The following is a 57,048-nucleotide window of genomic DNA, read 5'->3' as shown; positions in this document are numbered from 1 at the left end:
CGGGACCGAAGGCGACGTCGTCGCGCACGGTCGGCATGAACAGCTGGTCGTCCGGGTCCTGGAACACCAGCCCGACCTTGCGCCGGATCTCGGTCAGGTGGTCGCGGTGCAGACCGGTGCCACCGACCTGGATCCGCCCGCTCCCGGTGCCGCCGGCCACCGAACCCAGGATGCCGTTGAGGTGCAGGACCAGCGTGGTCTTGCCGGCCCCGTTCGGTCCGAGCAGGGCGACCCGCTCGCCGCGCTCCACGGTGAAGTCGACGCCGAACAACGCCTGCCGCCCGTCGGGATAGGCGAAGACCAGCCGCTCGACCTGAATCGTCGGACTGCTCACAACACCACCACCCTGGCTGCGACCGCGACCGCCACGGCGGCGAACGAGATCGCCAGACCCTCGACCCACTGCGCACCGGACGCGCCTTGCACGCTCAGCAACGGCATCCGGCCCGTGTAGCCACGCGACCGCATCGCGAGGTGCACGCGCTCGCCGCGCTCGAAGCTCCGCACGAACAACGCGCCCACTCCTCCCGCGACTGCTTTCAGATGTCCGGCCCGACCTCCGGTATACCCACGGGACTCGCGGGCAACCCGCATCCGGTGCAGATCGTCCGACACGACGCTGAGATAGCGGACCATGAACGACAGGATCGCCACCAGCGTCGCGGGCAGCCGCAACCGCTCCAGCCCGGCCAGTAGGTCGCGTGGCGCCGTCGTGGCCGAGAGCAGGATCGCCGCGATCACGCCGAGCGTCCCCTTGGCCAGCACGTTCCATGCGCCGAAAACACCCGACTGGGACAGGTGCAGGCCGAGCACGGAGATCTGCGGACCGGTCGCGACGAACGGCAGCAGCAGGGCGAACACGATGAACGGCGTCTCGACCGCTAGCCGCCGCGACACCACGGTCGGCGGGAGCTTCGCGACGATCACGGCCGCGATGAGCATGACGGCGTACGCCGCGAAGGCCCAGAAGACGGCGGCCGGTGTCGCGACGACGGCGAGTACGAAGACGAACAGCGCGACCAGCTTCACCTGCGCCGGGATGCGGTGGACCGGGCTGTCCACCGCGACCAGCAGACCGTCGCCAATCATGAGGCCTTGTTGGCCCGCAGCGAGGCGAGTTTCGCGATCGCGAGGCCGAGGGCAATCGTCACCAGCACGCCGATGATGCCGGCGAGCGCGCCGGACACCTGGGTGTTGCCGATCCCGTGGACGCCGTAGTCGGCCAGCGGACTGCTCGCGACCGCGGAGTCCTTCGCCGCGCCGTCGAACCCGAGCTTGGCGCCGACGAACTCCAGCCCGTCCGGGTGCGCACTCGCGAACAGACTCAAGCCCCCGGCCACGAGCAGCGTGACCGCGATCCCCACGCCGAGCGACCGTCCGGCCGGCCGCGCCGCGATGGGCTTGTCCGGGGACACGGTCGAGGTGTTGCCGTCGGCATCGACCAGGACAAGATCTTTCTGCAGGTGCCGAGCGGCGTACACCAGGTCGGGCCGCGTCGCGACGACCGCGCTCAGCACCGCGGCGGTGATCACGGCCTCACCGATGCCGACCAGGACGTGCCAGCCGACCATCGCGGTGGCGAGCTTCCCGAGCGGGATGTCGACCGCGCCGCCGATCGCGTACAGCCCCGTGAACGCCAGCGCCGCGACCGGCACCGACACCAGTGCTCCGACGGTCGCCGCCGGTACGATGCTGCTCATCCGCCGCGGCAGCACCGTCAGGAGTGCGCGCGTCAGGAAGTACCCGACGAGCACCGTGATCAGCCCCATCAACGTGATGTTCGTACCGAGGGCGGTCAGGCCACCGTCGGCGAACAGGAGCCCCTGGACCAGCAGCACCGTCGACATCACGAGTACGGCGGTCCACGGGCCGACCAGCGCCGCGGCGAGCGCACCGCCCAGCAGGTGACCGCTCGTCCCGGCGCCGACCGGGAAGTTCACCATCTGCACCGCGAACACGAACGCCGCGGTCAGGCCGGCCAGCGCCGGCCCGGTCTCGCGGATCTCGCGGTTCGCCCGCTGCAGGCTGAAGCCGACCGCCCCGGCCGCGATCAGGCCGGTGGCGACGGACGTGGGCGCGTCGAAGAAACCGTCAGGAACATGCACTCGCACATTCTTGATCTACCTGCGACTGATTCGCAACAAGCGGTCTCACGACTGCGCCGTCACAGCTGCTTGAGAGCCTCTCCGATCGCCCGGTGGAACGTCGGGTACGCGAAGATCATCTGCCGTAGCGAGCTCACCGGTACGGCGGCGTGCACCGCGACCGCGAGCGCACTGAGCACCTCGCCACCGGTCGGGCCCGCGCTCGTCGCGCCGACCAGCACACCCCGGTCGGCGTCCATCACGACCTTGATGAACCCCTCGTTGCCGGCCTTGTGGATCCAGCCACGCGTCGACGCCGGGATCTCGGTGAACCCGGTCCGTACGTTCAGGCCCGCGTCCCGGGCCTGCTTCTCGGTCAGCCCGACCGCACCGATCTCCGGGTCCGTGAAGGTCACCCGTGGCATCGCGTGGTAGCTCGCGGTCGGCGCGTCCGGCTCCTGCAGGATGTCGCGGACCGCGATGTCGGCCTGGTACATGGCGTTGTGGGTGAACACGCCGACGCCCGTGACGTCACCGATCGCCCACACCTTGTCGCCGGCCCGGACGTGCTCGTCGACCTCGATCCGGCGCGCCGCCGGGTCGAGGTCGACCTTGTCCAGACCGAGGTCCGCGGTCGCGATCCGCCGGCCCGTTGCCACCAGCAACTTCTCCCCCGTCGCCGACGAGCCGTCCGCGAGCGTGACGGTGAACGCGTCGTCGGCGTACCCGACCTGCTGCGCGTGCGAGCCGCGGAGGAACGTGACGCCGTCGCGCTCGAGGGCCTCGCGGGCGAGGACGCCGGACTCCGGCTCCTCCATCGACAGCACCTCCGGGGCGCCCTCGATGACGGTGACCTGGACCCCGAAGCGGGCGAAGACCTGGGCGAGCTCCATCCCGATCGCGCCGCCGCCGAGGATCAGCAGCGTGGCGGGCAGCGTCTCGACCTCGATCGCCTCGCGGTTCGTCCAGAACGGCGTTCCGGCGAGACCGTCGATCGGCGGTACGGCGGGGATCGTGCCGGTCGCGATCACGATGCCGCGGGTCGCCTCGAACTCGCGGTCGCCGGCGCGCACCGTGTTCGGACCGGTGATCGTGGCGAAGTCCTTGATCACGGTCGCGCCCTTGTTCACCAGGCGGTCGACGGCGACTTTGTCGTTCCAGGTGTCGGTGGCCTCCTCGCGGATCCGCTTCGCCACCGGAGCCCAGTCCGGCTGGACGGACGCCGTACCGGCCATGCCGTCGACGCGGCGGGTCTCGGCGATCAGGTTCGCGGCCCGGATCATCATCTTGCTCGGGATGCACCCGTAGTACGGGCACTCACCGCCGACCAGCCGGGACTCGATCCCCACCACCCGGAGCCCTGCCTGGGCCAGCCGCCCGGCCGTCTCCTCGCCGCCGACCCCGAGCCCCACCACCACGACATCAACCTGTTCAGACATGCCGCCCAATCTCCCAGACCGGCCGGGACCGGCCAAGTCGCCACCCGGTGCGTCATCGCACCGTAAGGAGGCGTTCACCACCGGCGACTAGCGTTCCGTTCTCGTAGAAGTGAGGACGAAGGTTGTTCGATTTCTCTGGCTTCGGCAGCATCAACATCGAGACAGTCATCGCCGCCGTCACACTGATCGGAACCGCGATCGTGTGGCTGCTCGACCGGTACCTGTGGCGCCGCAAACGGCTCGTCTACCGGGTCCAGGTGGACGCGCAGATCGGTGTCCACCCGCGGCAGAACCGGGCCCGGGAAATGGTCGACATCGAGGTCGTGCACCAGGGCACGGTCGTCCAGGACCCGAGCATCGTGCTGCTCCGGCTGGACAACGCCGGGACCGACATCGAGGCCCGCGACATGCAGGGCCTGGTCAAGTTCAGCTTCCCGGGCCGGAAGATCGTCCGGATGAAGGTGGTCGAGTCGCACCCGGACACACTCGGCGACCTGATCGAGGCCGACCTGAAGCCGGCCGAGTACGTCGACACCGACACGCTCACGGTGCCGAAGCTCGCGATCAACCGCGGCGACCACTTCAAGTTCCTGCTCGTACTGTCCGGGAAGGGCAGGGACGTCACGCACTCCGGTTACCTCGCCGGTGGTGCGAACGGCGGTGTCTACCACGAGCCGCGGCCGCGCGGACCGGGCCGCCGTACCTTGATGTTCGGTGCGACGACGCTGGTGCTGGTCGGCGCCCTCGTCGCGTTCTTCCTGGTCGACGTCCTCCAGCCACCGGACAACTGCGCGTCGGGTCAGTTGCGGGTGATCGGGTCGACCGCCGTCGAGCCGACGATGTCCGAGCTGCGCAGCGCGTACGCGACCGAGTGCCGCGACGCCGACATCACGATCGCGGCGAACGGCAGCCGGGGCGGCGTGCGCGACCTGAGCTCGCTCGGCGCCAAGGACGCGACCGCCGCGGGCATGGTGATCGCGATGTCGGACGGGCCGGCCGAGGACGCCCAGAACCTCAGCGGCGAGGCCATCGCGGTCGTGGTGTTCGCTGTGGCCGTCAACCGGAGCGCGGACGTCACGGCGCTGACCACGGGGCAGCTGCGTGACATCTACGCCGGCAAGATCACCAACTGGAAGCAGCTCGGCGGGCGGGACCTGCCGATCCGGATGGTCAGCCGCGTCGGGCCGGACTCGGGCTCGCGACTGGTGTTCCGGGAGAAGGTGCTTGGCGGCGATCAGGAGCTCGGAATCACCTCGGACGACTGTCGGCGCGACGACGACGCCGCGCTGGCGAAGTACCACCGCTGTGAGGTGGGCACGACGGAGGAGCTGCTGACCCGGGTGAACGCGATCGACGGCGCGATCGGGTACGCCGAACTCGGCAGCACCCGGAAGTTCCCCGGCATCGTGGCGACGACGATCGACGGCGTCGTACCGGACACGTCCAAGGTGGCGGACCGGTCGTACAAGTTCTGGGAGGTCGAGCACGCGTATACGTATCAGGCGCCGGCGACGAAGTCGCTGACCGCTGCCTTCCTCGACTACCTGCGGTCGACGCAGGCGCGTCCGGTGCTGGAGCGCGGCGGGCTGGTCCCGTGCACCGATCTGCCCGCGGGGTTTTGTGGATAATCCCAGCGCCCGTGGCCGGTTCGCCGGATAATTCCTTTCATGTACGTGATCGCACATCTGAGTGACCCCCATATCGACGGCTCCGACGAGGCTCGGGACCGGCTGCGGAAGATCACGTCGTACCTGCGCGAGTTCCGGCGGCCGGTCGACGTCGTCCTGGTCAGTGGCGACCTCGCGGATCACGGTCTCGAGTCCGAGTACGCCGAGCTCGCCGCGGAGCTGAAGCTCGACGTACCCGTGCTGGTGCTGCCGGGCAACCACGATGTCAGCGCGCCGTTGCGCGCCGGCCTGGCTGAGTTCGTCGACTCGGCCGGCGAGGGGCATCCGGTGCACCAGGTGCATGACGTCGGCGGCGCGCGGTTCGTCCTGCTCGACACCTCGGTGCCGGGCGAGGACCACGGGTTGCTGTCGGCGGAGTCGCTCGCGTGGCTGGACGGCGTACTGGCTGAACCGGTCGACGGGCTGTTGTTCGTGGCGTTCCATCACCCGCCGTTCCCGCTGAACCACCCCGTTCTCGATCAGTGGCTGCTCCGCTCAGGCCCGGAGCTCGAGGCGGTGCTGAGGGGCAAGCCGATCACCGCACTGCTGGCCGGCCACGTCCACAACGGGTTGGCGACCACCTTCGCCGGGTTGCCGTTCCTGGTCGCGCCGGGCGTCCGGTCGACGCCGCCGCTGCCCTTCGAACCCCCGGCTCCGGGTGGCGGTCTCGTCGACGGCACGACCGCCCACCCCGGCCTGGCGTTGCACATCGCCACCCCGGGTGCACCGCTCCAGACCCTGTTCCGGCACCCGGCCTGACCTGAACCACGACCGCTGTCCCGGGGTTTGTGCCGGGATTACTGTGCTGACATGTACGTGATCGCGCATCTCAGTGACCCGCATCTCGACGGCACCGAGGCCGCGCGCTCACGGTTGCGACAGATCACGGAGTACGTGCGGGCGATGGGTCGCTCGGTGGACGTCGTACTGGTCACCGGGGATCTCACCGATCACGGGCTGGAGTCGGAGTACGCCGAGATCGCGCGTGAGCTGACGTTCGACGTACCGGTGCTGGTGCTGCCCGGGAACCATGACGTGAGCGCGGCGCTCCGGGCCGGGTTGGTGGGGTTGGTCCAGTCGCCGGGGTCGGGTCATCCGGTGCATCAGGTCCGCGATGTCGGCAAGGCCCGGTTCGTGCTGCTCGACACCACGGTGCCCGGCGCGGGCCACGGTCTGCTGTCCGCCGACTCCCTGGAGTGGCTCGACGGGGTACTCCGGAACGCCGTCGACGGACCGCTGTTCGTCGCGATGCACCACCCGCCGCTCGACCTGCACCACCCGGTGATGGATCAGTGGAAACTCGAGGAACGCGACGGTCTGGCCGCGATCCTGACGGGGAAGCCGGTGACCGCGATCCTCACCGGGCACGTACACAACGCGATCGTCACCTCGTTCGCCGGCCACCCGGTCCTCGGCGCCCCCGGCATCCGCTCGACCGTGCCCCTCCCCTTCGAGCCCCCGTCCCCCACCGGCACCGTCGTAGACGCCACCGCCCACCCCGGCCTGGCCCTGCACATGGTCACCCCCGGCGAACCCCTCCAAACCGTCTACAGGTATCCCTTATGACAGACGACCTGATCCTCCACCCGATCGCCCGCGTCGAATCCGCCCTGGGCTCCCGCGCCGACGCACCACGTCAAGGCGACGAAGGCGCCCCCGACGCCTGGGTGGTCTTCGACGATTCGGTCCGGCCGGCCCTCGCCGACATCACCCCCGGCGACGAACTCATCCTCATCACCTGGTTCGACCGCGCCGACCGCACCGCTCAGACCGTGTACCCCCGCGGCGACACCACCCGCCCACCAACCGGCGTCTTCAGCACCCGCTCCCCCGACCGCCCCAACCCCCTCGGTCTACACCGCGTCACAGTCCTCGCCGTCGACGACCTCCGCCTCCACGTCAACAACCTCGAAGCCCTCAACGGCACCCCAATAGTCGACGTAAAACCAGTTCTAGGTGGCGTCGAGGACAGATAGCGTCAGCGCCTACTCGTTGAAAGACGCGCTGTTGGTGCAAGGCCAGTAATGAAGTGCGTTCTTCGGGTAATACCCCGGGCAGATGGCGAACACGTATTGGCCGCCGTTGCCGATGTTGTAGCCCTTCTTGTCACACCCGGCGTCGCCGCCGTCCTCGATCGTCATCACGCGCTTGAAACCGCCCGGAAGGAGGTACGAGTCATAGAAGAGCGCTCCATAAGCGCCCTTGCCGTCGGGCTTGGTGTCGCAGATCTGGAAGACGTCGCCATCGTCGATGAAGGTCATTTTCGACCCAAAGATTTCGATGGACATGTTCGAGAGAGTGCCAACCTCGTCCACAGGTGCGGCCATGGCCGGCCCGACCGACGTGATCAGGACAGTCGCAGCGGCGACACTTGTTATTCGGGCGATGCGGTGAGCGTGACGTTTGATTTTAGAAGTCATACGACGACCCTAAATTCACCGCCTTCCCGGCGGTAAGTGTGAATTTGCCCTGTCAGGCAGGCTCACGGTGCCGAACGGCACATCTCCGGCTCGCCGCGATCGAGGACCTCACCGGCAAGCCAGAGATCGTGCCGCGCGTTCGGGACCCGCAACAGCGATCGGCCGAGGACCGCCTCGAGCCGCGTCAGGCGCTTGCGTGTTCCCGTCACCGACACTCCGAGCGCGCTCGCCGTCGTACTCAGCCGGGTGTCGTGACGCAGCCAGGCACGCAGTGTGCTCTCCATCGCGGGCGCCTCCTCATGCACAGGACGCCACTGGGTCAACGCCCACTCCCGTACGGCCGGCAGGCGCAGCAGCGCGTGAAACTCGGCGTCGAGTGCCGGGCCCGCCGTCACTGGCTCGTGATCCGCAAGGTGCGGCAGTGCCACGATCCGTAGCGCCAGGTCAAGTTTCGCCTGGTCGCCGAGGGACTCCAGGTCCAGACCGAGTAGGGCCTCGACGCGACGCAGCCGAGCGGCCAGGGTGTTGCGATGGATCTTCAGATGCCGACTCGCGGCGGACGAGAAGATCAGCCACGATCGCACCGTTGCGGTCAACGTGTGGCTGTCAGGGTCGGCGGTTCGAGCGGGGGTGTGCTTGGTCAGCGGAGCCAGCAGACGGTCAGCCCACGCGTGCCCCGGGGGACCGAGCATCACAGGCAGACCCAAAGTACCGTCGAACCGTGCCCATCGCTCCGGACGGCCTCGGGCCACCGCGAGCGCATGGAACGCCTGTTCGTAACCGCTGGCCATCTTGCGCAGTGCCAGAGCGTCGCCGGTCCCCACAACACAGTCGTCGAGTTCGCTCGTCAGCGCGGTCTCGAGCGAGCGCGCGTCCGCCGGATCAGCCGACGCGACGACGAGCACGTGGTCGGAGTAGACCGGGCACCGGACGATCCAAGCCTGGCCGCCGGTGTGCTCTGCACAGATCCGGATAGCCTCGGTACGGCGTTCGGCACCACACTCGACGACATGGAACCGGGCCGGATCGGACAGGCTCGGCGCCAGCAGATCGGCGATCTGATGTGCTGTGGTGAGGTTGCCCGACATCAGTAGATGCAGCACCGCCTCCCGCCCGCGCGCATCGGCGCTCTCCAGGCGCCGCCGGGTCCGCTCGGTCTCGCTCACCCACCAGCACACCCCGATCAACGGCGCGGCGTCGGCCGCGGCCGACGTACCGAGAGGATCGACCCCGACGAGCGCAAGGACCACTCCGGACTCGTCTCCCGGCACGTCGACAGACAGCAGCACGCCCCACCGGCCGGCGGACTCTCCCGTGACGACCGTGCGCAGCCGCCGCTCACGCATCACGCGGAGACCGTCGGCGACGAGCCTCGTCACCTCGCTGTCGGACCCCCGTGCTGATGCAATCCGAACCCGGCCGGCTGGGTCCACCAGCCCGACCCAGCAACTCGTCCGACGAGCCAGCCACCCCACGAGCGCCCGCGCACCGTCCGGCTTGTGGGCCAGACGATGCATCGTCAGGATGTCTGCCGCCCGCCGTCCCTGCATGCCCTCTCCGGGGGTCGGCGCGCTCGATCAGAAGTTGATCATGTGGCCTTCGAGGCCGTGGAAGGCTTCTTGGAGGGCTTCGCTGAGGGTGGGGTGGGCGTGGACGTTGCGGGCCAGTTCCTTGGTGGTGAGGTCCCACTTCTGGGCGAGGGTGAGCTCGGGGAGGAGCTCTGTGACCTCGGGGCCGATCAGGTGCGCGCCGAGCAGCTCGCCGTACTTCGCGTCGCTGATCACCTTGACGAAACCGGTCGGGTCGCCGAGGCCGTGGGCCTTGCCGTTGGCGGTGAAGGGGAACTTGGCGACCTTGACGTCGAAGCCCTCCAGCCGGGCCTCTTCCTCGGTCCAGCCGAAGCTGGCGATCTGCGGCTGGCAGAACGTCGCCCGCGGGATCATCTTGTAGTCGAGTTCCATCGTCTCGTGTCCGGCGATGGTCTCGGCGGCGATCACGCCCATCGCCTCGGCCGCGTGCGCGAGCATCAGCTTCGCGGTCACGTCGCCGATGGCGAAGATGTTCGGCACGTTGGTCCGGCAGAAGCCGTCGACGCCGATCGCGCCGCGCTCGGTCAGCTGTACGCCGATCTTGTCCAGGCCGTACCCGTCGACGCGCGGCTGGAAGCCGATCGCCTGCATGACCTTGTCGGCCTCGATCGTCTTCTGGGCGCCGTCCTTGCCCGTGACGGTGACCTTGACCTTGTCACCGGAGTCGTCGATCGAGTCCACCCGGGTGCCGGTCAGGACGTCGACACCGAGCTTCTTGTACGCCTTGGCGAGCTCCTTGGAGACCTCGATGTCCTCCAGCGGAACGACCCGGTCCAGGAACTCGACGATCGTCACCTTCACGCCGTAGTTCGCCAGGACGTAGGCGAACTCGACACCGATCGCACCGGCGCCGGCGATCACGATCGAGCCCGGCAGCTCCTCGGTGAGGATCTGCTCCTCGTACGTCACCACGCGCTCGCTCAGCTGGGTGCCCGGCAGCAGCTTGGTGGTCGCGCCGGTGGCGACGATGCAGGAGCCGAACGTGACGGTCTCCGAGGAGCCGTCGTTCAGCGTCACGTCGAGGGTGTTCGCGTCGGTGAACGAACCCCAGCCGTCGAACTCGGTGATGTTGTTCTTCTTCATCAGGAAGTGGACGCCCTTGACCCGGCCGTCGGCGACCTTCCGGCTGCGCTGCACCGCGGTCGGGAAGTCGAAGGTGACCTCGCCGCTGATGCCGAAGGTCTTCGCCTCCGTCCGGAAGATGTGCGACAGCTCGGCGTTCCGGAGCAGCGCCTTGGACGGGATACAGCCCACGTTCAGACAGACACCGCCCCAGTACTTCTTCTCGATGATGGCGGTCTTCAGCCCGAGCTGGGCGGCGCGGATCGCCGCGACGTACCCTCCGGGACCGGCGCCGAGGACAACAACGTCAAAGTGCGAGGCCATGCAGTGAACTTTAATGGGTGGCACCAGCCGATCCGACAGCGCCACCGGCCCCTGAGCCGCGACTGACCGGCAACTGTGGCCCGCCTCATGGTCACGGTGCGTGTAGCGGGGTTCCGTCCGGACCGTACGGCGCTTACGCTGGCCTCGCGCGTGAGGCGAATTCATGGGGGACGCATGGGTCTGGGGAAACGCCGGTGGCTGCGACTCGCGGCACTCGGCACGGTGTTGGCAGTCGCCGCAGTTCCGGCGTACGCCGACGACCCCACCCCGTCGACCAGCGAGCCACCGCCCGCGTCCGTGACCGACGTGAACCGGTCGCTCGAGCAGCTCCAGGCGGAGGCCGCGGCCGTCCAGGCCGACTTCGCCAAGGCCACGATCGCCTACACCAAGGCTCTGAAGGACGCCCAGGCCGCGGAGGCCGCGGCGAAGAAGGCGGAGACCAACGCTACTAAGTCGAAGGGCGTCGCGGACGAGCAGCGCAGGCGGCTCGGAGTGATCACCGCGCAGGCGTACCAGATGGGTGTCCCGACCGTGCTGGGGACCGAGTCGATGCTCTGGTCGCTGGCCCCGGTCGCGGAGAACCTCCAGGAGATCGCTGACCGGCAGACCGCGATCACCCAGCTCGGCAGCACCCAGGTCGCGCAGTACCGGACGGCGATGGCCGCGGAGGCCGAGTCGACCCGGCTGCGGGCGGAGGCGACCAGCAAACGCGCGGCCGCCAATGAGGCAGCGACGAAGGCGCAGGAGCTCAGCAAGCAGGTGCAGCAGAAGGCGGCCGACGCCTCCGCGGCGATGGCCGACCAGACCGCGGACCTCGATGTCGCGTCCGCGCTGTCCCAGCAGCTCCAGCAGACCAGGAACGGTCAGGCGCTGGCCCGTTGGAAGACCTATCTGACCGAGCTGGCAGCCGCGAAGGTCACTCCCCCGGCGGCCGCCGTCCTGAAGAACCCCGCGAAGTTGCCGACCGGGCTCGCCCCGCTGACCCGTCGCGGCGCGGCCGTGCCAGGTGTCGCGTCGGTCGCCGTCGCGGGACGGACCGTCCGCGTGCTGTCGGCGGAGACGATCCGCGCGGTGAACCAGGCGTTCAGCCTGCTCGGCAAGCCGTACGGCGTCGCCGCCACCGGCCCCGACAAGTACGGCTGTCTCGGCGCAGCCCGCGTCGCCTGGCAGCCGTACACGACCCTGCCGAACCTGATCGGCAAGGTCTACCCCGACTACCAGGCCGTCCCGAACGCCCAGATCGAGCCCGGCGACCTGCTCGTGATGGGCAGCAAGTCGCTCGGCCTCGTGCACATCGGGATCGCGCTCGACAACGGCGAGATGATCGCCGCCGACGAGTCCAAGGGCTCGGTCGTCGTCACCACGGTCCCGGACAACCTGTACGCCGCCCTCCGCCCGACCCTCGGCGCACCGGCCAAGCCCCAGGTCGCACCGGTCGCGACCTCCGAGGCGTACGCGTTCCGCTGCGGCAACACCGCCACGTCGTACGACGTCGGCTCGGGCGCCTGGACCTGGCCACTCCCGGACGGGACGTACGAGATCGGTACGCCGTTCGGTCAGTCCGGCTCGGAGTGGTCAAGCGGCATGCACACCGGCCAGGACTTCCCCGCCCCAATCGGTACGCCGGTCCGCGCGGTGACCTCCGGGACGGTCCGGATCGAGCACCCGGCCTGGGCCGGCAACCTGGTCCGGATCGACCACGGCAACGGGCTCGAGACGCTGTACGCGCACCTCAGCCGAGTCGACGTCACGGACGGCCAGCAGGTCCAGGCCGGCCAGCAGATCGGTGCGGTCGGCAGCGAGGGCAACTCGACCGGACCGCACCTGCACTTCGAGGTCCGGCTCGGCGGCGACCCCGTCAACCCGATGCCGTTCCTGGCCACCGGTTCCGCGAGCACCGGATGGGGTGGCTACAGCAACGGCATGATCCCGGCGAGCAAACTGTGCGCCATCGGTGGCGGTCACCGGCTGCGGTGCGACGCGGCCGCGGCGTACCTGAAGCTCGGCGCGGCCTACCACGCCGCGTTCGGTACGTCGCTGTGCATCACCGACTCGTACCGCTCCTACTCCTCCCAGGTCGACCTCTACCAGCGCAAACCGTCCCTGGCCGCCCTCCCGGGTACGTCGAACCACGGGTGGGGTCTCGCGGTCGACCTGTGTGGCGGGATCGAGAAGTACAGCACCCCGCAGTACCAGTGGATGAAGACCCACGCCGCAGCGTACGGCTGGCTGCATCCCGCCTGGGCGGACCAGGGCGGGAACCGCGAGGAGCCCTGGCACTGGGAGTTCGGTAACCCGACCAGTTAGTAGCCGCCGGTAGGCTGTGATGGTGGCCGAGAAAAACAGTCCCGACCGCACGGACGACAACATCACCCTGGACGCTCAGGACGACCGGTGGGAGTGGCGCCGGCGGATTCGTGAGAACCCGCGGAAGCTGATGTTCTACCGGATCGGTGTCGGTGTCGTAGGTGGGTTGCTGATCATCGCAGCGCCGTTGACCGGCTGGCTGCCGGGACCGGGCGGGATCCCGTTGTTCATCGCGGGTCTCGCCGTGCTCGCCAGCGAGTTCGAGTGGGCGCAGCGGCTGCTGTACCGGGTCAAGGACTGGGTGAAGGCACTCACCCGCTGGACCGGCAAGCAGCCCGCCTGGCTGAAGGCACTCGGAACGCTCGCGCTGTTCCTCTGCGTCCTCGTCGCGATCTGGCTCTACATGGTCGTGCTCGGCGTGCCAGGCTGGCTCCCCGACTCGTGGGAGTCATTCCTGGACAAGCTGCCCTGGCTGCCCTGAGTACTTGAGTCCTGAGTACTCCGGCAGCTCGATCAGCTCGCTCATGTTCTCGGCCATCTTCAGCATCTGGTTCAGGAAGAACGGGATGTCGAGGATCCGGTTCCGGGCCGTGATCCCGAACCGGGTCGCCGGCGCGAGGAACGAGCCCGCGCGGCTCCCGTCCTGCGTGGTCGACACCGCCTTCCGCAGCCGGGTCTCGTACCGGTCGAACGCGATCCGGAAGTCGCGCGTCTGGGCCAACTCCCCCGCCAGGACGTAAGCGCCGACAACCGCTGTCCCGGTGCCGAGCGCACCGAATGTGGCGCCGTACCCCGCGTCGCCGAGCAGGACGATCCGGCTGGTGGACCAGCGGTCCACGCGGACGCGGCTGATCGAGTCGAAGTACAGCTCAGTTGCCGCCGGCAACGCCTCGAGCAGCGCCGGCACGTGCCAGCCCATACCGCTGAACTGCTCCCGCAGGATCGCCTTCTGCTGGTCCAGGTCCCGCCTGTTGTAGTCCAGCACCAGCGACTTGAACATGAACAGCGTCTGCGCCAGGCCCGGATCGCGCGTGTCCGCACCCACGCTCGCGAGCTTCCCGGGCACGTTGTACATCAGCGAGTCCCCACTGATCCCGAGCGTGTTCGGGACCTCCCAGCCACCGACGTAGTACCCGAGGTGCTTCTCCAGGACCTGCTCGGCCGGCCACGCGAGCCGCCGTACGACGGAGTGCATCCCGTCAGCGCCGATCACCAGGTCGTACGTCTCCTCGACGCCGCTCTCGAAACGCACGTCCACGCCGTCCGCCTGTTCCTGCAGACTCGCGATCGAGTCGCCGAAGCGGTACGTCGCCTGCTCGCGACTGTGCTCGTACAGCACCCGCGACAGGTCTGCCCGCAGTACCTCGAGCTCACCGCCGGCGAACTCGGCCGGCAGCCGCATCAGCTGACGCCCCGACGCGTCGACGAACCGCATCGCGTTGCCACCGGTCTGCAGCGACCGCAGCTCCTCCAGCACGCCCATCCGCTCCAGCACGGTCGTGAACACCTGACCGCGGAAGTCCACGGCGTACCCGCCTTGCCGGAGTTTGGGCGCGATCTCGACCACCGTCACGTCGTGTCCCGACCGGCCCAGCCACAACGCCACCGACGGACCGGCCACGCTCGCACCCGACACCAGAACCTTCATCATCGCCTCCAGAGCAGTAACTGTGTCTGCCGGACACAATAATGTGTATGGTAGACACAGTTCAAGTCGATTGCGGAAGGAACCCGGAATGTCCGATCTCCTGTGGGGCAGGCAGCCGCTGCCGAGCCGCGGCCCGAAGCCCGCCGTCACGCTGACCGAGATCGCCGCGGTGGGCATCCGGATCGCCGACGCCGAAGGGTTGGACGCCGTCTCGATGCAGCGCATCGCCGGCGAGCTGCCGGTCACGAAGATGGCGCTCTACCGCTACGTCCCGGGCAAGACCGAGCTGGTCGCGGTGATGAGCGACCAGGCCATGGGCGCCCCGCCGGACCGGCCCGGCGACCTACCGTGGCGCACGGCGCTGCGCACCTGGGCATTGGACCTGTACGACGGGTTCACCCGGCACCCGTGGTTGCTCCAATCGACGATCGGGCGCCGTCCGCTCGGCCCGAACGAGCTCACCTGGATGGAGCGCGGACTCGCCGCGCTGACTGAGAGCGGTCTGACCGGCGGCGAGCAGTTGGACGCGATCCTGGTGATCACCAGCCACGTCCGCAACATCGCGCAGCAGTCGACCACTTTCCCCGGTTACACCACAGGACTCACCGAGGAGGACTGGACGCGGTCGCTCGCGGAGATCCTCACCAGCGAAGCCGACCGCTTCCCGCACCTCACCGCCGCGATGCGAACGGCGGCCGGCAGCGAGAACCAGGGCCTGGAGTTCGGTCTGCAGCGCATCCTGGACGGCCTCGAACTCCTGATCAATGGGCGGACGGACTGAGTCGCAAGCCATTGAAACGTTGTCGGTACGCCGATGCCGACAGCCCGTAGTGCGACCGGAACCGGCGCGCGAAGTAGTTCTGGTCCGGCCAGCCGACCGACTCCCCGATCCGGCTGATCGGCGCGTCGGAGTGCAGCAAGCGGTCCGCCGCGAGCTCGACGCGATGCCGCGACAGGTAGGCCATCGGGGGCAGTCCGGTCACGGACTTGAACAACCGCACCAAGTACCCCGGCGCGAGATGCAGCTCGCCGGCCAGGTCGGTCAGCGTCCAGTGCCGCGCCGGGTCGGCCTCCATCATCCGCATCGCGTCGACGACCGCGGGATGCGTGTGCTCGCCGCGTTCGTCGCTCTTCGCCACCGTGCGCGCGACGCAGCTCAGGTACAGCGAGAGCCAGCCGATCACCTCGCCACGGTGCCGGCTGAGTGGCTGGTTCCGCAGCTGCCGCAACCCGTCCAGGTGGCCGACAGCCTCTTTCACGGTATCCGGATCGAGATGCGTCGCGAGCATTCCGCGGCGTTGCGCGGAGAACGGTCCGGTCCACAACAGGTAACCCAGTAAGGGATCTTCGCGCGCCCAGGCGAGTTCGCGGCGTACCAGATCGGCCGAGAAGCAGCAGTTGTAGACCTCTAGCGATTCGCACTCGACGTACTCGTGCCAGACGCCGGGACGGAGCAGGATCGCGTCACCGGCCCCCAGCCGCTGCCGCCCGGCGAGGCTGTGATGGACACCCGAACCACCGGTGACGAGCAGCAGTTCGAAGAAGCTGTGCGTGTGCAACGGATGGGTCTGCTCGTGCACGTGCGTCCCGGCGTGCACGACCGTCCCTTCGACGAAGTGCAGCACCGTTCCACGAGTCCTCACCGGCTCGTCGACCATGCTTCAAGATACGGGCCGAGGTGCAGATCGTGCTAGACCGAGTGCACTGTGGGCTACTCGCCGGCGACTGCCGGCCGCAGGATCGGTGAACAGGCGAAACGCCCCGCCGACCGAATCCACCGAGCTCTCGGCGTTTCGCCGGAACACTCAATGAATCGTTTCACTCTCCGGTTGGAGTCTCATGTCGCATCTCGCCGCACCCACCTCTCTCCGCTTCGAGCATCTGCTCGCTTCCCCAGAGTCCGGGGTCCTGGGGATCGGCACCGCGAGCCCCCGAATCTCCTGGCAGGTCCCGGCCGCCGACGCCGGCTACGCGCAGACGGCGTACGAGGTCGAGATCACCACCGGCAGCACCCAGGTCTTCACCGTCCAGTCCCCCGAACAACTGCTCGTGCCGTGGCCGGCTGAGCCGCTCACCTCCCGGGAGGTCGCGCAGGTCCGGGTCCGGGTCCGCGGCAACGACGACTGGAGCGCGTGGAGCGAGCCGGTCACCGTCGAGGCCGGGCTGCTCAGCACGGACGACTGGAGCGCCCAGTTCGTCAGCCCGCGGGACAACCCGCACGGCTCCCCCGCTCCCCTGATCGCCGGCGTCGCCGAGCTCCCCGACGGGATCGTCAAGGCTCGCCTGTACGCGACCGCGCACGGCATCTACCTGCCCGAGCTCAACGGGCAGCGGGTCGGCACCGAGGAGCTCGCGCCCGGCTGGACGGCGTACCAGTACCGGCTCCGCTACCAGATCTACGACGTGACCGCGCTTGTTCACTCTGGTGAGAACACGCTCGAGTTCCTGCTCGGCAACGCCTGGTTCCGCGGCCGCATCGGCTTCCGCGACCAGAAGGAGCTGTACGGCGATCGGCTCGCGGTCCTCGCGCAACTCGAGGTCACCACCGAGGACGGGCAACTGCACACCTTCGGCAGTGACGGCAGCTGGACCTCGCGGGAGAGCAACGTCCTCGCCGACGACCTGTACGACGGCCAGACCACCGACCTCCGCAAGCAGCTTGGCGAGCCGACGCCGGTCGACGTCCTCGACGCCGATCTCGGCCTGCTCGTCGCGCCGGACGGCCCGCCCGTCCGTATCACTGACGTACTGCCCGCGCTCGAGATCACCACCTCGCCGTCCGGCAAGACGCTCATCGACTTCGGCCAGAACCTCGTCGGCCGCATCCGGCTCACGGTCCGCGGTCACGCGGCGGGCGACGAGATCGTCGTACGGCACGCCGAGGTCCTCGAGCACGGCGAGCTCGGCGTCCGCCCGCTGCGGACCGCCAAGGCCACCGACACTTACTACCTGGCCGGCCCGGACGAGGTCGTCCTCGACTCCCCGCTCACCTTCCACGGCTTCCGGTACGCCGAGGTGACCGGCGTCAGCGACCTTCGCAAGGTGGACCTCGAGGCCGTCGTCATCGGCAGCGACCTGCAGCGCACCGGATGGTTCGAGTCGTCGAACGACCTGCTGAACAGGTTCCACGAGAACGTGGTCTGGGGTATGCGCGGCAACTTCGTCGACGTACCGACCGACTGCCCGCAGCGCGACGAGCGGCTCGGCTGGACCGGCGACATCCAGGTGTTCTCCCCGAGCGCGAACTTCCTCTTCGACGCGGCTGGGTTCCTCACGAACTGGCTGGCCGATCTCGCGGCCGAGCAGCAGAAGGACGGATCGGTACCGTTCGTCGTACCGGATGTGCTCCGCAACGAGTCGCCGGCCACCGCGGCATGGGGTGACGCGGCAACGATCGTGCCGTGGGTGATCTACGAGCGCACCGGTGACGCCGGCCTGCTCGCCCGCCAGCTGCCGAGCATGCGGGCCTGGGTGGACAAGATGGCCGACCTGGCCGGCGCCGACCTGCTGTGGTCGGGCGGCTTCCAGTTCGGCGACTGGCTCGACCCGACCGCGCCGCCCGAGAACGCGGCGGCCGCCAAGGCCGACCCCGACGTGGTCGCCACCGCGCACCTGGCCCGTTCCGCCGAGGTGTTCGCCAAGGCCGCGGCGGTCGTCGGGCAGGACGACCTGGCCCGCGAGTACGCCGACCTCGCCACGCGCGTGCGGCAGGCCTTCGCGGCCGAGTACGCGACCGACGGCGGCCGGGTGCTGAGCGACGCGCCGACGACGTACGCGCTCGCCCTGCAGTGGGCCTTGCTGCCGAGCGAGACCCAGCGCAAGCGGGCCGGCGAACGGCTCGCCGACCTGGTCCGTACGGCGAGCTTCCGGATCAGCACCGGATTCGTCGGAACGCCGCTGATGGCTGACGCGCTGGCCGATACCGGACATCCTGACCTGGCCTACCGGCTCCTGCTACAGACAGGCTGCCCCTCTTGGCTGTACTCAGTGACGATGGGCGCGACGACGGTCTGGGAACGCTACGACAGCATGCTGCCCGACGGCACCATCAACCCCGGTGAGATGACGTCGTTCAACCACTACGCCCTTGGCGCGGTCGCCGACTGGATGCACCGCCGCGTCGCCGGTCTGGCGGCCGCCGAGCCGGCGTACCGGACGATCGACGTGCGCCCGCTCGTCACCGGCCACCTGACCAGTGCGTCCGCCAAGCACCTCACGCCGTACGGCGAGGCCGCGGTCGCGTGGACCCGTTCCGACGGGCAGGTCACGCTCACGGTCACCGTCCCGGTCGGGTCGCGCGCGAACGTCGACGTACCGGGTCAGGACGGCATCGTCGAGGTCGGGCACGGGACGCACGAGTGGACCGCCGCCGACCCGTATGGCACGCCCGCTGAACTGCCGGCCGACGCCAGCATCCGGGCGCTGATCGACCACGAACCGACCTGGACCGCGCTCGTCGCGGCCGCCACCGAAGCCGGCGTCGTCACCGACGACGCCGACCTCGCCGCCCGCCTCAAGCGCTACCTCGACCAGCCGGCCGCCGGTGTGGTCGACGCGCTCGGCCGACAGTCCACCGAGTCCCTGAAGGCGGCGCTCGGCGCGGTACTCAACCACTAACCCGTCCACCAACTCACCCCGACCACCGCCCCGCTGCTTCGAACATCCCTTGGAGGTCAAGATGAGGTTCCGCCCAGGAGCGAGTGGACTGGCACTGCTCGCCGCCGGTTCGCTCGTACTCACCGCGTGCAGCGCGGGCAGTCTCGGATCCAGTAGTGACTCCGGCGGCGGCTCGGTCGAGATCACGTACCTGATCGGCAACCAGGATCAGGACGTGAAGGACGCCGAGCAGCTCGTCAAGGACTTCACCGCGAAGAACCCGGGCATCACGATCAAGACCGAGACCCGGCCGGCCGGCACCGAAGGCGACAACATCGTCAAGACCCGGCTGTCCACCGGCGACATGCCGGACGTGTTCAACTACAACACCGGGTCGCTGTTCCAGGCGATCGCGCCGCAGAAGAACCTGGTCTCGCTCAACGACCAGCCCTACATCGGGGACCTGGACGACAACTTCAAGAAGACCGTGACCGCCGACGGCCAGGTGTACGGCGCGCCGCTCGGCGGCTTCATGGGCGGCGCGGTGCTCTACAGCATCCCGGTCTACACCAAGCTCGGGCTGAAGATCCCGAAGACCTGGGCCGAGTTCATGGCCAACAACGCCAAGATCAAGGCGGCCGGCGGCGGCGTCGCACCGGTCATCCAGACGTACGGCGAGACCTGGACCTCGCAGCTGTTCGTCCTCGGCGACTTCCACAACGTCTCCGCGGTCGAGCCCGACTTCGCCGACAAGTACACCAAGAACCAGGCGAAGTACGCGACCTCGCCGGCCGCGCTCAAGGGGTTCGAGCACACCGAGGCGGTGCACGACGCCGGGTACGAGAACAAGGACTTCGCCTCCGCCAAGCTGCCGGACGGGCTGAAGATGCTTGCCACCGGCAAGGGCGCGCACTACCCGAACCTGTCCGGCGTGGTGGCCAACATGGTCGCGACGTACCCGGACGCGGCCAAGAACGTCGGACTGTTCGCGTTGCCTGGTGACGACGCGAGCAAGAACGGCCTGACCCTGTGGACCCCGGGCGGTCTGTACATCCCGAAGACCACCACCGGCGACAAGCTGGACGCGGCGAAGAAGTTCCTCGCGTTCGTCGCCAGCCCCGACGGGTGCGCCTCGCAGACCAAGGCCGGCGCACCGACCGGTCCGTACGCCGTCAAGGGGTGCTCGCTCGGGGACGACGTACCGCAGGCGATCAAGGACATGCAGCCGTACCTCGACAAGCCGGGGGCGTCCAGCCTGGCGCTGGAGTTCCTGTCCCCGGTCAAGGGCCCGTCGCTCGAGCAGATCACCGTCGAGGTCGGCTCGGGGATCCGGAAGGCGAAGGACGGCGCGGCCAGGTACGACGAGGACGTGAAGAAGCAGGCGCAGCAGCTCGGCCTGGCGGGCTGGTGATGCCTGATGACCGCGACCTCGGTGACACCACGTGAGCGCAGCAAGACCACCCCGGCCGCGTCGGCGGCCGGGAGCAAGGTCTACCGCCCGTACTCGAACTGGTTCTACCTGCCGACCGCCGTCATCTACGGTGTGCTGTTCCTGGTCCCGACCTTTGCCTCGCTGTACTTCAGCCTGACCCGCTGGAGCCTGTTCGAGTCGCGGTTCATCGGGCTGGACAACTTCAAGCTGTTCTTCCAGGAGCCCGCCCTGGTGAAGGGCTTCACCAACACGCTGATCTACGCGGTCGTCACGTCCGGGTCCAAGGTGGTGCTGGGGCTGCTGCTCGCGGTCCTGCTCACCTCCCAGATCGTTGCCCGCGGCTACCTCCGCTCGGTGGTGTTCTTCCCGGTGCTCGTCTCCACGATCGGCGTCGGCCTGACCTTCACGGTGCTGATGAACCCCGACCAGGGCCTGATCAACAAGTCGCTCGCGCTGGTCGGGATCACCGGACCGGGCTGGCTGACCGACCCGAAATGGGCGCTGCTGTCGGTGGCCGCGGTCGACGTCTGGAAGGGCGTCGGCCTGGCCACCCTGATCTACATCGCCGGCATCGTGTCGATCCCCCGCGAGTACATCGAGGCAGCGCGCGTCGACGGCGCCGGGTCTTGGCAGCAGTTCCGCCGGATCGTGCTGCCGCTGTCCCGGCCCGCCACCGTGACCGTCATCATCCTGTCGCTGATCGGCGGGCTGCGGTCCTTCGACCTGATCTGGGCGATGACCCGCGGCGGCCCCGGGTTCACCTCCGACGTCATCGCGTCGGTGATCTACAAGCAGTACCAGGCCGGCTTCTACGGCCTGTCCACCGCGGGAAACGTGGTGCTGTTCATCGTGGTGACGGCGATCATCCTGCCGCTCTCCTGGTTCCTGAACCGCAAGGAGGTCGACCTGTGAGCACGGCAGAACTCGTCAACCACCGCCCCGTCCGCAAGTGGGCGCTGAGCGCGGTCGCGATCCTGGTCTCGCTCGTGGTGTTCGTCATCCCGTTCGCGTTCATCGTGCTGACCGCGGTGAAGGACCGCACGCAGTCGGCGGACCTGAGCTTCTCGTGGCCGCACCAGTTCCGCTTCGTGCAAAACTTCATCGAGGTCGTCGAGGCGCGCGACTACATGCTGGTGATCGCGTTCATCAACAGCACGCTGCTGACCGTCGCCAGCGTCACCGGCATGGTGGTGCTCGCCGCGATGGCCGGCTTCGTCCTGCAACGCCGGAAGAGCCGTTGGAACGGGTTCATCAACTTCCTGGTATTAGCGGGCCTGATCATCCCGCCGGCCGTCGTACCGACGATCTGGGTCCTGCAGAAATTCGGCCTGTTCCGCACCATGCCGGGGTTGATCCTGATCGAGATCGCCTACGGGTTGTCGTTCTGCATCCTGCTCTTCCGCGCCTTCGTCGCCACCATCCCGAGAGAACTCGACGAGGCCGCGGTCATCGACGGGGCGGGCCCGTTGAAACTCTTCTTCCGGGTGGTCTTCCCGCTGCTCAGATCGGTGATCGTCACCGTCGTCGTGGTCCAGTCGGTGAACGTCTTCAACGACTTCGTGAACCCGCTGTACTTCCTCCCGGGCGACAAGAACGCCACCGTCCAGCTGACCCTCTACAACTTCTCCAGCCAGTACTCGACCCAGTACAACCTCCTCTTCATGGACATCCTCCTCATCACCATCCCCCCACTCATCATGTTCCTCTTCTTCAACCGCCAAATAGTCGCCGGCATGACCTCCGGAGCCATCAAGGGCTAACCCCACGACCACCCAGGCGTGCAGAAGAACGGGTAGAGCACCCGCTGTACGCCGTACGCGCGAACGCGGTCACGCCCAGGTGCACTAGCTACCTGTGCGACACCACCCGTCGAAACGCACACCCAGCCGTCGAAGTGCACACCCAGCCGCGCGCACGGGACAGCAGCCGCGATCCCGTGCGCGTGTCCACCACCGCCGCGGGAGTCCGTGTCGCAAGAAGCGAGCGGGGCGGAGACAGGAAAGCGTGACCGAAGACAGGCAATAGCAGGTCTCAACCCACCAGTTCCTGTCTCAGCCCCACCGCAGTCCCCCGGGTCCGCGGTCGGCGCCACAGACGCGGCGAGACGCGGGACGGGTGGGCGTCGGGCGAGTGCGGAAGGACCCGGGGAACACCCGACCTACGCGGTACGGGCGGAGGCGATCACGCGAGCGGTGGGTGGAGACAGGAACCGGTGGCTTGAGACAGGTAATAACAGGTCTCCAGCCACCAGACCCTCTCTCCACTCACCGCTTCCGGTCCCCCGCCCGACAGTTGCTGTTGCACCGGCCATCGCCTACTCCGGGCTCGCGGACGGCGCCTTCACGCGAGGCGAGTTGCGGGGATGGGTGGGCGTCGGGCGAGTGCGGATGGAGCGGTGGGACAGCCGGGGTACGTCGTACGCGCGGACGTGGTCGGGCTCGCTCGGTGGGTGGGGACGGGAACTGGTGGCTGGGGACACGTAATAACAGGTCTCCGCCCACCAGATCCTGTCTCCGCCTCCCACCACGTCCCGTCCCCCACCACGTCCCGTGTCCCACCAGCTCCGGTCCCCGCCACGTCCCGTCCCCCGCCACGTCCCGCCTCGCACCACGTCCCGCCTCGCACCACGTCCCGCCTCGCACCAGGTCCCGCCCCCACCACGTCCCGCCCCCACCGCGTCCCGTCGCCCGCCTGGCGGGCTCGGTGGGTGGGGATTACTTGGGTTTTTGGAGGAGGTGGGCGGCTTGGGCGGGGTCTTTTTCGGTGGGGAGGGCGGTTCGGGTGAGGGTTGCCAGTTCGGTGAAGCCGGCGGTGGCTAGGAGGGCGGCGATCTCGGCGGGGTCGTGCATGTAGACCTGGAGGTCTAGGTCGTGACCGTAGGCCTGGGTGAGGTGGCGGCTGCCTTCGCCGACCTTGAAGCCGTGGATCAGGTGGCCGCCGGGGCGGAGTACGCGGTAGAGCTCGGCGAACACCGCCGGCAGCTCCTCGCGTGGGGTGTGCACGAGCGAGTACCACGCGAGCGCCCCGGCCAGCTCCCCGTCCTTGATGTCCAGGTCGAACAACGACCCCACCTCGAACCGCAGCGACGGATACTCCCGCCGCGCCACCTCGACCATCCCAGGCGTCAGATCAACCCCGAACACATCCAGCCCAAGCCCCGCCAGGTACGCCGTGATGCGCCCCGTCCCGCACCCGAGGTCACCCACCGGACCGGGCTCGACCAGCGCCGCGAAGTAGTCCAACGCACCCTTCTCGAACGGATCGGCGCGGTGGTAGTCCTTCAGGATCGCGTGATAGTCGACGGCGGCGGTGTTGTATGACCCCTGGATATCGTTCACCCGAGGACTCTAGGCAGCCGCTCCGACAGTTTCTCGTAGTCGTCGAGTGAGTTGTACGCGTGCGCCGACAACCGGATGAACTTGCGGTCCTCGAACCCGGTGAAGGTGATCTCGGCGTTCAGTTCCCGCGAGATCCGCATCTTCAGAGCGTCGCCACCGGACAGGTCGACCGACGACGGCAGCTCGACCAGCCGCATCGTCGCCGGCGGGTGCACCACCTCGGCGATGCCGGTGCCGAGCGCCTTGGCCAGGATCCGCGCGCCCTCCTCGACGAGCGCGGTCAGCTGGGGCCGGCGGGTCGGCCAGTCGAGCTCGGCCAGCACGCGCAGCGACTCCGGAGCGGCGATCCACGGCACGTAGTCGTACGTGCCCTGCATGTCGAACCGCTCCGGCATCCGCTCGTCGTACTCCGACCAGGACACGATCAGCGGCATCGACGCCGACCGCCACCGTTCGGCGACCACCAGGCCGGCGGTTGCTCGCGGTGCGGCCGGCCACTTGTGGAAGTTGCCGGTCCAGAAGTCGGCGCCCGCGGCGGCCGGGGCGTCGATCAGCGCCGGCGCGTGGGCGCCGTCAACGACGACGGGTACGCCGCGTTCGTGGGCGGCCGCGACGAGTCCCTCGATCGGGAACACCTTGGCGGTCCCGGAGGTGATCTGGTCGACGATCAGCACGGAGGCGTTGTCCAGCTGCTCCGCGATCAGCGCGACCACGGTGTCGTCGTCGGCCTCGAGCGGGATCCCGACGTTCACCACTTCGGCGCCACGCTCCCGGGCGTACCGCTCGGCGGCGTACCGGACCGCGCCGTACGCGTGGTCGGTGAGGACGATCTTGCTGCCGGCCGGGATCGGCAGCGTGGCGAGCGCGACCGTCACGCCGGCGCTGGCGTTCGGGACCAGGGCGAACCCGGCCGGGTCCACCTGCAGGTACGCCGCGAGTTCGAGCCGGCTCGTGGTCAACCGGTCGGCGACGGTGCGGAACCAGACCATCGGGTTCGCGTCCATCTCCACCCGGAGGCCGGCCATCACCTCCTGCGTCCGGCGCGGCACGGCGCCGTACGAACCGTGGTTGAGGTGGAGGACACCGCTGTCGAGGGTCCACAGGTCAGGGCGGGGGCTGAGTACCGTCACCACCCAAACGGTACATACTTCATGACGTGTACCCCTACCTCGACCACGACGGACCGATCGCGATGGCGCATCGAGGCGGGGCCAGACACCCCGACATCATCGGGTACGAGAACTCGCTGCGCGCCTTCCAGCACGCGGTCGACCTGGGCTACACCTACGTCGAAACCGACTTGCACGCGACCAGCGACGGGGTCGTCATCGCCTTCCACGACCACCGGCTCGACCGGGTCACGGACCGGACCGGCGTGATCGCCGAGCTCCCCTGGTCGGAGGTCTCGAAGGCGAGGATCAACGGCCACGAGCCGATCCCCCGGCTCGACGAGCTGCTGGAACACTTCCCCGACATCCGGTTCAACCTGGACATCAAGGCCGAGGGTGGCCTGGAGCCCGCCGCGCAGGTCCTCACGGCGGCGAACGCGATCGACCGGGTCTGCGTCTCGTCGTTCTCCCAGTCCCGGGTACGCCGGATCCGCAAACGGCTCGGCCCGCGACTGTGCACCGGGTACGGCGACCGCGAGACCGCGCTGCTTCGGCTCCTGCCGTTCGCACTCCCGTCGAACGGCGCGTGCCTGCAGATCCCCGAGCACTACGGCCGGCTGCACGTACTCACTCCCGGTCTGATCAAGCGCGCCCACTCCCGCGGCAAGCAGGTGCACGTCTGGACGGTCGACGACGCGCCCACGATCCACCGGGTGCTCGACGCCGGAGTCGACGGCATCATCACGGACCGCACCGACGTACTGCGGGATGTCCTGATAGAGCGGGGCCAGTGGCACTGAAGTGTTATCGCCGGGTACGTCGCGACGTACCCCGGACCTGACAGACTTCCGCGCATGGGACTTCTCTCCGCCCCCGACGGTGTGGACAAGCGTGAGTACTGGGGGTTCAGCCTCTTCGACTGGGCGAACTCCGGGTACGTCACCACGGTCGCGACGGTACTGTTCGCGCCGTACCTGACCTCCGTCGCCGAGACCGACGCCTGTGGGTACGTCGGGACCACGGACCACCCGTGCAACACCGACCTGCACGTCCTCGGGCTCGGGATCTCCCCCGGCTCGCTCGCGTTCTACGTGGTCACGGTCGCGACGCTGGCCTCCGCACTGTTCCTGCCGGTGGTCGGGGCGATCGCGGACCGGATGGCCCGCAAGAAGCTCCTGATGTGCGCGTTCGCCTGGGCCGGTGCGCTGTCCGCCTGCTGCATGGTGTTCGTCGGCGGCGGCCGCTGGGAGCTCGGCGCGTTGCTGCTCTTCATCGGCAACGTCTGTCTGGGCTCGGCGCTGGTCGTGTACGACTCGATCCTGATCGACATCGCTCCCCCGGACCAGCGCGACGCCGTCTCGTCACGCGCCTGGGCCTTCGGGTACGCCGGTGGCTTCATCCTGCTCGCGATCAACCTGGCGGTGGTCACCGCGCACGACGCGCTCGGGATCAGCCAGGGCACCGCCGTCCGGCTCAGCCTGCTCAGTGCCGGTGTGTGGTGGGGCCTGTTCACGATCATCCCGTTCGTCCGGCTGCGGGACCGGCCGCCGGTGAGCGTCGAGCCGGTCCGCAGCCGCGGTCTGGTCCGGCAGAGCTTCGGGCAGCTGTCGGCGACCCTGAAGCACATCCGGACCTACCCGATGACGCTGCTGTTCCTGGTCGCGTACCTGTTCTTCAACGACGGCATCCAGACCGTGATCTCGGTGTCGTCGACGTACGGCGAGAAGCAGCTCGGGTTCCAGACCCAGGTGCTGATCGCGACCATCCTGGTGGTGCAGTTCGTGGCGTTCTTCGGCGCGATCGTGTTCGGCCGGGTCGCCCAGCGGTACGGCGCCCACCGGACCATCACCGCCGGTCTGGTGATCTGGATGCTGATCGTGATCGCCGGCTTCCTGCTGCCCGCCCACCAGATCGCGCCGTTCCTCGCGATGGGCGTCGCGATCGGGATCGTGCTCGGCGGCACGCAGGCGCTGTCCCGGTCGGCGTTCAGTCAGCTGATCCCGAAGGGCCGCGAGGCGGAGTACTTCTCGCTCTACCAGGCCGGCGAACGCGGTACGTCGTGGCTCGGCACGCTGGTGTTCGGTCTGGTCCACCAGATCACCGGCTCGTACCGTCCCGCGATCGTCGCCCTTGGCATCTTCTTCGTGATCGGTCTGGCCCTGCTGACCCGCGTCGACATGCGCCGCGGCATCCGGGAGGCGGGCAACAGCCAGCCGAGCGTCGTCTAGGCGGCGCCTGGTCCGACCTCGGACGCGGCCAGCGGGTGCCGGACCGTCGCCGCGGTCGAGTACTCGTCGGCGCCCACGTCGTACGGCGCTGTCCGGGCCTGACCGTCGACGTCGTCGGTGACCTGGCTCGCGTGGTTCAAGGCGGCCGCGTTCGCGGCGGCGCTGCCCGCACCGAGCCGGTAGACGCCGTCACTGCCGGCTGCGAGCTTCGGGTCGGCGCGGGTGAAGCCGGATGACGGGATGTTGCCGTCGGTCGCGCCGCCCCAGGTGATGTTGCCCGACCAGGTGATGCCGTCCAGGTACGGCATGTCGACGAGCTGACCGGAGTCGCCGACCAGGAGGTTGTCGGCGACCACGCAAGCCACCGGCGGGACGGTCCGCTGGCTCTCACCGGCCACTGCCTGGCCGTTGTTCCGGAGCGTGTTCAGCACGATCGTGACCCGGTCCGGGGCGTCGTTGCCGCGCCGTGAGTCGGACGGCTCCCCCTCGTAGTGGTCCCGCTCCGTACCGCTCCCGAGTACGACGCCCGCGCTCGCGACCCCGCCGACGTAGTTGTTCACGATCAGGTGGTCGTTGCCGTAGATCCGGATGCCGTTGCTGCCGGACAGCAGATAGTTGCTCTCCACCCGGTTGTCGTTGCCGTGCCGGAGCACGATGCCGCCGAGCGACGAGCGGACCGTGTTGTACCGGATGGTGTTGCCGGACGATTTCACCGAGATCGCCTCGGGGTCGCCGTTGCACCGCTCGAACAGGTTGTACTCGACGGTCGCATCGGCGGTACTGAGCGCGCGGCCGCTGACCCCCAGGCGGATCGGTTCGCCGCCGTTCGCCCCGCTGAACGTGTGGTCGCGGAAGTAGTTGCGCAGGATGTACGTGCGCTGTGCCATCGCTTCCGTGCCCGGGCCGTCGATCACCAGGTAGACGCCGAGCGTGGACTTGTCGTGGAAGACGTTGCGGTCGACCTTCACGTCGTCACCGCGGACGACGACCCAGTGCTCGGCCGCGCTCGCGAGCTGGAAGTCGTTGCGCGTGAGCCGGATCCGCGGACAGTCCGCCGGGATCTCCAGCGTCGTACTCTGCCGGAACGCGAACCCGCTGATCGTGATGTCCGAGGAACCGGAGAACACGAAACTCTGGGAGCCGGTGAGCGTCACGCCGCCGCGGCTCGCGGCGACGATCGTGATCGGTGCGGTGCTGTTGCCGTGCCGGTTGCTGATCGTGATCGGCGAGCCCGACGGTACGGCGTACGAGCCGTTGGCCATCGTGATCGTGGTGCCGGCGGTGGCGCTGTTGATGGCCTGTTGCAGTTCGGCGAGCGACGTCACGGTGGCCTGCTGCGCGGCCAGTGCGGGACGAACGTTCGCGAGGGAGAACGCGGCGGCTGCGATGCCGACGCCACTACTGGTCAAGAAGGTACGACGATCCATGACGAGACTCCTAGTGTCCTGGGTCGGACGTTCGGCGAGTGATTTCGGTGTTCAGGTGCGTGCATCGCGGTGCGTGGTCAGTGGCCTCGATGCGGAGCATCGTGGGCGCTGGGCACGTGCCGTGAGGTGCGTGCCTGGGCGCCGAAAGCGCCGCCGACCGTCCGACCCAGGTCACTAGCTGGGGCGGTAGAGCTTTCGGTACTCGCTGGGGGTTACCGAACTCACCTGACGGAACACCTTGGAGAAGTACGACTGGTCCATCCCGACGGCGGCCGCGATCTCCTCCATCGGGCGTGCGGTCGCCATCAGTTCGCGCTGGGCCCACTCGATCTTGGCCCTCTTGATGTACTGCTTCGGCGACAGCCCGAACTCGGTGCGGAAGTGCCGCAGGAAGCTCGCCAGGTCGTAACCCAACTCGGCGGCGAGCTCCTCCACGCTCGGCAGCGTGGCGAGGTTCTGCTGGATGTACTGCACGATCCCGGAGTCACTCGTCTGCTGCGTGGCCAGCCGCACCGAGCCCGCCGGCGCGCTGTCCAGGTAGTGCGCGAACAACGCGGTCAACGCGGACCGCAACCGCAGCGGCGTCGCGAGCCCGGGCGGGTCGCGATCGGCCGCGCCGACCTGCTCGAACAGGGCCGCCGCTTCCTCGGGCGCCTTGCTCGGGACGACGTACGGCAGGGTCAACAGCTCACCGATGTCGCGGTCGCCGATCAGCGCGTTGAAGTGCAGCCAGTGCTTCCGGAACACGTTGTCGCTGATCGTCTCGTAGGACACCGGGACGTCGGCGGGCATGTACACGAGCTCGCCCGGCTTCGGGAACAGCTCCGTGTCCCCCACGACGAGCCGGCCCTCGCCCTCGAGGATCAAGTACAGCCTCGAGAACTGATCGGGCATCAACGCGCGCGACCACTCGCGGTGCACCTTGGTGATCCGCGCGGCGACAACCAGGTCCAGCCGGAGCCGGTCGAGGTACGTCCGGATCGTCTCCTGGTCGGCGTCGACGTGCTGCGCGGTCCTCATCGCGCGTGCGGCCCGACGTCGGAGGCTGTCAGCGGACGGAACTTCACCCGCGAAGGCGAGTACTCGTCCGCGCCGACATCGGCCCGCCCCATCCGGTGGTGCCCGTCGAGATCGAGGTCCACGTCCGGGTAGCGCTGCGACGCCGCGTTGATGGCCGGGCTTCCCGAGCTCAACCGCCGTACGCCGTCCGCGCCCGCCGCGAGCCGCGGGTCGACGCGGGTGAACGCGGCGGCCGGAGCGTTGCCGTCCACGGACTGTCCCCAATGGATGTTGCCCGACCAGGTGATGCCGTCCTGGAACGGCATGTTCACCAACTGCCCGCTGTCCGCCATCAGGAGATTGTCCGTCACCGCGCACTCCAGCGGCGGGAGGGTCCGGTGGCTCTCGCCGATGATCGCGGACTCGCAGTCGAGCACGGAGTTCAGCGCGATCCGGACCCGGTCCGGTGCGTCGTTGCCGGTGCGCGACTTGGACGGCTCGCCCGGGTAGTGGTCGCGGACGCTCCCGCTGCCCAGGACGACGCCGGCGCCGCTGATCCGCTCGAGGTAGTTGTTCACGATCAGGTGGTCGTTGCCGTAGATCCGGATCCCGTTCTGGCCGGACAGCAGATAGTTGCCCTCGACCCGGGTCGCGTTGCCGTGCCGGAGCACGATGCCGCCGAGGCTGTCGCGGATCGTGTTGTGCCGGATGGTGTTGCCCGACGACTTCACCGAGATCGCCTCGGGGTCGCCGTTGGCGCGCTCGAACAGGTTGAACTCGACCACCGCGCCGGCCGTCGACAGCGCTCGCGGACTGACCCCGAGCCGGATCGGCTCACCGCCGTTGTCACCGGGGAACGTGTGGTCGCGGAAGTAGTTCCGGGTGATGTGCACCCCGCGCGCCATCTGATCGGTCCCGGCGCCCTCGATCCCGAGGTAGATCCCGAGCTTCGACTTGTCGTGCCACTCGTTGTGGTCGAGCGTCGTCTCGTCGGCCTGCACCATCACCCAGTGCAGTCCGTCGAGGTCGGCCAGCTGGAAGTCGTTGCGCGTCAGCCGGATCCGCCGGCAGTCGGGCGGTACGTCGAACGTCGTACGCTGCCGGAACGCGAAGCCGCTGAGGGTGATGTCCGACGAGCCGGTCAGCACGAAGCTCTGCTCACCGGTCAGTACGACGCCACCGATCGACTCGGCCCGGATCAGAATCGGTCCACGCTTCCCGGCGACCGCGATCGGAGCTTGTACGTCGTATGTGCCGTTGGCAACTGTGATGACGGTGTCCGGCGTGGCCCGCTCGATCGCGGTGCGCAGCTCGTCCAGCGAGCGAACCAGGGTGCCTGCCGAAGCCCGGCTGGGAAGTGTGACGGTCAGGCCGAGCCCGGCGATGCCGGTGGCGGCGAGGAAAGTACGACGATCCATGTCTCACCCCTTGAGTGCGCCGGAGGTCAGACCCCGGGCGAACGAGCGTTGGAAGAAGAGGAACACCAGCACCGACGGGAGCAGTGCGAGCAACGAGGCCGCGAGGACGACGCCGGGCGTGACCGCCTGGTCGATCCGCAGCGTCCGCAGCGCCAGCGGCAGCGTGTACGACGAGGAGTTCTGGGCCACGAGCAACGGCAGCAGGTACTGGTCCCAGATCATCGTGAAGCCGAACACCCCGATCACCCCGAGCGCCGGCTTGCACAGCGGCAGGATGATCTGCGCGAAGATCCGGAACTCGCCGGCGCCGTCGATCCGGGCCGCCTCCTCGAGCTCCCGCGGTACGTCCTTCATGAATTCGGTCATCACCAGGATCGAGAACGCCCACGCGCCGAGCGGCACGATCATGCCGGCCAGCGTTCCCATCAGGTCCAGGTGCAGCAGCGGCAGGTCGGCCAGCACCAGGGTGAGCGGCAGCGCGAGGATCTCCTCGGGCAGCATCATCGTGGCCAGGATCGCGACCATCACCAGCGTCATCATCGGGAACACCTTGCGGGCCAGCGCGTAGCCGGCCAGCACCGAGACGGCCACCTGGAGCAGCAGTCCGAACCCGACCACGAAGAACGAGTTCAGCAGATACCGCAGTACGCCGTGGTCGAACGCGATCCGGAAGTTGCCGAGCGTCGGCCGGTTCGGCAGCACGCTCAACTGGGTCGGGTCCGACACGTGGCTGAACGAGCCGACCAGCAGCGCCAGCAGCGGGCCGGCGAAGACGACGAACAGACCGATGTAGATCACGAACTTCGCCAACCGGGCCCAGATGCCCTTGCTCTCGGTCAGCCCCAACGCGGTCTCGGTGGCGGCACTCATGCGGCCCTCCTTCGGCGCAGCAGCTGGACGCACACCGTGAGCACGAGCGTCGCAGCGAACAACAGCACCGCACCGGCCGAACCGACGCCGAGGCGACTCTGCTCGAGCCCCAGCTTGTAGATGAGCGTCATGACGACCTCGGTCGAGCCGTTCGGCCCGCCGTTGGTCAGCAGGAACACCTCGGTGAACGTCCGGAACCCACGGACGGCGGCCAGCACGAACAGGATCGCGAACACCGGCCGCAGCCCCGGCAGCGTGACGTGCAGGATCCGCTTCCAGGTCGAGGCCCCGTCTACGGTCGCGGCCTCGTACAGCCCGCGGTCGATCCCGGCCAGCCCGGCGAGGAAGATCATCATGTCGTACGGCGCCCCGCGCCAGATGCCCGTCACGGCGATCGAGGCGAGCGACGTGTGCGGATCGTTGATGAACCCGGACGGACCGAGCCCGATCAGGCCGATCACCTGGTTCATCAGTCCGTCGCTCGTCGGGTGGTACATGATCCGCCACAGCTCCGCGGTCACCGCGAGCGGTACGACGACCGGCAGGAACGCCGCGGACCGGATGAACGTCAGCTTGCGCGTCTGTCCCTCGACGAGCAACGCCAGCCCGAACCCGAGCACCATCGAGCCGAAGGTCTGCCCGACCGCCAGCACGATCGTGTTCCACGCCGCCGACCGGAACCCGTCCGAGGACAGGATCTCCGCGTAGTTGGCGCCGCCGACCCAGGTGTTGCCGAGGTACGGGCGTACCTCCTGGAACGACATCGACACGGCCCGCGCCATCGGGATGAACTTGAAGTAGAGGAACAGGATCAGCGCGGGTGCCAGGAACAGCCACGGCACCCACCACTGACCACCGATCCGGCGCCGCTCCCGGGTCGCGGTCCGCACGACCGGCGCACTCAGGGATGCGGTCACGACGCGCCGATGCCCTGCTGGCCGAGCGCCTCACCGAGCTTCGTGTCGAGCTTCTGGAGCTCGGAGTTCACGTCCAGGCCGCAGTCCGCGATCAGGGCGTTCACGGTGTCCGCGGAGCTCTGGCGTACCACGGTCCAGTTCGGGATCGAGGGGGCGTAGCGACCGTGCTCGCGGTACACGTCGGCGTACAGCTTCCAGCGGGGGTCGGGGCGGACCGTGCTGATGTCGACGTTCTTGTTGACCGGCAACTGGACGATGAAGGCCTTCTCGCCCTCCATGCCGATCTTCTGGCCCTCGGCGGAGATGGCGTAGCCGGCGAACGCGTTCTGGCCCGCCTCGTTCTTCGAGCCGGCCATCAGGTAGACGCTGCCGCCCTCGGCCAGGACGGTCGAGTCCTTCGGGCCGGCGGGCATCGGCACGACCTCGTACTTGTCCTTGCCGAGCGAGCTGTCGAAGCGCGGCATCAGGTACGGACCGACGACGTACATGCCGGTCTTGCCCGCCTCGAACGTCTCGTTGGTGGGCGGGGTGTCCATCGTCGCGGCGCCGGGCTGGATCACCTTCGACGTACAGGCGAGGTCGCGGAACCACTTGGTGGCGGCGACCGACTCCGGGGTCGACATCGCGGGCTTGTACTTGCCGTCGGGCTGCTTCGCGATGAAGTCACCGCCGGCGGCCCAGAGGAAGTTCGAGAAGTACCACGAGGCGTAGCCGCGCTTGGTGGAGCCGGGCACCGCGAGGCCATAGGTGTCGGCCTTGCCGTTGCCGTCCGGGTCCTGAGTGGTGAAGGCCTTCGCCAGGGCGGCCATCTGGTCCCAGGTCGTCGGGGCGGGCAGGCCGGTCTTCGCGCGCCAGTCCTTGCGGATCAGCAGCGCCGAGGCCTGCGCGGAGTACGGGACGCCGTACGTCTTGCCGTCGGAGGCACGGGCGGCCTCGATGGCGGGCTCCAGCAGTTGGTCGCCGCCCTTGATCTGGCTCAGGTCGACCTGGCGGACGATGCCCTGGCCGACCATCGTGCCGAGCTGCGACGAGTCGTTCATGACGATGTCCGGCAGGTCCTTCTGCGCGGCGCGCTGGGACAGCTTGGTCTCGAAGTCGTCGAAGATCGCCGTGACCTCGACCTTCTGGCCGGTCGCCGCCTCGAAGGCCGCCGCGAGCTTCTTCATTCCCTTCTCCCCGTCACCACCGGGGGTCGTCCGCGCCCACAGCTCCAGCGGGGCGGACGAGTCCTGTGCGGTCTGACCGGCGCCGCCGGTCCCGCAGGCGGCCAGGGTCAGGACCGCTCCGAGCCCGAGGGCGAGCAGTCTGAACGGCCGGATCACGGACACACTCATGCCAGGTTCCTGTCTACGAAGAGGCCGATTTGTACTTTTTTGGCCTCATTTCGTCGCAAGATAGCGCTTTCCAAGCTGAGCCGTCAATGAGTCATCCGATCTCTCCCCACAGACCGCCGGCCGACCCGCGGGTCGGGGACGGCGTGGTTGGGTGGCGACTAGGCGGGGACGACTGAAGCGACGAACGCCCGCACCTGCGCGACCGTCGGGCGTGTCCCGGTGCGGTCGGCGAACAGCAGGTGGGTGGAACCGATCAGGGTGAGACCCAAAGTGTTCAGATCGGCGCCGGCCGGGATCCGGCCGATCGCCTGCTCCGCGGTCAGGTACTCCAGCAGGATCCGGCCGGCATCGGTCAGGATCGGTACGCCGGTCGGCACCGCCGCGCGCAAGCGGGCCCGCAGGCCGTCGCGCGAGATCGTCAGGCTGACGATCGCCACCGCGACCGACCCGAACAGATCGGTCAGCATCGCGGTCAGGTTGTCGACGACCGTCCCGTGGCCGACCGAGTCCCGCAGTACGGCGGCCTGGTCGTCGAGGCGACGGATGCGGTCCAGGACGAGCTCGGCGAGGAAGCCGTCGAAGTCGGTGAAGTGCTTGTGCAGGACACCTTTCGCGACGCTGGCCTCGGTGGTCGCCGCGCGACTGGTGAGCGCTTCCGGCCCGTCCCGGAGCAGCACCCGCTCGGCGGCGTCGAACAGTTGCTCCCGCGCGTCCCGCATCGCCACGCCCGTCGGCATACGCACCTTCCTTGACGCGAGTGGGCAACCGCCCACTATCGTGGGCACATGCCCACTCTACCGTCGCCCGAGCCCGGAGGACCGGCCCGTGCACGCGCCCATTCCCGGCGCGACATGGCCGAATCCTTCGGCACCGATCCCGCTCTCTACGACCGCGCCCGCCCGCAGTACCCCGAGGCCTTGATACACGCGGTCGCCGCCTCAGCGCCCGGAACCGACGTGCTCGACGTGGGCTGCGGGACCGGGATCAGTTCCCGCCAGTTGCAGGCGGCCGGTTGCCAGGTGCTTGGCGTCGAGGTGGACGAGCGCATGGCGGCGTACGCGCGCACCACCGGTGTGGACGTCGAGGTCTCCCCCTTCGAGTCCTGGGACGTGGCCGGACGGGCCTTTGATCTCCTCACGGCCGGGATGGTGTGGCACTGGATCGACCCGGCCGTCGGCAGCGCGAAGGCCGCCGAAGTCCTCCGGCCCGGCGGTCGCTTCGCCGCCTTCTGGTACGTCCTGCAGCCGCCGGCCGACCTCGGCGCCGCGTTCGCCGCGGTCCACCGCGAGGTCATCCCGGACAGCCCGGCCGCGTCCCACGCCGCCGCGTCACCCCTCGGCGCGTACGAGCACTTCCTCGATCAGACGGCCGACAGCCTCACCGCGACCGGTGCCTTCACCGACCTCGAGCGCCCGACGTTCCCGTGGTCGCGGGAATACACCCGCGACGAATGGCTCGACCAGCTCCGGACGAGCGGCCTGGCGAAACCGCTCGCCGACGCCGGCAAGCTCGACGCCGTCCTCGAAGGGACCGGCGCCGCGATCGACGCGGTCGGCGGCAGCTTCACGCTCGACTCCGTCGCCGTCGCCCTCACCGCGACCAGGAAATGAACGTGCGCCCGGCCGGGGTGCTGGCCGGACGCACGGATCGTGGCGGATCTGCAGGCCATCACAATCCGGAGATCGCGGCTGCCGGCACGCTCAGGCGGGCGGTGCGTTCGCGATTGTGATGGCCTGGGGATCCTCAGCGCGAGGACGGGGTCGCGCTCGGGTTGTTCGGGTTGCGGAAGCCGCCGCCGAACGAGCCCTGGCGGACGCTGTTCGCGGTGATCGAGCCGTTCGCGTTCTGACCGGTGACGACCACCTGCTCCCCCGCCTTCAGATCTGCGGCGGTCCCCTTCGCGGTGATCTCGTATGTCGTGTCGCCGGTCAGCTTCACCGTGACGCTCCCGGACTGGGTCTTCACGACCAGCTCGGAACTGTTCGCCGACACGACGGTGCCGATCGTGCCGCCGCCACCCTGACCACCGGGCTGCCCCGTACCGTTCTGGCCGCGGAAACCGCCGTACCCACCGGCTCCATACCCGCCCGCACCGCGGCCGCCCGCCTGCGGCTGGTTCGACGAGCTGTCCGAGGCGAACGCGGCGTGCAGCCCGGCGCCGCCCCCGAGACCGACGGCGAGCACGACCACACCGGCGAGGATCGCCGTCGCCAGCGGCAGGTTGAGGGTCTTCTTCGGCTTCAGCGCCGCGTCGACTTCCTCGTCGGACCCGATCTGGGCGAACTCGTCGGGCGTCTGGTTGCTCATGGTGCCTCTCACTCGTGTCGTAGTGCGTCGATGGGACGGAGTCCGGCGGCTCGGTGCGCCGGCATGCTGCCGAAGAACAGGCCGACCGCCGCGGACACGCCGAGCGCGAGTCCGATCGACGACGGCACCAGCGCGGGCGTCACGCCGGCGAGCTGGAAGCGGGTGACGATCAGCGCGGCCCCGACGCCGACCGCGCCGCCGATCAGGCTGAGCAGCGTCGCCTCGATCAGGAACTGCCCGAGGATCGTCCGCCGCCGCGCGCCGAGCGCCTTCCGGATTCCGATCTCGCGGGTCCGCTCGGTGACCGTGACGAGCATGATGTTGGTGACACCGATCCCGCCGACCACCAGGCTGATCGCGGCGACGGTCGCCAGCAGCGCGGTGAAGGTCGCGGCGGTGTCCTGGCTGGTCTGCAGGATCTGCGCCGAGTTCGTGATCCGGAACGGCGATGTCTCGGTCGCAGGCACCTGGTGCCGAGCGGTCAGCAACTGTGTGACCTCGGCCTGCGCGGTGTCGACCCGGTCCTTGTCAGACGCCTGTACGACGATCTGGTTCAAGGCGCCGTACCCGGCCTGCGTCGCGCGGAGCGTGGTGATCGGGACGATCGCGGTCGCGTTCGGGTCGTTGAACCCGGTGCTGTCCTTGCTGGACAGGACGCCGAGGACGGTGAAGTCGACGGCGCCGAGTTTGATCGTCTGCCCGACCGCACTCGCCGGGCGGGTGAAGAGCTCGGTGGCGGCGGTCTGCCCGAGCACGATGACGCGCTGCGAGCTGTCGACGTCCGCCTGGGTGAACGACCGGCCGATCTGCACCGGGGTGTTCGTGGCGGGCAGGTAGTCCGGCGTGGTGCCGATCACCTGGTTGACGGTGTAGCTGGTGTCGCCGTTGGTCGCCGTACCGGAGCTGGTCATCACCGGGGCGACCGAGGCCACGTCGGGCGCCAGCTTCTTGTCCGCGAGTGCGGCGGCGTCCTCCAGGGTCAGGCTGTACTGCTGGTTCGCCGGGCCGGCCTGGCCGCGGACGAAGCCGCCACCGCCTCCGGTCGTGGAGACCGTGAGCAGGTTCGTGCCCATCGCCTCCAGCCGGTCCTGCACTGCCTTGCCGGAGCCGTTGCCGACCGCAACCAGCACGATGACCGCGCCGACCCCGATCGACACGCCGAGGACGGTCAGCAGGGATCTGAGTTTGTTCGCTGTCAGACCGCGCAGGGCGGCGCCCATCAGATCGCGTGGTGACATCAGCGGGTCACCTCGTCGGAGACGATCTGGCCGTCGGACACCTGCAACACCCGCCGGGCACGAGCCGCGACCTCGTGCTCGTGCGTGATCACCACGATCGTCCGGCCGTTGGCGTGCAGGTCGTCGAACATGCCCAGCACCTCGTCGGTCGAGTGCGCGTCCAGGTTTCCGGTCGGCTCGTCGGCGAGCAGGATCCGCGGACCCGTCGCCAGCGCGCGGGCGATCGCCACCCGCTGCTGCTGACCGCCGGACAGCTGGTTCGGCCGGTGGCCGGTGCGGTCCGCGAGGCCGACCAGCTCCAGCGCCCGATTGGCCCGCCGGCGGCGCTCGGCCCGGCGCAGGTGCGCATAGGTGAGCGGCAGTTCGACGTTCGCCAGCGCGGTCGTGCGGGGAATCAGGTTGAACGACTGGAAGATGAACCCGATCTTCCGGCCGCGGACGAGGGCCTGCTGGTCCTCGGACAGTCCCGCGACGTTGCTGCCGTCCAGCCAGTACTCCCCGCGGGACGGTACGTCGAGGCAGCCGAGGATGTTCATCAACGTCGACTTGCCGGATCCGGACGAGCCCATGACCGCGACGTACTCGCCGGCGTCGACCCGCAGCGACACGCCCCGCAGGGCATGCACCGTGGTCTCGCCGTGGCCGTAGGTCTTGGTGACGTCCCGGATCTCGATCAGGGACTCAGCGGCCACGGAAGCCTCCGGCCCCGGTACCCGCGCCCGCTCCAGCACCCGTACCGGCGCCGGGGAACTGACCGCCGCCTGGCTGACCCTGCCGGTTCTGACCGTTCTGGGTGCCGGTGCCACCGATCGCACCGTGCAGGAGCTCGACCTGGTCGCCCTCGTTCAGACCCGAGGTGATCTGCGTGTAGCTGTCGCCACGAACGCCGACCTTCACCTCCCGCGTGCCACTCCCGTCAGCCATCGTGACCGTGTACGTCGTACCGCTCGTCGCGATCGCCGTACTCGGGACGAAGAGGGCGTTGGCGGCCTTCGCGGTCTGGACCGTGACGTTCGCGGTCTGGCCGATCCGAGCGTTCGCCGGGAGCTTGGCGAGGCTGAACGTCGCGGAGTACGAGACGACGCCGTTGGTGGTGGTCGGCGTCGGCGAGACCGTCGCCAGCGAGGCGGTCAGCGACGTACCGGGCTGGGCGTTCAGGGTCACGGTCGCGGACTGGCCGGCCTTGATCTTGATCGCGTCGGCCTCCGCGAACGCGGCCACCACCTGGAGCGACTTCAGGTCGGAGATGTCGACGAAGCCGGTACCCGACGTGGACGACGTACTCGAGCTCGTCGAGGATGAACCTTGACCTGAGGTCGAGGCTTGGCCGGTGCCGCTGCTGCTGCCTGAACCTGAGCTGGACCCGCCGGCCACCGAGCCGACCGAGCCGTTGATCGCGGTGACGGTGCCGGCGATCGGCGCTTTCAGGGTGGTCGCGTCGACGGCGGCCTGGGCGGCCTCGACGTTCTGGTCGGACTGCTCCTTGTCGGCCTTGGCCTTCGCCAAGCTCGCCTCGGCGTTGCTGACGGCAACTTCCGGACTCTGACTCTGCCCTTGACCTTGAGACTGTGTCTGAGATTGGGACTGCTGTTGACCGTTGGAAGCAGTGGGGGTCGGGGACGGCGAGGCCGAGGCCTCCTCGGCCGCCTCGAGCGCGTCCTGCGCGTCCTCGAGCGACCCCTCGGCGGCGGTCACCGAGTTCGCCGAGGCGATCTGGTTCTGGTCGGCGATCCGCAGCTGCCGCTCGGCCGCGGCCGGGTCGATCTTCGCGATGGCTGCGCCCTTCGCCACAACCTGGCCGACCTTCACCAGCACCTGGGTCACCGTGCCCGAGGTCTCGAACTGCGGCGACGCGGTCTGGGAGCTCTGCAGGGTGCCGCTGGAGCTCACGCTCGCGGTCACCGCGCCCCGCTGCACGGCGACGGTCGGCCGGGTCGCGCTCGCGGCCGGCGGGTCCTTCTTGAAGAACAGGAAATAGGCGGTGACTGCGATCACCACGACGATGGCTACCAGAGCCACGTTCACGAAGTTGAGGCCACGGATCTTGTGGCGGGGTAGCACCATGGCAGCAGACGGTAGGCACGGTTGCTGAGGAGGAGATCCTCACTTCCTGGCAACAACCTGTGAACCAGATATCGATTTGGGGCGTCGTACGTCAGGTGCCCGGCGACACACCGTGGTCTGTGAACACTCGATAACAGCGGGTCACGACCGCGTTATCAAGGGCTGTCAGGTGCGTACATATGGCTCGGACATGCCAAAATGGGAATGATCCGGGCCGGCCGACCGTTGGCACGGATGACGATCTCGGAGGTTTGACATGTCTAATCGCGTACTGCGTGGTTCGGGGCTGGGTGGGGTCAGCTTCGAGGATGACCGCGGTGTCGAGTTCGCGCCGCGCCAGATGATCACGTATGACTGCCCCCGCGGCCACGTGGTCGAGGTGACCATGGCGCACGACGCCGAGGTGCCCGCGGTCTGGGAATGCCCGCACTGCGGCAGCGAGGCCGCCCGGTCCACCGGTGAGAAGCCGGAGCCGAAGCAGGAGAAGCCGGCCCGTACGCACTGGGACATGCTGCGCGAGCGCCGGAGCATCTCCGAGCTGGAGGAGCTGCTGGCCGAGCGGGTCGAGCTGCTCCGTAAGGGCGAGATCGGTCCGGCGCACCTGCACCGGACCAAGCGCACGGCCTGAGCCTAAGCACAGGGACCCTCACCGCAACGGCGCGGTGAGGGTTTCTTTGTGATCCGATTTGCCTAAAGGGTTTAGGTAATTTCATAATGAGCTATGGCAAGAGCGGGGTTGAGCGGCGTGCGGCTGGCGCAGGCGGGTGCCGAGCTCGCCGACGAGGTTGGCTTCGAGCAGGTCACCGTGTCGGCGCTGGCGCGGCGGTTCGGCGTCCAGGTGGCGAGTCTTTACTCACATGTGAAGAGCTCGCAGGACCTGAAGGCGCGGATCGCGACAGTCGCGCTCTCCGAGCTGGCCGACCACGCCGCTGCCGCCCTGGCCGGTCGCTCCGGGCGTGACGCGCTCACCGCGTTCGGGAACGTGTACCGCGACTATGCGCACAACCACCCGGGTCGGTACGCCGCTGCCCGGTACCTGACCGCCGCGCCGTCTCCGGAGTACATCGAGGCGGGCCGGCGGCACTCCGAACTGACCCGGGCGCTGCTGCGCGGGTACGACCTCGGCGAGCCCGCGCAGACCGATGCGATCCGGCTGCTCGGGAGCGTCTTCCACGGGTACGTCAGCCTCGAGCTGACCGGCTCGTTCAGCTACAGCTCGCCGGACAGCGCGGACAGCTGGCCGCGCATCCTCGACTCCCTCGACTCCCTCCTCCGCAACTGGCCCGAGAGGCATCTTTCGTGATCACCACCGACATCACCACCGACCTGCTCCGCGGCAGCCTCGACCTCGAGAAGACCGAGCGCGGACTCCTCCCGCACCGCCTGCCCGCCTGGGCGCGGACGCAGTACGACGACGCTCAGATGTCGATGGTCGAGACGCAACCGTCCGGGGTCCGGCTCGTGTTCCGCACCGCGGCGACCGTGATCGAGCTTGAGACGGTGCCGACGAAGCGGGACTACGTCGGCGCCCCGGAGCGGCCGGACGGCGTGTACGACGTACTCGTCGACGGACAGTTGTTTCGTCAGCTGACCGCGCGTGGTGGTGATGTGATCACCATCGATCTGCGGACCGGCGCGAGCGAGCTCCAGGTGGGCGAGCCTGACACGCTGCGGGTCGACGGGCTGGACGGCGTACCGAAGACGGTCGAGATCTGGTTGCCGCACGCCGAGACGACCGAGCTTGTTGCCCTGCGCACCGATGCGCCCGTCGAGCCGGTGCCGTCGGTGCGCCCGGTGTGGGTGCATCACGGCAGCTCGATCAGTCACGGTTCGAACGCGACGCACCCGACCGGCACATGGCCGGCGCTGGCCGCGGCTCAGGCCGGGGTCGAGCTGGTGAACCTGGGCTTCGGCGGCAGCGCGTACCTGCAGCCGTTCATCGCGCGCACCATCCGCGAGACGCCGGCCGATCTGATCAGCGTCAAGCTCGGGATCAACATCGTGAACGCCGACGCGATGCGCCTGCGGTCGTTCACCCCCGCCGTCCACGGCTTCCTCGACACGATCCGCGACGGCCACCCGGAGACGCCACTGCTCGTGGTCTCCCCCATCCTCTGCCCCATCCACGAGGACACACCGGGCCCGACCGGCTGGGATCTGTCCGCGCTGGCCGCCGGCGAGATCCGCTTCAGCGCCACCGGCGACCCCGACGACGTCCCGGCCGGCAAGCTCACGCTCTCGGTCATCCGCGCCGAACTCGCCCGCATCGTCACCCAGCGCGCCCTGTCCGACACGAACCTCTTCTACCTCGACGGCCTGGACCTATACGGCGAGGCCGACAACCGGGTCCACCCGCTGACCGATGACCTGCACCCCGATGCGCCCACCCACGAACTGATCGCGAGCCGCATCACGCGGCACCCTTTCTTCGACCGCTGATCCGCCGCTGGGGCGGCCGCCGACCGGCCGCCCGGCCGGTCCGATACCCGGGCGTCGCGCCGGATTCGGGTGTCAGCGCCGGGAGCCACGGGCACTGCTAACGCTGACGTGGTTCAAGGAAAGGCGCGCGACATGATCACCGAATCGTTGACCTACGAGCGGAACGGGGAGGGTTCGGGGGAACGACTCGATCGGCATTGGAACGAACTGCTGCAGGAGTTGCGGCTGGTACTGACCGGCACGCAGATCCTCTTCGCGTTCCTGCTGGGAATCGCATTCCAGAGCCGGTTCCACATCACCGACGAGTTCACGCACGTCGTGTACACCGGCACGCTCGTCGCCGCGGCGCTCGCCGTCGCGCTGTTCCTGGCTCCGGTCGCCCTGCACCGGCAGCTGTATCAGCGGGGTCTGCGTGACCGTCTGGTCACCACCACGGACCTCCTGGCCCGAGCAGGGATGACGCTGCTCGTGGTGTCGGTGTGCGGTGGCCTGCTGATCGCGCTGGACGTCGTACTGCGCCGGTCGCTCGCGATCGCCGTGGTCGCCGGCGTGCTGGTCTGGTTCGCGACGTTCTGGCTGGTGCTGCCGGCGTACGTCGGGAGCCGGCGGACCGACTCCTGACTGTACGACGTGCTGCTCAGGTCAGGTGGTCGGTTCAGGTGAAGATGCTGACGCCGCCGGGGCCGACCAGGAGGCCGATGACGATCAGGGCCGCGCCCCAGAGGATCTGGCCACGGAACAACGACACGATGCCGGAGATGACGAGGATCACCGCGATGATCCAGAGGATGAATGCCATGTCTCTTCCCTTGTGACGGACCGGGCGGCTGCCCGGCGGTACGGGTTCTTGCGGCAGCCAGGTGCCCGCGCGAACCAGCAGCGAAACTCGCAGGGACGGCCCACGATGCAGCTACCGGCCGGACTGCTCGGACATGCATCAAAAGTGCTCTGATGGGCACCAGTAACGCATGGCGACCAGAGAACACCGGGTGCGGGCGACCGGCACGGATCGCTCGCCACAGCTGAGGTACATCAAGACGCTGGACTGTGACGCGGAACGTTTGTGGACGCTGATGACGAAACCGGAGCTGCTCAGCGAGTGGCTGGGGGCAACGATTTTCAGCGACACCCAGTACGGGGGTTTCACGGTGACGACCGGCGCCGGCACACAGCGAACAGGGCTCGTGACGGCCTGCGTCCCACAGCACTACGTGCAGTTGGCGTGGGACGACCCGCCACATGCACCGAGCACGGTCATCGCGGATGTGGTTCCCGGCACTCATGACGCGCACCTGATCCTCACGCACGGCGGCCTCGCGCGCGAACTCGTCGCGGGCTACCGCGTCTTCTGGACGGGGGCGTTGGAGCGGCTCACGCAGTACGTCGCGGGCCGGCTGCCGAAGCGGGCACCGTCACCGTGGCAGCTCCCCGGAAGCGCCGGCGGCAGCTGACTTTCACGGTACGGCGCGTGCGGCGCGGGGCTCTGCGCTTCGGGAGGGTGCGCTGCGGGGCTCGCCGGTGACCGTGCGATGCGCGGCGGCCGCGAGGCTCGGTTGCAGGCGACGTACGACTTCCAGGTGATCGTTGGTCCACAGGATCCGGATGGCGGTCGGCGTCGCCTGTCCCTCCACGTCGTACAGATCACGCCGTACGGCGTCGACGAGGCGCGCCTTGGTCGCGTGATCGCGCTCGAGCGGGTCGGGCACGTGACCACGTCCGTCCAGGGCTCCCGCGAGATCGGAGTACCACTGCAGCAGCCGGTAGGCCGACGCGAGCAGCGCTGCCTGTGCGGCGGCCCGATCATCGGTCGGCGCGCGTCCATCGGCGTACCGCTCCCACAGCTCGAGTACGGCGTCCGCCGCCAGCCGGATCCCGACGACTCCGGTGACGAGCGCCGTCATGTCGCTGAGCGGCACCCGCTTCGCTCCGCGTTCGGCGAGGTACGTGCGGAACGTGTCGTCGAGTCGGCGAGCCGCGGCGGCCGCGCGGCGCCCGTCCTGCGGAACTGTCGGTCCGGCCGCGCAGCAGGATACGGCGTACCCGACGACGTCCACCAGGTACCGCGCGCTGTCCGCGTACGCCTCTGCCAGTGCCTTCCCGACCGCCTTCGCGGCGCCGTGCGGCCAGAACAACAGGCCGACGAGCAGACTCACTGCGCACCCGAGCGCGATGTCCTCGATGCGGAACAGGATCAGCGACCAGCCTTGGGGTTGAGCGATGTTGAACAGGATCACCAGCGTCACCGTGAACGCCGCCTGCCCGGTCGCGAACGAGATCGCGGCCGGCACGATCCCGGCGATCAGCACCGCGACCGGGAGCAGGATCCACAGCGCCATCCGGTTCTCGCCGATCAGCGCCAGGAGACCGGCGCCGATGATCGAGCCGACCACCGTCCCGCTGATCGCGCGATACGCGTTCTGACCGGTGTTCAACGCGTTGGAACGCAGTACCGACAACGTCCCGAGGATGACCCAGAAACCGTGCTCTACGCCGGTCAGGTTCGCCACCGCAACCGCCCCGGCCAGACCGACCGCTCCCCTGATGCTGTTGTGCAGCCAGACCGAATGCGGCTCGAGGTGCGCCGTGGCGCGTTCGACCGCGCTGGCCACCGGACCACGCAGCGAACTCGGCTCGCGCCCGAGCAGACGCTCCCCCCACGTCCGCTGCTCCGCGGCCCGTGCGGCCTCGACGTTCTGCGCAACCAGCAGGACGGCGAACGCGATCTCCTGCGCGCGGAACGACACGCCCAGGGTGCTGACCAGCTCGGCGATGCCGACGTGTGATCCGGCCGGCAACCGAGACACCGCGCTCTCCTCGAGCAAGGCGACCACATCCCGCAGAGCCTTGGAGGCGGCGGTCAGCTCGTCGACGGACCGAGCCGGATCCTCCAGCAGGTCCGCGCATAGCTCCAGCACCTCCGCGGCCGCGACATGCACAGCGGCAGACTCGGCGTCGCACGTCGGTCCCGGCGTCATACCCGGCCCGGATTCGCCGAGGATCGCGCTCAGCCAGGTGAGCTCGTCCACCAACCGCACGATGGACCTCGACCCGGTGGACAAGCCGGTCGGCCGGTACGGCGTCGAGGTGAACGCACGCCGCAACTCGTCGCTCAGCTTCGCGGCATGCTCCGTCCGTACGACGCAGACCTCGGGCGTGTCCCGTGCCTCGGAGCGCACCTGCGCGGCCGCCGCCCGGCACACCCGAGCCGCGGGAGCCCCGAGCGGATCGGCCGGCGCCCGCGGCCACAGCAGCCACGCGGCGAACACGGCCGCAACGCCGGCGATCGCTACCCCGGTCAGTCGATCGGGCACGGCGGACATCGGCGCCGGTGTCGCCACGGACAGGATGAACGCGAGCAAGAGCGACGTACTCGCACCGGCGAGGACCGAGCTGACCACTCCGGAGAACAGGACGCTGAAACCGACGACGGCCGTGGCGACGATCGCCGACCACATCGACTGACTCGCGAGGGTGCCCAGCGAGACCAGCACGAGCCACGCCAGCGCGAGCTGGGTCTGCGCCCGGATCCGCTGCGCCGCGGTGCCCGGGAAATCGACCAGCAGCAGCATCGCGAACGCACCGAACGCGGCGAAGGTCCCGATCGCCGGCGCCTTCAGTACCTCGGCACAGAACGCGAACAGAATCGGCATCACCACCGCGGTCCTGGCCGCCCGGCGCGTCGCACCGAGACCAGGGTCCCGTCGGCGCAGCCACGCGACGAGCCGGCCGCCGAGTGCCTTCACCCGCATCCCTGACCCTTCGCTCCCCGACCGCCCGACCCCGATCTGTGCCAGTGTCCTCCACCCGGTCGCTCCGGTCACGCGCCCTGGCTGATCGGATCGGGCAACCTCAGTTCGGCCGCTCCGCGCACAGGCAGCCGACCCCGCGCTCGATCCACTCCGGGAGCCGCCAGTCGGGGTGGCGCTCGATCATCAGCGCCCGTACCTCGGCCGCGGTGTCGTCCTCGGACACGTTCGAGTCCCGCCGGCGCCAGGTCTCGTCACGCAGCTCCGTGAGGTAATCGCGGACCTGCCCGAGCAGGCGCGCGTCACCGATCGCTCCATGACCGGGTACGACGATGCTCGGTGGTTCCGTCACGAGGCGTTCCATCACCGCGATCCAGCGCAGACCGGACACATCCACGTCGTACGGCGGGAACCACGGGAAGATCGCGAACTGGCCGGCCTCGACGAGATCGCCGGTGAACATCACGCCCGCGTCGGGGACCGTGATGACCTGATCCCCCTTGCTGTGCGCGCGTCCGGTCGGCCGGAGCTCGACGGTCCGGCCACCGAGGTCGAGCTCGTACGTGCCGTCGTACGTCAGGTCCGGCGTCGGGAGTTCCACGCCCTCCAGCTCGCGGGCGACGGGCTCGCCGAGTTGCCGGAACATCGTGAGGTAGCCCTCCCCCTTGCCGGCCAGGTCGTCGGCCTGCGCGGCGTTGACCAGGTACGTCGCCTCCTCGGCGAACACCTGTGCGCCGAAGGCATGCTCGGGGTGGAAGTGCGTGGTGGTCAGGTAGAGGCGGCGCCTGTTGGCGTACTCGGTGGCGAACTTCAGCACCTGCTCGGCGTTGCGCGGGCCGAGACCGGTGTCGATCACGAGCACCGAATGGCTGCCGCCGATCAGGCCGATGTTCGGCACCAGGTCCACGTCCTGATTCGGGATGACAACGAAGTCGCGCGCGACCTCCTGGATGTCGGTGAGGTCGACGATCGGGTCGGCGTACGCTCAGGCAGACCAGGTTCGGGCGCGGGGCCGATCGCCGCTGGTTCCAGTTCCCTGCCGGCACGGACCCGGTGTGGCAGGCCTATTGGAACGGCGGGACACCACGCGAGGGTCCCGTCGTACGTGCCGTGCAGGAATGTCTGCAAGCAGTCCTGTGGAACGGCACGATCGGCCTCACTCCCCTGAGCCACCACGAGCCCGGCGACGAGTTCGCCACCGTCCCGGTCATCGACATCCCGCCCAGCGCGGTCGTCGTCGCCTGGCTCGACGCGAACCCCCTCAACCTCTCCTTCGTCCGCACCGCCCGCGCCGTCTACCGGTCGACGACACCCACCGGCGCTACTTCTTCTCCAGCGTGATCGTGACCTTGTCCGGCGTCGGCACCACGACGGTGAAGACCTCGGGATTCGCGGCGAACTGCAGCGCACGACAGGACTTGCCGGGAACCGTCCGCACGACGTACGGCGATTCCGCCGTCCCCTCGCCTGCCGAGATCACCACCGGCACCTGCCCTTTCGCCGTCTCGCAGGCCTTCAAGCCGTACGTCGCCCAGAACGCCGCCGCGCGCCCGCCCGAGCCGCTCAGCATCGCCACCTGGCCCGCGGCCGAAGCCTGATCGCTCGAGCCACCGCCGGCCGGTGCCGAGGTCAGCGCGAGCTGGAACCCGAGACCGCCGATGCCGGCCAGGAAGGCCCCGACCCACAACACGATGTGCTGCCCGGAGAAGACCTCGGACAGCTTCGTGTACGCCCCGCGGTCGATGAGATCGGTCCGGATCGACTCGTAGAGCACGAGGTTCGCCGCGTTGTCCTCGATCGCCTCCCGATAAGCCTGCTCGCCGGCGACCGCTGCTTGGTAGGCGACCACGTCGTTCGTCTGCTGCGCCGCCACGGCCGCCCGCTCGCATTCGTCGACCTCATCGGGCAGCTCGACCTCGGCCCGGCGGAACGCGGCGAGCTGATCCCGATACTGCTGCAAGGTCGATGCGTCGGCGGGCAGGACCGAATCCGGATGAGCCTCGATTCTGTCGATCAACGTCTGCGGTAGATCGTCGAGACTCATCTCGACCGGCAGCAGAACCTTGCTGACGCTGAACACCAGCAACCCGATGCCGATCAGACCGGCCGCACCGAGCAGTCCCGCGAGAATCAGCTGGAACGCATCGTCGTGGAAGTCGAGACTCGGCCGGGTAATGATCGGTCCGGCGCCGAAGACCACCGCCGCGACGGCAGCCAGCGCAGTGATCAGCCACTTCGCCGTACTGCGCAGCTCGGCCGACGCCGTCACCCATTTGGTGTCACCCGGAGCGGGAGGAGCCGCGTCAGTCGTTGCCACGTCGCACGCCTCGTGCGCGCCGCCGCTCGGCTACTCGTGTACGCAGCGGACCCGGTCGCCGGCCCCGCTTCCAGGTCGTGCCGTCCCACGTCCAGACCACACCGTCGTGCAGCTGCGTGGCCCCCAGATAGTCCCCGGGATCTGTTGGTGCCTTCGGCGCCATGGTGCCCCCTCCCGACGGCTCGCCCCCACCGACGAGCAACCGCGATGCAAGGAGGTTAAGCCCGCGGCGACACGCCAACAAGACTCTGCGACAATGCGGCGCCCCGGGCCCGTCCCTTGTCATCGGCAACCGTGTCGACCACGACCGCCCAGGCGAGGATCAGGCGAGGATCAGGCGTTCTTCTCCGGGTCGATGACCTCGCCCTGGATCACGTCGCCCTGGGGCGTGCCGGGCTGGTTGGGGCGGGGTTGGTCGGGTCGGGCCATGTAGGGGGCGAACCCGGCAGGCGGGGCGAGGTTGGTGACGCGGCGGTTCACGAAGCCGGTGAGGCCGCGGCGGGCCAAGGGGCGGGTGAACGGGAGGATGAAGAAGACCGCGAACAGGTCGGTGATGAAGCCCGGGACGAGCAGCAGCGTTCCGCCGATCAGGACCAGCGCGCTGTCGGTCAGCTCGCGGCCGGGGAGCTTGCCCGACTGCAGCGAGGTCTGCAGGGCGTTCCAGGCTCGACGGCCCTCACGCTTCACCAGCCACGCGCCTGCGAAGGCCTCGAGGACCAGCAGACCGACCGTCGGCCAGCCGCCGATCGCATGACCGACCTGGATGATCACGTAGATCTCCACGATCGGAACGGCCAGCAGTGCCAGCCCGATCAACCACGGCATGTCCCTACCCCTTCCGGCGATTCCCCCCAGTGTTACAGGTCCGCGGTACAGGTCGGGGAGATCAGGCCAGGGAGATCAAGCCGGAACCTTCTCGGGGGTGCGGGCCGGGCCGGCGGCCGGAGGCGGCGGCATGTCCTTCGAACGCTTGCGGCGGCGGTCGATCAGGGCCAGCACCACGCCGAGCAGGCCGAGGCCGGTGAGGATCCACTGCGGCCAGCCGCCGAGGGTCGTGGCGAGCGTGTGACCGTCCCGCACCGGCACCGTGGCGACGTACACGTCCGACACGAACTGCGCCGACTTGTGCTCGACGGTTCCGTCCGGACGGATCACCCCGGAGATCCCGCTGGTCGAGGCGATCAGTACGGTGCGCCCGGTCTCGATCGCCCGCATCCGGGTGATCGCGAACTGCTGCTCCGGCTGACCGGTCCCGCCGTACGTCGCGTTGTTGGTCTGCACGATCAGCACCTGCGCACCGCCCTTGACCACGTCCTGGATGACGTTGTCGTAGGCGAGCTCGAAGCAGATCACGTCGCCGTACGTGACTCCGCCGATCGGCATCACGCCGGGACCGACGCCCGGCACGGTCTGCGCGCCGATCATCTCGAGCCGCTTGATGTACGGCAGCAACTGGTTGCGGAACGGGATGTACTCACCGAACGGCACCGGGTGCCGCTTCGCGTACCGCTGGCCAGGGCCGCTGACCGGATCCCACACGATGCCGGTGGTCTGCCGCTCGTTCGGCCCGGGGCCCTCGGTGACGGCACCGACCAGGATCGGTACGCCGACGGCCTTCACCGCCTGCTCGATGTCGGCCCGCGTCTCGTCGTCCTTGTACGGGTCGATGTCGGTCGAGTTCTCCGGCCAGATCACCACGTCCGGCTTCATCTCGGTGCCGGCCTGGACCCGCTTCTCCAGGTCCAGGGTCGCGTTCAGGTGGTTCCGCGTGACGGTCCGGGCGCGGCCGAGGAACTCCAGTCCCTTCCCCGGCACGTTCCCCTGCACGATCGCGGCCTTCACGGGCTTGCCGTCGCCTTCGGTCGACAGGTGGATCAGCGTCGGTCCGAACACGATCACCAGTCCGGCCGCGAGGGCGACCGCCCGCAGGCGCAGCGTGCTGCCGCGCCGGAGGACGGCGTACACGAGGACGCCGACGAAGGCGACCAGGAAGCTCAGCCCCGCGATCCCGACGAACGTCGCCAGTTTGCCGAGCGGGACGGCGGCGAACGCCCAGGCGAGCTTTCCCCACGGGAAGCCGCCGAACGGCACGGACGCGGTCGCGAACTCGGTCGCCACCCACAGACAGGGGATCCACAGCATCCACAACCGCAGCTTCAGCACCTGCGTCGCGAACAGCCCGAAGACCGCGTAGAACAGCCCCTCGAGGATCGCCAGCGCGATCGCGGCGTCACCGCCGATCACGCTCAGCCAAGGGACCATCACCGCGTAGTACGCGATCCCGAAGCCGGCGCCGACCAGGAAGCCGGCCTTCATCGAGATCCCGTTCAGCGCGGCGAGGAAGAGCGGTACCGCGACGATCGTCAGCCACGGGTGGTCGTGTGGCTCGAACGCGAACCCGAGCAGTACGCCGGCCAGCACGGCCACCGCCACTCGTGGCAGGAGCCGCCCCAGCGCCTTCAACCGGTCCACGCGGTAACCCCTTGTCCTCACTCACCGGCCGGACGCCGGTCGCACGACCGTACAACGTCCCGGACACGCCAATGTATCCGGTCAGTAGCCACTGGGCACCGAACGCGGAAAGTACTGGGGTCGTCCACAGAGAGTGGTCAGCAGGAAGAGGAAAGAGGCTCGGCGCGCCTTCGGACCAACCGGCGACTGCGCTGGCTGCGAGCCGTCCGGCTGTTGTCTACTGGCCGCCGAGCCTCTTCCACCTCTGCCCCGCGGGGGGCTAACCACCGGCGATCTCAGCCCCCGTCGACTCAGGCCTGGCACTGGCCTGGTCAGCGTCGCGGGATCATCCGGCAGCCGAACTTCGTGTAACCGTTGCACTAACGGGATATGACGACTCCCAAAACGATGCTCGCTGAGAGCGACGGTGTCAACCTCTCCCCCGGCTCTTTGAGCCCGTTGTAACACTATCGCCTGTCCTGCAAGGGAAAACGAGATTCCCTCACCAGAATGACGTTACAGAGCGATGTCGGCACGCCACGTGATCGTTACCCAGGGCAACCATTCGTCACCGAACCGGAACAACGACCGTTCCGGTGGCTTTAGTGATCTGCAGCGGCTCGGTAAGCACCTCGGCGGCCGATTCGGATTGGTCCGGACGTCCGCGGCAGACGACGTACGCGCTGAACTCGAGCTCCCGGCTGCGGTTGCCGACCCGGGTGATCGTCGCTGTTACCTCAACGACATCACCGGCCCGCAGCGGCTGCAGGAACTGCACGTCGGAGTACGACGCGAACAGGCCCTCGTCACCGTCGGACTGGATGCACACCTCGGTCGCGACGTCACCGAACAGTGCGAGCACGTACGCGCCGTCGACCAGGTTGCCGGCGTAGTGCGCGTGGCTGTAGGGGACGTACCGCCGATGCGTGACGGACAGTCCGATAGTTGCCTTTGACACCTATGCGCTCCTCTTGGCAGGGACTCGCTTGGTCACCAGCGCGTCGACGAGATAACTCGCCACCTCGCCGGGCGTCGTACCGCGGCCGAAGACCCGGTCGACACCGAGCTCGCCGGCCATCTGTTCGGTGAAACGGGGGCCGCCGGCAACCAGTACCGGCCGGGCGTCCTCGGAGTACGCCTCCCGGAACGCCGCGGACATCTCCTTGGTGTTGAGTACGTGCGCCTCGCGCTGCGTCACCACCTGGGACACGAGGATGGCATCCGCCTTCTCCGCCCGAGCCCGCCGGACCAGCTCCGGTACGGCGACCTGCGCGCCGAGGTTCACGACCTTGACCTCGCGGTAGTACTCCAGGCCCTTCTCGCCCGCGAACCCCTTGATGTTCAGGATCGCGTCGATGCCGACCGTGTGCGCGTCGGTGCCGATGCAGGCGCCGACCACCGTCAGCCGGCGGCGCAGGCCCTTGCGGATCGCGAGGTTGACTTCCTTCGGCGACAGCAACGGGTAGTCGCGCTCGAGCACCTCGACCTTGTCGGTGTCGACCAGATGGTTGACGGGTCCGTAAACGACGAAGAAGGTGAAATCCGGGCCGATCGCCTTCGCGTGCACGACCAGCGCCGGGTCCATCCCCATCTTGTTGGCGAGCTGCACCGCGGCGCCCTCGGCCCGCTTGTCGTGCGGAACGGGCAGCGTGAACGACAGCTGCACCATCCCGTCGCCGGTGGTGTCGCCGTACGGCCGGATGATGCTCATCCCACGCCCTCCTCGAGCAGCTCGATCGCCGGGTTGTAGTACTCCGGCGACTTGCGCGCGACGCCGTCCAGACCACGACCGGCGTCCTGCGGGCGCTTCATCAGCCCGAAGGTCCCGTCGGCGATCGCGTTCAGCAGCCCGTCGTCGACGATCTCCTCGAGCAGCTCGACCGACTCACCGAGCACCTGCCGCGCGCGCTGCGCGATGAACCCGTTCGGCTCGGGCCGGAAGTCCTCGTGAAGGTTGCCCGCGGCACCCAACACGTAGCGGACGTTCTGCAGGGCCAGGTCGCGGTCCGAGATCCACGGCGTGACGACCGCCTCGGTCATCATCCCGACCAGCAGGATCCCCTGCCCGGTCATCGCGCCGACCAGGTTGAAGAACCCGTCCAGCAGGTACCCGCGGAACACGTCGCCGGTCATGTGCCGGGTCGGCGGCATCCACTTCAGCGGCGCGTTCGGGAACAGCTGCCGGGCCAGCATCGCGTGCGCGAGCTCGAGCCGGAACGAGTCCGGGATGTCCGGGTTGATCTCGAAGGCGTGCCCGAGCCCGAGTTGCCAGTCCTCGAGCCCGGCCTCCTTGGCGAAGTACTCGTTCAGCAGCTGCGACACCGTCACCGTGTGCGCGGCCTCGACCGCGTCGGCGGTGGTCAGGTAGTTGTCCTCGCCGGTGTTGATGATGATCCCGGCGCGGGCGTGGATCTGGCGGCTGAAGCGCTGGTCGACGAACGTCCGGATCGGGTTGATGTCGCGGAACAGGATCCCGTACATCGAGTCGTTCAGCATCATGTCCAGCCGCTCGAGCCCGGCCAGCGTCGCGATCTCCGGCATGCACAGACCGGAGGCGTAGTTCGTCAGCCGGACGTAGCGGCCGAGCTCCTTGGACGTCTCGTCCAGGGCGGCGCGCATCAGCCGGAAGTTCTCCTGCGTCGCGTACGTGCCCGCGAAGCCCTCCCGGGTCGCGCCCTCGGGCACGTAGTCGAGCAGCGACTGGCCGGTCGAGCGGATCACCGCGATGATGTCGGCGCCCTCACGGGCCGCCGCCTGCGCCTGCGGGATGTCCTCGTAGATGTCGCCGGTGGCAACGATCAGGTAGATCCACGGCCGCTGCTCGGGATCACCGTGCCGCTTGATCAGCCGGTCCCGCTCGCGCCGCCGCCCGTCGATCCGCTTCATACCGGCCGCCGCCACTTTCCGCGCCGCCGACCGGGCCCGGACCGCGTTCCGGCCCTCGGGCATCCGGAACGTCACCGAACCGGATGCCGCCTTCTGCGCCAGCACGGCCAGGTCCTCGGCCTCGCCCCGGACCAGGGCGTCCCAGACCGGCAGCGCGATACCGTGCTCGAGCCCGACGTCGGCGCGGACGGTGTCGGCGAGCCGGTTCACCCACGGAATCCCTTCCGTGTCCGCACCGGTCAGTCCCGCAAGCCGCAGTACCGCTCGCTCGACCGACACCGTGGTGTGCTGGCGCGCGAGGTTCACGATCGGTTTGCCGGCCTTGCGCGCGAGGCTGCGCGCCTTCCGGACGGTGACCGGATCGAGGTCAAGCTTCTTCGGCATCACAATCCCTCGGATTCATAGATGACACGGCCCCCGACCACGGTCCGCACGCAGGTCGGCGTCCCGTCGCTCAGATCCGGCAGCACCGGTACGCCGGCTCGCGGGTCCGTCGACCATGCGGCGACCCGCTCGTCCGGCGTCTGCACCACCAGGTTCGCGTCGCTCTGCCAGATCGCGTACGTCGCGGCGCTGCCCGGTGCGAGTACTCCGGCGTCGTCGATCCCGGCGGCCCGCCAGCCACCCCGCGTGTGCGCCTGGAACGCGGCGCGCACGGTGATCCGCTCGGACTTCTCGTGATGGAACGCGGCCGCCCGAACGGCCTCCCAACCACCGAGCTCCGTCACCGGCGCGTCCGAGCCGAACGCCAGTACGACGCCCGCGCGGGCCAGCGACCCGAACGGGTTCATCCCCTGCCAGCGGTCGCCGACACGCTCGGCGTACATCCCGTCCGGGCCGCCCCACAGACGGTCGAACATCGGCTGCACGCTCGCCACCACACCGCAGCGCGCGAGCGTCGCGATCGTTGCCTCGTCGACCATTTCGACGTGCTCGAGGCGGTGCCGCGCGGCGACCAGCGCCTGGACGCCAACCTTCTCTTCGGCGAGCTCGAACCCACGGGCGATGTTGTCCAGCGCCTGGTCGCCGATGCAGTGGAATCCGGCCTGCACGTTCCGCTCGGTGCAGGCGATCACGTGTTCGGCGATCTGCTCGGGCGCCAGGTACGCGTGACCGCGGTGGTCGGCGCGGTCGGCGTACGGCTCCCTCAGGGCTGCGGTGCGCGAGCCGAGTGCACCGTCGGCGTTGAGGTCGCCCGCCAGACCGGCGAGACCGTAGGTGCCGACGTGTTCGAAGGTGCCCGGCTCGCCCCAGTACAGGGTCGCTGCCAGACCGAGCTGCTCCGCGACCTCGCGCACGATCGGCAGCTCCCAGAGCGGGCCGATGTGCGGCGCGGCCATCTCGTGGAACGCGCCGATCCCCTTCGCGGCCATCGCCTTCAGCGCGGCCTCGATGTCGGCGCGCCGCTGGTCGGGCCCGACCAGATCACTCAACGCGTCCCGAACCTTGTGGTTGGCGTCGCGCTCGACCCGGCCGCTCTCGTCGAAGCCGTCGCCTCGGGCCACGTCGATCAGTGCGGACGAGACCACGCCGGAGTGCCCGTCGACGCGCGACAGGTACACGCGGCGGCCGCCGCCCGCGCGGTCCAGCTCCGCGGCCGTCGGCGGCCGGCCCTCCGGCCAGGTCGTCTCGTCCCAGCCGCCGCTGTCGATCACCGCGTCTGCGGGCAGATTCGCCGCGTACGCCGCGAGGCGGTCGAGCGCGTCGGTCAGCGAGGTGGTGCCGGCGAGGTCGAGGCCGGTCAGCACCGCACCGGTCTGCGCGGTGTGGACGTGGGCGTCGACGAAGGCAGGCGTCACCAGCTTGCCGTCCAGGTCGATGACCTCGTCCGCGCCGTCGGCGTACGGACCGGTGCCGGTGTCGTCGCCGAGCCAGGTCACCACCCCGTCGTCGAAGGCGATCGCAGTCGCGTGCGGGTCGGCGGGCGAGTAGACGGAACCGTTCGTCAGAAGTGTGCGCACGTACTAATCCTCCGCCAGCCTGTTCTCGAACAGACCACGGACACCCGGCTCGGCCCGCAACAACTCCAGCGCGTACTCCGCATGGCCGGGCACGTACCCGTTGCCGACCAGCATCGTGACGTCGGCCGCGAGACCTTCCGCGCCGAGCGCCGCCGCGGAGAACGATGTCGCCATCGAGAAGAAGATCACAGTGCCACCGGCCGCGGTCGACAGCACCGCACCGTGCTCACACCCCGGTACGTCGACGCAGACAACGGTGATGTCGGCGGGTCCCCCGGCCTGCTCGACCGCCTGCGCCAGCGCCACCGGGTCGCGGGCGTCGGCCAGCGCGACCGCGTCCGCGAGCCCGGCTCCGGTCAGCAGGTCGTGCTCGGCCTGGAACGGCACGACACCGATCGTCCGCGCGGCGCCGGCGGCCCGTGCGGCAGCCAGCGACAGCGAGCCCGACTTACCTGCGCCACCAATTACTGACACGACAGGCTTTATGCCTTTGTCGACATACGAACGCACCACGCGCGCGGTCAGCGCCGGCGCCCCACACACGTCCATCACAGCCAGTGACAGTTCGGGCTTCAGGTCGTCCGGGAGCTTGGCGACGATCGACCGGGCGAACAGGATCGCGTGCCCCTGCGCCGGGACCTGCTCGCTCCGGCCGTCCCAGTCCTTCAGCGCGTCCGTGATCTGCAACGGGGTCAGAGTCAGCGACACCAACGTCGCCACCCGGTCGCCCTTGCGGACCCCGAGCGGTGACTCCGGACCCGCCTCGTCGACGACTCCGACGAGCATGCCGCCCGAGCCCGTCACCGGGTTCTGCATCTTGCCGCGGGTCTCGATGATCTCCAGGACCGCGCGACGGATCGCCGTACCGTCGCCACCGTGCGTGTCCGCCAACTGACGGTACGACGCGGCGTCCAGGTTCAGCCGCTCGACCGCGATGCGGACCTCGTCGGGCCAGATCTCGGGACGTGCGTCGAGTCTCTCCGCCGCCTGCGGCAGTACGCCGGACGGCGCGAGTACACGGTGCAGTCCTACCGGGCTCGATGACACGGGTCCTCCTCTGTGCGGTCAGGCAAAATACTACTCAAACAGGGCCGTGACGAGAATTCTTACGGCGTACTGTTGGATGTAGGGGAAGTTCTATCGCTATCCTCACATGAGACCGCATCCTTTGATCCCCCGCGGAGGACCCGTGACCGACCTGATCACCCCGGAGCTGGCTCGTTCCTCCGAACCCGGTGACGGCCAGCCGTACCTGTACCGGCGCGCCGAACTGGCCGAACCGGACTGGACCCGGCTGCCCGGCTGGAAGGACGTGACGGCCGAGGAGTGGCGCTCGGTGCAGTGGCAGCGGTCGCACTGCGTGAAGAACGTGAAGCAGTTGCGCGACGTGATGGGCGACCTGCTCGAGGAGCGGTTCTACGAGGACCTGAC

54 protein-coding genes (2 of these 54 only partly in view) are annotated in these 57,048 nt (G+C 68.9%); 21 read left to right on the top strand and 33 right to left on the bottom strand.

Annotated features, from left to right (window positions below; genetic code table 11):
* The 4 genes in view from AC0662_RS06400 to AC0662_RS06385 are tightly spaced (at most 59 nt apart) and all read right to left on the bottom strand, a layout consistent with a single transcriptional unit that may run on beyond the window.
* A protein-coding gene (locus AC0662_RS06400; protein ID WP_478298947.1) for an energy-coupling factor ABC transporter ATP-binding protein crosses the window boundary here: on the bottom strand, window positions 1–334 show its beginning. It extends 440 nt beyond the left edge of the window; 334 of the gene's 774 nt are visible here — the first part of the coding sequence; the start codon lies at window positions 332–334; its stop codon lies off the left edge, out of view.
* Window positions 331–1,089 carry a cobalt ECF transporter T component CbiQ gene (gene cbiQ / locus AC0662_RS06395; RefSeq protein WP_478298945.1) on the bottom strand — a complete coding sequence of 253 codons (759 nt, stop codon included), beginning with the start codon at window positions 1,087–1,089 and terminating at the stop codon, window positions 331–333. Before cbiQ ends, AC0662_RS06400 begins: the two co-directional genes overlap by 4 nt.
* Window positions 1,086–2,105, bottom strand: coding sequence for an energy-coupling factor ABC transporter permease (locus tag AC0662_RS06390; RefSeq protein WP_478298943.1), 1,020 nt, complete (start codon window positions 2,103–2,105; stop codon window positions 1,086–1,088). Before AC0662_RS06390 ends, cbiQ begins: the two co-directional genes overlap by 4 nt.
* Before the next feature lie 59 nt (window positions 2,106–2,164).
* Window positions 2,165–3,523, bottom strand: coding sequence for a dihydrolipoyl dehydrogenase family protein (locus AC0662_RS06385; protein ID WP_478298941.1), 1,359 nt, complete (start codon window positions 3,521–3,523; stop codon window positions 2,165–2,167).
* Window positions 3,524–3,645: 122 nt separating this feature from the next.
* On the opposite strand from AC0662_RS06385, the gene AC0662_RS06380 reads away from it, so the two are divergent.
* The 4 genes from AC0662_RS06380 to tsaA are packed head-to-tail and all read left to right on the top strand — an operon-like array spanning window position 3,646 to window position 7,166.
* Window positions 3,646–5,151 carry a PstS family phosphate ABC transporter substrate-binding protein gene (locus tag AC0662_RS06380; RefSeq protein WP_478298939.1) on the top strand — a complete coding sequence of 502 codons (1,506 nt, stop codon included), beginning with the start codon at window positions 3,646–3,648 and terminating at the stop codon, window positions 5,149–5,151.
* Window positions 5,152–5,190: 39 nt separating this feature from the next.
* Window positions 5,191–5,949 carry a metallophosphoesterase gene (locus tag AC0662_RS06375; RefSeq protein ID WP_478298937.1) on the top strand — a complete coding sequence of 253 codons (759 nt, stop codon included), beginning with the start codon at window positions 5,191–5,193 and terminating at the stop codon, window positions 5,947–5,949.
* A 51-nt stretch (window positions 5,950–6,000) separates the two neighbouring features.
* On the top strand, window positions 6,001–6,756 hold the full coding sequence (locus tag AC0662_RS06370; protein WP_478298935.1) for a metallophosphoesterase: 756 nt from the start codon (window positions 6,001–6,003) through the stop codon (window positions 6,754–6,756).
* A complete protein-coding gene (tsaA, locus tag AC0662_RS06365; protein WP_452204699.1) occupies window positions 6,753–7,166 on the top strand; it encodes a tRNA (N6-threonylcarbamoyladenosine(37)-N6)-methyltransferase TrmO in 414 nt (137 codons plus the stop codon). The genes AC0662_RS06370 and tsaA overlap by 4 nt, the downstream gene beginning before the upstream one ends.
* A gap of 9 nt (window positions 7,167–7,175) precedes the next feature.
* On the opposite strand, the gene AC0662_RS06360 is transcribed toward tsaA, so the two are convergent.
* The 3 genes from AC0662_RS06360 to lpdA form a co-directional block, all read right to left on the bottom strand.
* Window positions 7,176–7,610, bottom strand: coding sequence for a hypothetical protein (locus AC0662_RS06360; RefSeq protein WP_452204698.1), 435 nt, complete (start codon window positions 7,608–7,610; stop codon window positions 7,176–7,178).
* A gap of 62 nt (window positions 7,611–7,672) precedes the next feature.
* Complete coding sequence (locus AC0662_RS06355; RefSeq protein WP_478298932.1) at window positions 7,673–8,989, bottom strand: helix-turn-helix domain-containing protein; 1,317 nt, start codon at window positions 8,987–8,989, stop codon at window positions 7,673–7,675.
* A 198-nt stretch (window positions 8,990–9,187) separates the two neighbouring features.
* Window positions 9,188–10,585: a dihydrolipoyl dehydrogenase gene (gene lpdA / locus AC0662_RS06350; RefSeq protein WP_452204696.1), complete on the bottom strand. Its 1,398-nt coding sequence runs from the start codon at window positions 10,583–10,585 to the stop codon at window positions 9,188–9,190.
* Window positions 10,586–10,759: 174 nt separating this feature from the next.
* Between lpdA and AC0662_RS06345 the strand changes: the two genes are divergently transcribed.
* Complete coding sequence (locus tag AC0662_RS06345) at window positions 10,760–12,892, top strand: peptidoglycan DD-metalloendopeptidase family protein (protein WP_478298930.1); 2,133 nt, start codon at window positions 10,760–10,762, stop codon at window positions 12,890–12,892.
* Window positions 12,893–12,911: 19 nt separating this feature from the next.
* Window positions 12,912–13,373 carry a PGPGW domain-containing protein gene (locus AC0662_RS06340; RefSeq protein ID WP_452204694.1) on the top strand — a complete coding sequence of 154 codons (462 nt, stop codon included), beginning with the start codon at window positions 12,912–12,914 and terminating at the stop codon, window positions 13,371–13,373.
* On the opposite strand, the gene AC0662_RS06335 is transcribed toward AC0662_RS06340, so the two are convergent.
* On the bottom strand, window positions 13,341–14,540 hold the full coding sequence (locus tag AC0662_RS06335) for an FAD-dependent monooxygenase (RefSeq protein ID WP_478298928.1): 1,200 nt from the start codon (window positions 14,538–14,540) through the stop codon (window positions 13,341–13,343). The two genes, AC0662_RS06340 and AC0662_RS06335, sit on opposite strands and share 33 nt — an antisense overlap.
* A gap of 88 nt (window positions 14,541–14,628) precedes the next feature.
* Between AC0662_RS06335 and AC0662_RS06330 the strand changes: the two genes are divergently transcribed.
* Complete coding sequence (locus AC0662_RS06330; RefSeq protein WP_478298926.1) at window positions 14,629–15,321, top strand: TetR/AcrR family transcriptional regulator; 693 nt, start codon at window positions 14,629–14,631, stop codon at window positions 15,319–15,321.
* Here AC0662_RS06330 and AC0662_RS06325 read toward each other — a convergent pair.
* Window positions 15,302–16,198, bottom strand: a complete 897-nt coding sequence (locus AC0662_RS06325; RefSeq protein ID WP_478298924.1) for an AraC family transcriptional regulator — start codon at window positions 16,196–16,198, stop codon at window positions 15,302–15,304. The genes AC0662_RS06330 and AC0662_RS06325 overlap by 20 nt on opposite strands.
* Before the next feature lie 181 nt (window positions 16,199–16,379).
* Here AC0662_RS06325 and AC0662_RS06320 point away from each other — a divergent pair, with 181 nt between their 5' ends.
* The 4 genes from AC0662_RS06320 to AC0662_RS06305 all read left to right on the top strand — a co-directional run bounded on the left by AC0662_RS06320 (window position 16,380) and on the right by AC0662_RS06305 (window position 22,328).
* Entirely contained in the window at window positions 16,380–19,157 is a 2,778-nt protein-coding gene (locus AC0662_RS06320) for an alpha-L-rhamnosidase (protein ID WP_478298922.1), read from the top strand.
* Between the two features lie 61 nt (window positions 19,158–19,218).
* Complete coding sequence (locus tag AC0662_RS06315) at window positions 19,219–20,547, top strand: ABC transporter substrate-binding protein (protein ID WP_452204689.1); 1,329 nt, start codon at window positions 19,219–19,221, stop codon at window positions 20,545–20,547.
* Between the two features lie 6 nt (window positions 20,548–20,553).
* Window positions 20,554–21,480: a carbohydrate ABC transporter permease gene (locus tag AC0662_RS06310; RefSeq protein ID WP_452204688.1), complete on the top strand. Its 927-nt coding sequence runs from the start codon at window positions 20,554–20,556 to the stop codon at window positions 21,478–21,480.
* Entirely contained in the window at window positions 21,477–22,328 is an 852-nt protein-coding gene (locus AC0662_RS06305) for a carbohydrate ABC transporter permease (protein ID WP_452204687.1), read from the top strand. Before AC0662_RS06310 ends, AC0662_RS06305 begins: the two co-directional genes overlap by 4 nt.
* 954 nt (window positions 22,329–23,282) lie before the next feature.
* On the opposite strand, the gene AC0662_RS06300 is transcribed toward AC0662_RS06305, so the two are convergent.
* On the bottom strand, window positions 23,283–23,906 hold the full coding sequence (locus AC0662_RS06300; RefSeq protein ID WP_452204686.1) for a class I SAM-dependent methyltransferase: 624 nt from the start codon (window positions 23,904–23,906) through the stop codon (window positions 23,283–23,285).
* Window positions 23,903–25,036 (bottom strand): aminotransferase class V-fold PLP-dependent enzyme, encoded by a 1,134-nt coding sequence (locus tag AC0662_RS06295; protein ID WP_478298919.1) that lies wholly within the window; start codon window positions 25,034–25,036, stop codon window positions 23,903–23,905. Before AC0662_RS06295 ends, AC0662_RS06300 begins: the two co-directional genes overlap by 4 nt.
* Window positions 25,037–25,062: 26 nt before the next feature.
* Here AC0662_RS06295 and AC0662_RS06290 point away from each other — a divergent pair, with 26 nt between their 5' ends.
* Together AC0662_RS06290 and AC0662_RS06285 are read left to right on the top strand one after the other, a co-directional pair.
* Complete coding sequence (locus tag AC0662_RS06290) at window positions 25,063–25,815, top strand: glycerophosphodiester phosphodiesterase family protein (RefSeq protein WP_478298917.1); 753 nt, start codon at window positions 25,063–25,065, stop codon at window positions 25,813–25,815.
* Between the two features lie 54 nt (window positions 25,816–25,869).
* A complete protein-coding gene (locus AC0662_RS06285; protein ID WP_478298915.1) occupies window positions 25,870–27,243 on the top strand; it encodes an MFS transporter in 1,374 nt (457 codons plus the stop codon).
* On the opposite strand, the gene AC0662_RS06280 is transcribed toward AC0662_RS06285, so the two are convergent.
* The 7 genes from AC0662_RS06280 to AC0662_RS06250 all read right to left on the bottom strand — a co-directional run bounded on the left by AC0662_RS06280 (window position 27,240) and on the right by AC0662_RS06250 (window position 34,945).
* Window positions 27,240–28,670, bottom strand: a complete 1,431-nt coding sequence (locus tag AC0662_RS06280; protein WP_478298913.1) for a polysaccharide lyase 6 family protein — start codon at window positions 28,668–28,670, stop codon at window positions 27,240–27,242. The genes AC0662_RS06285 and AC0662_RS06280 overlap by 4 nt on opposite strands.
* Window positions 28,671–28,844: 174 nt before the next feature.
* Window positions 28,845–29,690, bottom strand: a complete 846-nt coding sequence (locus AC0662_RS06275; RefSeq protein WP_478298911.1) for an AraC family transcriptional regulator — start codon at window positions 29,688–29,690, stop codon at window positions 28,845–28,847.
* Window positions 29,687–31,087 carry a polysaccharide lyase 6 family protein gene (locus tag AC0662_RS06270; RefSeq protein ID WP_478298909.1) on the bottom strand — a complete coding sequence of 467 codons (1,401 nt, stop codon included), beginning with the start codon at window positions 31,085–31,087 and terminating at the stop codon, window positions 29,687–29,689. The genes AC0662_RS06275 and AC0662_RS06270 overlap by 4 nt, the downstream gene beginning before the upstream one ends.
* Window positions 31,088–31,090: 3 nt before the next feature.
* On the bottom strand, window positions 31,091–31,957 hold the full coding sequence (locus tag AC0662_RS06265; RefSeq protein WP_452202761.1) for a carbohydrate ABC transporter permease: 867 nt from the start codon (window positions 31,955–31,957) through the stop codon (window positions 31,091–31,093).
* Window positions 31,954–32,874, bottom strand: a complete 921-nt coding sequence (locus tag AC0662_RS06260) for a carbohydrate ABC transporter permease (protein ID WP_478298907.1) — start codon at window positions 32,872–32,874, stop codon at window positions 31,954–31,956. The genes AC0662_RS06265 and AC0662_RS06260 overlap by 4 nt, the downstream gene beginning before the upstream one ends.
* Window positions 32,871–34,208 carry a sugar ABC transporter substrate-binding protein gene (locus AC0662_RS06255; RefSeq protein WP_452202764.1) on the bottom strand — a complete coding sequence of 446 codons (1,338 nt, stop codon included), beginning with the start codon at window positions 34,206–34,208 and terminating at the stop codon, window positions 32,871–32,873. The genes AC0662_RS06260 and AC0662_RS06255 overlap by 4 nt, the downstream gene beginning before the upstream one ends.
* 158 nt (window positions 34,209–34,366) lie before the next feature.
* Window positions 34,367–34,945, bottom strand: a complete 579-nt coding sequence (locus AC0662_RS06250) for a hypothetical protein (protein ID WP_478298905.1) — start codon at window positions 34,943–34,945, stop codon at window positions 34,367–34,369.
* Window positions 34,946–34,993: 48 nt separating this feature from the next.
* Here AC0662_RS06250 and AC0662_RS06245 point away from each other — a divergent pair, with 48 nt between their 5' ends.
* Entirely contained in the window at window positions 34,994–35,818 is an 825-nt protein-coding gene (locus tag AC0662_RS06245; RefSeq protein WP_452202768.1) for a class I SAM-dependent methyltransferase, read from the top strand.
* Window positions 35,819–35,951: 133 nt separating this feature from the next.
* Here the strand turns inward: AC0662_RS06245 and AC0662_RS06240 are convergent, their stop codons facing one another.
* From AC0662_RS06240 to AC0662_RS06225, 4 genes are read right to left on the bottom strand one after another with little or no spacing between them, the layout of a single operon-like run.
* On the bottom strand, window positions 35,952–36,515 hold the full coding sequence (locus AC0662_RS06240; RefSeq protein WP_478298903.1) for a hypothetical protein: 564 nt from the start codon (window positions 36,513–36,515) through the stop codon (window positions 35,952–35,954).
* 8 nt (window positions 36,516–36,523) lie between these two features.
* Window positions 36,524–37,753: an ABC transporter permease gene (locus tag AC0662_RS06235; protein ID WP_478298901.1), complete on the bottom strand. Its 1,230-nt coding sequence runs from the start codon at window positions 37,751–37,753 to the stop codon at window positions 36,524–36,526.
* Window positions 37,753–38,445 carry an ABC transporter ATP-binding protein gene (locus AC0662_RS06230; protein WP_478298899.1) on the bottom strand — a complete coding sequence of 231 codons (693 nt, stop codon included), beginning with the start codon at window positions 38,443–38,445 and terminating at the stop codon, window positions 37,753–37,755. The genes AC0662_RS06235 and AC0662_RS06230 overlap by 1 nt, the downstream gene beginning before the upstream one ends.
* Window positions 38,435–39,817, bottom strand: a complete 1,383-nt coding sequence (locus AC0662_RS06225; protein WP_478298897.1) for an efflux RND transporter periplasmic adaptor subunit — start codon at window positions 39,815–39,817, stop codon at window positions 38,435–38,437. The genes AC0662_RS06230 and AC0662_RS06225 overlap by 11 nt, the downstream gene beginning before the upstream one ends.
* Window positions 39,818–40,073: 256 nt before the next feature.
* Here AC0662_RS06225 and AC0662_RS06220 point away from each other — a divergent pair, with 256 nt between their 5' ends.
* The 4 genes from AC0662_RS06220 to AC0662_RS06205 all read left to right on the top strand — a co-directional run bounded on the left by AC0662_RS06220 (window position 40,074) and on the right by AC0662_RS06205 (window position 42,877).
* Entirely contained in the window at window positions 40,074–40,445 is a 372-nt protein-coding gene (locus tag AC0662_RS06220) for an RNA polymerase-binding protein RbpA (RefSeq protein ID WP_130448290.1), read from the top strand.
* Between the two features lie 93 nt (window positions 40,446–40,538).
* On the top strand, window positions 40,539–41,120 hold the full coding sequence (locus AC0662_RS06215; protein ID WP_478298893.1) for a TetR/AcrR family transcriptional regulator: 582 nt from the start codon (window positions 40,539–40,541) through the stop codon (window positions 41,118–41,120).
* Window positions 41,117–42,256, top strand: a complete 1,140-nt coding sequence (locus AC0662_RS06210; RefSeq protein ID WP_478298891.1) for a GDSL-type esterase/lipase family protein — start codon at window positions 41,117–41,119, stop codon at window positions 42,254–42,256. The genes AC0662_RS06215 and AC0662_RS06210 overlap by 4 nt, the downstream gene beginning before the upstream one ends.
* A gap of 132 nt (window positions 42,257–42,388) precedes the next feature.
* Window positions 42,389–42,877, top strand: coding sequence for a DUF6328 family protein (locus AC0662_RS06205; protein ID WP_478298889.1), 489 nt, complete (start codon window positions 42,389–42,391; stop codon window positions 42,875–42,877).
* Window positions 42,878–42,911: 34 nt separating this feature from the next.
* Here the strand turns inward: AC0662_RS06205 and AC0662_RS06200 are convergent, their stop codons facing one another.
* Window positions 42,912–43,055: a GPGG-motif small membrane protein gene (locus tag AC0662_RS06200; protein WP_387779924.1), complete on the bottom strand. Its 144-nt coding sequence runs from the start codon at window positions 43,053–43,055 to the stop codon at window positions 42,912–42,914.
* A gap of 169 nt (window positions 43,056–43,224) precedes the next feature.
* Here AC0662_RS06200 and AC0662_RS06195 point away from each other — a divergent pair, with 169 nt between their 5' ends.
* Entirely contained in the window at window positions 43,225–43,707 is a 483-nt protein-coding gene (locus AC0662_RS06195) for an SRPBCC domain-containing protein (protein ID WP_452202784.1), read from the top strand.
* Between the two features lie 3 nt (window positions 43,708–43,710).
* Here AC0662_RS06195 and AC0662_RS06190 read toward each other — a convergent pair whose 3' ends face one another.
* Both AC0662_RS06190 and AC0662_RS06185 read right to left on the bottom strand, forming a co-directional pair.
* Entirely contained in the window at window positions 43,711–46,005 is a 2,295-nt protein-coding gene (locus AC0662_RS06190; RefSeq protein WP_478298887.1) for an FUSC family protein, read from the bottom strand.
* A 100-nt stretch (window positions 46,006–46,105) separates the two neighbouring features.
* On the bottom strand, window positions 46,106–46,909 hold the full coding sequence (locus AC0662_RS06185) for an MBL fold metallo-hydrolase (RefSeq protein ID WP_478298885.1): 804 nt from the start codon (window positions 46,907–46,909) through the stop codon (window positions 46,106–46,108).
* A 146-nt stretch (window positions 46,910–47,055) separates the two neighbouring features.
* Between AC0662_RS06185 and AC0662_RS06180 the strand changes: the two genes are divergently transcribed.
* The gene (locus AC0662_RS06180) at window positions 47,056–47,343 is read left to right on the top strand and encodes a hypothetical protein (RefSeq protein ID WP_478298883.1); all 288 of its coding nucleotides are present in this window, start codon (window positions 47,056–47,058) and stop codon (window positions 47,341–47,343) included.
* Here the strand turns inward: AC0662_RS06180 and AC0662_RS06175 are convergent.
* The 8 genes from AC0662_RS06175 to kdd all read right to left on the bottom strand — a co-directional run bounded on the left by AC0662_RS06175 (window position 47,324) and on the right by kdd (window position 56,664).
* Window positions 47,324–48,319, bottom strand: coding sequence for a hypothetical protein (locus AC0662_RS06175; RefSeq protein WP_452202790.1), 996 nt, complete (start codon window positions 48,317–48,319; stop codon window positions 47,324–47,326). The genes AC0662_RS06180 and AC0662_RS06175 overlap by 20 nt on opposite strands.
* Window positions 48,320–48,652: 333 nt before the next feature.
* Entirely contained in the window at window positions 48,653–49,144 is a 492-nt protein-coding gene (locus tag AC0662_RS06170; RefSeq protein WP_452202792.1) for an FxsA family protein, read from the bottom strand.
* A gap of 75 nt (window positions 49,145–49,219) precedes the next feature.
* A complete protein-coding gene (gene lnt, locus AC0662_RS06165) occupies window positions 49,220–50,791 on the bottom strand; it encodes an apolipoprotein N-acyltransferase (RefSeq protein WP_478298880.1) in 1,572 nt (523 codons plus the stop codon).
* Window positions 50,792–51,338: 547 nt separating this feature from the next.
* Complete coding sequence (gene kal / locus AC0662_RS06160) at window positions 51,339–51,728, bottom strand: 3-aminobutyryl-CoA ammonia lyase (protein WP_452202795.1); 390 nt, start codon at window positions 51,726–51,728, stop codon at window positions 51,339–51,341.
* The gene (gene kamE / locus AC0662_RS06155) at window positions 51,729–52,481 is read right to left on the bottom strand and encodes a lysine 5,6-aminomutase subunit beta (protein ID WP_452202797.1); all 753 of its coding nucleotides are present in this window, start codon (window positions 52,479–52,481) and stop codon (window positions 51,729–51,731) included.
* Window positions 52,478–54,040, bottom strand: a complete 1,563-nt coding sequence (gene kamD, locus AC0662_RS06150) for a lysine 5,6-aminomutase subunit alpha (protein ID WP_478298877.1) — start codon at window positions 54,038–54,040, stop codon at window positions 52,478–52,480. Before kamD ends, kamE begins: the two co-directional genes overlap by 4 nt.
* Window positions 54,040–55,617, bottom strand: coding sequence for an amidohydrolase (locus AC0662_RS06145; protein ID WP_478298875.1), 1,578 nt, complete (start codon window positions 55,615–55,617; stop codon window positions 54,040–54,042). The genes kamD and AC0662_RS06145 overlap by 1 nt, the downstream gene beginning before the upstream one ends.
* A gap of 3 nt (window positions 55,618–55,620) precedes the next feature.
* Window positions 55,621–56,664: an L-erythro-3,5-diaminohexanoate dehydrogenase gene (kdd, locus tag AC0662_RS06140; protein WP_452202804.1), complete on the bottom strand. Its 1,044-nt coding sequence runs from the start codon at window positions 56,662–56,664 to the stop codon at window positions 55,621–55,623.
* Between the two features lie 142 nt (window positions 56,665–56,806).
* On the opposite strand from kdd, the gene AC0662_RS06135 reads away from it, so the two are divergent.
* Window positions 56,807–57,048: the 5' portion of a KamA family radical SAM protein gene (locus AC0662_RS06135; protein WP_452202806.1), read on the top strand. Its footprint extends 1,225 nt past the window's final position; 242 of the gene's 1,467 nt are visible here — the first part of the coding sequence; its start codon is at window positions 56,807–56,809; its stop codon lies off the right edge, out of view.

The sequence above is a fragment of the Kribbella sp. NPDC043289 genome (assembly GCF_056436705.1).
This window is presented reverse-complemented; position numbering and strand designations above follow the sequence as displayed.

Bases quoted from the DNA above. Each gene is read 5' to 3' on its own strand.
- cbiQ (WP_478298945.1), bottom strand. From the start codon at position 1,089: ATGATTGGCGACGGTCTGCTGGTCGCGGTGGACAGCCCGGTCCACCGC.
- AC0662_RS06385 (WP_478298941.1), bottom strand. From the start codon at position 3,523: ATGTCTGAACAGGTTGATGTCGTGGTGGTGGGGCTCGGGGTCGGCGGC.
- AC0662_RS06375 (WP_478298937.1), top strand. From the start codon at position 5,191: ATGTACGTGATCGCACATCTGAGTGACCCCCATATCGACGGCTCCGAC.
- AC0662_RS06370 (WP_478298935.1), top strand. From the start codon at position 6,001: ATGTACGTGATCGCGCATCTCAGTGACCCGCATCTCGACGGCACCGAG.
- tsaA (WP_452204699.1), top strand. From the start codon at position 6,753: ATGACAGACGACCTGATCCTCCACCCGATCGCCCGCGTCGAATCCGCC.
- AC0662_RS06360 (WP_452204698.1), bottom strand. From the start codon at position 7,610: ATGACTTCTAAAATCAAACGTCACGCTCACCGCATCGCCCGAATAACA.
- lpdA (WP_452204696.1), bottom strand. From the start codon at position 10,585: ATGGCCTCGCACTTTGACGTTGTTGTCCTCGGCGCCGGTCCCGGAGGG.
- AC0662_RS06345 (WP_478298930.1), top strand. From the start codon at position 10,760: ATGGGTCTGGGGAAACGCCGGTGGCTGCGACTCGCGGCACTCGGCACG.
- AC0662_RS06340 (WP_452204694.1), top strand. From the start codon at position 12,912: ATGGTGGCCGAGAAAAACAGTCCCGACCGCACGGACGACAACATCACC.
- AC0662_RS06335 (WP_478298928.1), bottom strand. From the start codon at position 14,540: ATGAAGGTTCTGGTGTCGGGTGCGAGCGTGGCCGGTCCGTCGGTGGCG.
- AC0662_RS06330 (WP_478298926.1), top strand. From the start codon at position 14,629: ATGTCCGATCTCCTGTGGGGCAGGCAGCCGCTGCCGAGCCGCGGCCCG.
- AC0662_RS06325 (WP_478298924.1), bottom strand. From the start codon at position 16,198: ATGGTCGACGAGCCGGTGAGGACTCGTGGAACGGTGCTGCACTTCGTC.
- AC0662_RS06320 (WP_478298922.1), top strand. From the start codon at position 16,380: ATGTCGCATCTCGCCGCACCCACCTCTCTCCGCTTCGAGCATCTGCTC.
- AC0662_RS06315 (WP_452204689.1), top strand. From the start codon at position 19,219: ATGAGGTTCCGCCCAGGAGCGAGTGGACTGGCACTGCTCGCCGCCGGT.
- AC0662_RS06310 (WP_452204688.1), top strand. From the start codon at position 20,554: ATGACCGCGACCTCGGTGACACCACGTGAGCGCAGCAAGACCACCCCG.
- AC0662_RS06285 (WP_478298915.1), top strand. From the start codon at position 25,870: ATGGGACTTCTCTCCGCCCCCGACGGTGTGGACAAGCGTGAGTACTGG.
- AC0662_RS06280 (WP_478298913.1), bottom strand. From the start codon at position 28,670: ATGGATCGTCGTACCTTCTTGACCAGTAGTGGCGTCGGCATCGCAGCC.
- AC0662_RS06275 (WP_478298911.1), bottom strand. From the start codon at position 29,690: ATGAGGACCGCGCAGCACGTCGACGCCGACCAGGAGACGATCCGGACG.
- AC0662_RS06270 (WP_478298909.1), bottom strand. From the start codon at position 31,087: ATGGATCGTCGTACTTTCCTCGCCGCCACCGGCATCGCCGGGCTCGGC.
- AC0662_RS06265 (WP_452202761.1), bottom strand. From the start codon at position 31,957: ATGAGTGCCGCCACCGAGACCGCGTTGGGGCTGACCGAGAGCAAGGGC.
- AC0662_RS06255 (WP_452202764.1), bottom strand. From the start codon at position 34,208: ATGAGTGTGTCCGTGATCCGGCCGTTCAGACTGCTCGCCCTCGGGCTC.
- AC0662_RS06250 (WP_478298905.1), bottom strand. From the start codon at position 34,945: ATGCCGACGGGCGTGGCGATGCGGGACGCGCGGGAGCAACTGTTCGAC.
- AC0662_RS06245 (WP_452202768.1), top strand. From the start codon at position 34,994: ATGCCCACTCTACCGTCGCCCGAGCCCGGAGGACCGGCCCGTGCACGC.
- AC0662_RS06240 (WP_478298903.1), bottom strand. From the start codon at position 36,515: ATGAGCAACCAGACGCCCGACGAGTTCGCCCAGATCGGGTCCGACGAG.
- AC0662_RS06235 (WP_478298901.1), bottom strand. From the start codon at position 37,753: ATGTCACCACGCGATCTGATGGGCGCCGCCCTGCGCGGTCTGACAGCG.
- AC0662_RS06225 (WP_478298897.1), bottom strand. From the start codon at position 39,817: ATGGTGCTACCCCGCCACAAGATCCGTGGCCTCAACTTCGTGAACGTG.
- AC0662_RS06220 (WP_130448290.1), top strand. From the start codon at position 40,074: ATGTCTAATCGCGTACTGCGTGGTTCGGGGCTGGGTGGGGTCAGCTTC.
- AC0662_RS06215 (WP_478298893.1), top strand. From the start codon at position 40,539: ATGGCAAGAGCGGGGTTGAGCGGCGTGCGGCTGGCGCAGGCGGGTGCC.
- AC0662_RS06205 (WP_478298889.1), top strand. From the start codon at position 42,389: ATGATCACCGAATCGTTGACCTACGAGCGGAACGGGGAGGGTTCGGGG.
- AC0662_RS06200 (WP_387779924.1), bottom strand. From the start codon at position 43,055: ATGGCATTCATCCTCTGGATCATCGCGGTGATCCTCGTCATCTCCGGC.
- AC0662_RS06195 (WP_452202784.1), top strand. From the start codon at position 43,225: ATGGCGACCAGAGAACACCGGGTGCGGGCGACCGGCACGGATCGCTCG.
- AC0662_RS06190 (WP_478298887.1), bottom strand. From the start codon at position 46,005: ATGCGGGTGAAGGCACTCGGCGGCCGGCTCGTCGCGTGGCTGCGCCGA.
- AC0662_RS06170 (WP_452202792.1), bottom strand. From the start codon at position 49,144: ATGCCGTGGTTGATCGGGCTGGCACTGCTGGCCGTTCCGATCGTGGAG.
- kamE (WP_452202797.1), bottom strand. From the start codon at position 52,481: ATGAGCATCATCCGGCCGTACGGCGACACCACCGGCGACGGGATGGTG.
- kamD (WP_478298877.1), bottom strand. From the start codon at position 54,040: ATGCCGAAGAAGCTTGACCTCGATCCGGTCACCGTCCGGAAGGCGCGC.